The 40,900-nt window shown below is 59.7% G+C and carries 56 protein-coding genes and 1 tRNA gene (1 of these 57 running past the window's edge); 6 read left to right on the forward strand and 51 right to left on the reverse strand.

Annotation, left to right across the window (positions count from 1 at the left end):
• Window positions 1-195 carry the final stretch of an ATP-dependent DNA helicase RecG gene (recG, locus tag ICI42_RS17400; protein WP_188165855.1) on the forward strand. It extends 1,914 nt beyond the left edge of the window, so 195 of the gene's 2,109 nt are visible here — the last part of the coding sequence; its start codon lies beyond the left edge, outside the window; the stop codon is at window positions 193-195.
• Here the strand turns inward: recG and ICI42_RS17405 are convergent.
• The 5 genes from ICI42_RS17405 to ICI42_RS17425 all read right to left on the reverse strand — a co-directional run bounded on the left by ICI42_RS17405 (window position 192) and on the right by ICI42_RS17425 (window position 5,342).
• Entirely contained in the window at window positions 192-869 is a 678-nt protein-coding gene (locus tag ICI42_RS17405; RefSeq protein WP_188165856.1) for a DUF502 domain-containing protein, read from the reverse strand. The two genes, recG and ICI42_RS17405, sit on opposite strands and share 4 nt — an antisense overlap.
• A 94-nt stretch (window positions 870-963) precedes the next feature.
• On the reverse strand, window positions 964-2,787 hold the full coding sequence (gene glmS, locus ICI42_RS17410) for a glutamine--fructose-6-phosphate transaminase (isomerizing) (protein WP_188165857.1): 1,824 nt from the start codon (window positions 2,785-2,787) through the stop codon (window positions 964-966).
• Between the two features lie 142 nt (window positions 2,788-2,929).
• Window positions 2,930-4,297: a bifunctional UDP-N-acetylglucosamine diphosphorylase/glucosamine-1-phosphate N-acetyltransferase GlmU gene (gene glmU / locus ICI42_RS17415; RefSeq protein ID WP_188165858.1), complete on the reverse strand. Its 1,368-nt coding sequence runs from the start codon at window positions 4,295-4,297 to the stop codon at window positions 2,930-2,932.
• Window positions 4,298-4,378: 81 nt separating this feature from the next.
• Window positions 4,379-5,125, reverse strand: coding sequence for a cytochrome c biogenesis CcdA family protein (locus ICI42_RS17420; RefSeq protein WP_188165859.1), 747 nt, complete (start codon window positions 5,123-5,125; stop codon window positions 4,379-4,381).
• Between the two features lie 141 nt (window positions 5,126-5,266).
• A tRNA-Lys gene (locus ICI42_RS17425) sits at window positions 5,267-5,342 on the reverse strand.
• A 244-nt stretch (window positions 5,343-5,586) separates the two neighbouring features.
• Here ICI42_RS17425 and ICI42_RS17430 point away from each other — a divergent pair.
• On the forward strand, window positions 5,587-6,141 hold the full coding sequence (locus ICI42_RS17430; RefSeq protein ID WP_188165860.1) for a BA14K family protein: 555 nt from the start codon (window positions 5,587-5,589) through the stop codon (window positions 6,139-6,141).
• A gap of 53 nt (window positions 6,142-6,194) precedes the next feature.
• Here ICI42_RS17430 and ICI42_RS17435 read toward each other — a convergent pair whose 3' ends face one another.
• The 7 genes from ICI42_RS17435 to ICI42_RS17465 form a co-directional block, all read right to left on the reverse strand.
• Complete coding sequence (locus ICI42_RS17435) at window positions 6,195-6,983, reverse strand: DeoR/GlpR family DNA-binding transcription regulator (protein WP_188165932.1); 789 nt, start codon at window positions 6,981-6,983, stop codon at window positions 6,195-6,197.
• Window positions 6,984-7,062: 79 nt separating this feature from the next.
• Window positions 7,063-7,794: a proteasome-type protease gene (locus tag ICI42_RS17440; RefSeq protein WP_188165861.1), complete on the reverse strand. Its 732-nt coding sequence runs from the start codon at window positions 7,792-7,794 to the stop codon at window positions 7,063-7,065.
• A gap of 31 nt (window positions 7,795-7,825) precedes the next feature.
• On the reverse strand, window positions 7,826-8,623 hold the full coding sequence (locus ICI42_RS17445) for a transglutaminase family protein (RefSeq protein ID WP_188165862.1): 798 nt from the start codon (window positions 8,621-8,623) through the stop codon (window positions 7,826-7,828).
• Window positions 8,624-8,634: 11 nt separating this feature from the next.
• Window positions 8,635-9,576 (reverse strand): alpha-E domain-containing protein, encoded by a 942-nt coding sequence (locus tag ICI42_RS17450; protein WP_188165863.1) that lies wholly within the window; start codon window positions 9,574-9,576, stop codon window positions 8,635-8,637.
• A 102-nt stretch (window positions 9,577-9,678) separates the two neighbouring features.
• Complete coding sequence (locus tag ICI42_RS17455) at window positions 9,679-11,091, reverse strand: circularly permuted type 2 ATP-grasp protein (RefSeq protein WP_188165864.1); 1,413 nt, start codon at window positions 11,089-11,091, stop codon at window positions 9,679-9,681.
• Between the two features lie 147 nt (window positions 11,092-11,238).
• The gene (locus tag ICI42_RS17460; protein ID WP_188165865.1) at window positions 11,239-11,475 is read right to left on the reverse strand and encodes an Lrp/AsnC ligand binding domain-containing protein; all 237 of its coding nucleotides are present in this window, start codon (window positions 11,473-11,475) and stop codon (window positions 11,239-11,241) included.
• 105 nt (window positions 11,476-11,580) lie between these two features.
• Entirely contained in the window at window positions 11,581-11,925 is a 345-nt protein-coding gene (locus ICI42_RS17465; protein ID WP_188165866.1) for a hypothetical protein, read from the reverse strand.
• A 38-nt stretch (window positions 11,926-11,963) separates the two neighbouring features.
• Here ICI42_RS17465 and ICI42_RS17470 point away from each other — a divergent pair, with 38 nt between their 5' ends.
• Both ICI42_RS17470 and ICI42_RS17475 read left to right on the forward strand, forming a co-directional pair.
• The gene (locus tag ICI42_RS17470) at window positions 11,964-12,233 is read left to right on the forward strand and encodes a hypothetical protein (protein ID WP_188165867.1); all 270 of its coding nucleotides are present in this window, start codon (window positions 11,964-11,966) and stop codon (window positions 12,231-12,233) included.
• Window positions 12,172-12,585 (forward strand): DUF4864 domain-containing protein, encoded by a 414-nt coding sequence (locus ICI42_RS17475; protein WP_188165868.1) that lies wholly within the window; start codon window positions 12,172-12,174, stop codon window positions 12,583-12,585. The genes ICI42_RS17470 and ICI42_RS17475 overlap by 62 nt, the downstream gene beginning before the upstream one ends.
• A 17-nt stretch (window positions 12,586-12,602) precedes the next feature.
• Here ICI42_RS17475 and tgt read toward each other — a convergent pair whose 3' ends face one another.
• From tgt to coaD, 6 genes are read right to left on the reverse strand one after another with little or no spacing between them, the layout of a single operon-like run.
• Window positions 12,603-13,733, reverse strand: a complete 1,131-nt coding sequence (gene tgt / locus ICI42_RS17480; RefSeq protein WP_188165869.1) for a tRNA guanosine(34) transglycosylase Tgt — start codon at window positions 13,731-13,733, stop codon at window positions 12,603-12,605.
• Complete coding sequence (gene queA / locus ICI42_RS17485) at window positions 13,730-14,806, reverse strand: tRNA preQ1(34) S-adenosylmethionine ribosyltransferase-isomerase QueA (protein WP_188165870.1); 1,077 nt, start codon at window positions 14,804-14,806, stop codon at window positions 13,730-13,732. Before queA ends, tgt begins: the two co-directional genes overlap by 4 nt.
• Window positions 14,806-15,255 (reverse strand): DMT family transporter, encoded by a 450-nt coding sequence (locus ICI42_RS17490; protein ID WP_188165871.1) that lies wholly within the window; start codon window positions 15,253-15,255, stop codon window positions 14,806-14,808. Before ICI42_RS17490 ends, queA begins: the two co-directional genes overlap by 1 nt.
• A gap of 10 nt (window positions 15,256-15,265) precedes the next feature.
• Window positions 15,266-15,781, reverse strand: a complete 516-nt coding sequence (locus tag ICI42_RS17495) for a peptidylprolyl isomerase (RefSeq protein WP_188165872.1) — start codon at window positions 15,779-15,781, stop codon at window positions 15,266-15,268.
• 23 nt (window positions 15,782-15,804) lie between these two features.
• Entirely contained in the window at window positions 15,805-16,392 is a 588-nt protein-coding gene (locus ICI42_RS17500) for a peptidylprolyl isomerase (protein WP_188165873.1), read from the reverse strand.
• A gap of 35 nt (window positions 16,393-16,427) precedes the next feature.
• Window positions 16,428-16,928, reverse strand: coding sequence for a pantetheine-phosphate adenylyltransferase (coaD, locus tag ICI42_RS17505; protein WP_188165874.1), 501 nt, complete (start codon window positions 16,926-16,928; stop codon window positions 16,428-16,430).
• Between the two features lie 184 nt (window positions 16,929-17,112).
• Here coaD and ICI42_RS17510 point away from each other — a divergent pair, with 184 nt between their 5' ends.
• Complete coding sequence (locus tag ICI42_RS17510; protein WP_188165875.1) at window positions 17,113-17,265, forward strand: hypothetical protein; 153 nt, start codon at window positions 17,113-17,115, stop codon at window positions 17,263-17,265.
• Between the two features lie 79 nt (window positions 17,266-17,344).
• Here the strand turns inward: ICI42_RS17510 and gyrA are convergent, their stop codons facing one another.
• Window positions 17,345-20,146: a DNA gyrase subunit A gene (gyrA, locus tag ICI42_RS17515; protein WP_188165876.1), complete on the reverse strand. Its 2,802-nt coding sequence runs from the start codon at window positions 20,144-20,146 to the stop codon at window positions 17,345-17,347.
• A 242-nt stretch (window positions 20,147-20,388) separates the two neighbouring features.
• Here gyrA and ICI42_RS17520 point away from each other — a divergent pair, with 242 nt between their 5' ends.
• Window positions 20,389-21,018 carry a MarC family protein gene (locus ICI42_RS17520; RefSeq protein WP_188165877.1) on the forward strand — a complete coding sequence of 210 codons (630 nt, stop codon included), beginning with the start codon at window positions 20,389-20,391 and terminating at the stop codon, window positions 21,016-21,018.
• A 115-nt stretch (window positions 21,019-21,133) separates the two neighbouring features.
• Here ICI42_RS17520 and ssb read toward each other — a convergent pair whose 3' ends face one another.
• The 32 genes from ssb to ICI42_RS17680 all read right to left on the reverse strand — a co-directional run.
• On the reverse strand, window positions 21,134-21,667 hold the full coding sequence (gene ssb, locus ICI42_RS17525; protein WP_188165878.1) for a single-stranded DNA-binding protein: 534 nt from the start codon (window positions 21,665-21,667) through the stop codon (window positions 21,134-21,136).
• 645 nt (window positions 21,668-22,312) lie between these two features.
• Window positions 22,313-23,626: a replication-associated recombination protein A gene (locus tag ICI42_RS17530; RefSeq protein ID WP_188165879.1), complete on the reverse strand. Its 1,314-nt coding sequence runs from the start codon at window positions 23,624-23,626 to the stop codon at window positions 22,313-22,315.
• Window positions 23,627-23,639: 13 nt separating this feature from the next.
• Window positions 23,640-25,127: a DegQ family serine endoprotease gene (locus ICI42_RS17535; protein ID WP_188165880.1), complete on the reverse strand. Its 1,488-nt coding sequence runs from the start codon at window positions 25,125-25,127 to the stop codon at window positions 23,640-23,642.
• A gap of 81 nt (window positions 25,128-25,208) precedes the next feature.
• The gene (locus ICI42_RS24145) at window positions 25,209-26,297 is read right to left on the reverse strand and encodes an ankyrin repeat domain-containing protein (protein WP_330999190.1); all 1,089 of its coding nucleotides are present in this window, start codon (window positions 26,295-26,297) and stop codon (window positions 25,209-25,211) included.
• Between the two features lie 20 nt (window positions 26,298-26,317).
• Window positions 26,318-26,749, reverse strand: coding sequence for a 50S ribosomal protein L17 (gene rplQ / locus ICI42_RS17545; RefSeq protein WP_188165881.1), 432 nt, complete (start codon window positions 26,747-26,749; stop codon window positions 26,318-26,320).
• Between the two features lie 104 nt (window positions 26,750-26,853).
• Window positions 26,854-27,864, reverse strand: a complete 1,011-nt coding sequence (locus tag ICI42_RS17550) for a DNA-directed RNA polymerase subunit alpha (RefSeq protein WP_188165882.1) — start codon at window positions 27,862-27,864, stop codon at window positions 26,854-26,856.
• A 99-nt stretch (window positions 27,865-27,963) separates the two neighbouring features.
• On the reverse strand, window positions 27,964-28,353 hold the full coding sequence (gene rpsK / locus ICI42_RS17555) for a 30S ribosomal protein S11 (RefSeq protein WP_188165883.1): 390 nt from the start codon (window positions 28,351-28,353) through the stop codon (window positions 27,964-27,966).
• Window positions 28,354-28,482: 129 nt separating this feature from the next.
• Window positions 28,483-28,851 (reverse strand): 30S ribosomal protein S13, encoded by a 369-nt coding sequence (rpsM, locus tag ICI42_RS17560; protein WP_188165884.1) that lies wholly within the window; start codon window positions 28,849-28,851, stop codon window positions 28,483-28,485.
• 197 nt (window positions 28,852-29,048) lie between these two features.
• Window positions 29,049-29,645 carry an adenylate kinase gene (locus ICI42_RS17565; RefSeq protein ID WP_188165885.1) on the reverse strand — a complete coding sequence of 199 codons (597 nt, stop codon included), beginning with the start codon at window positions 29,643-29,645 and terminating at the stop codon, window positions 29,049-29,051.
• Entirely contained in the window at window positions 29,642-30,982 is a 1,341-nt protein-coding gene (gene secY / locus ICI42_RS17570) for a preprotein translocase subunit SecY (RefSeq protein ID WP_188165886.1), read from the reverse strand. The genes ICI42_RS17565 and secY overlap by 4 nt, the downstream gene beginning before the upstream one ends.
• Before the next feature lie 133 nt (window positions 30,983-31,115).
• Window positions 31,116-31,589, reverse strand: a complete 474-nt coding sequence (gene rplO, locus ICI42_RS17575; RefSeq protein WP_188165887.1) for a 50S ribosomal protein L15 — start codon at window positions 31,587-31,589, stop codon at window positions 31,116-31,118.
• Between the two features lie 21 nt (window positions 31,590-31,610).
• Window positions 31,611-31,808, reverse strand: a complete 198-nt coding sequence (gene rpmD, locus ICI42_RS17580; protein ID WP_188165888.1) for a 50S ribosomal protein L30 — start codon at window positions 31,806-31,808, stop codon at window positions 31,611-31,613.
• Window positions 31,809-31,831: 23 nt separating this feature from the next.
• The gene (gene rpsE, locus ICI42_RS17585; protein ID WP_188165889.1) at window positions 31,832-32,398 is read right to left on the reverse strand and encodes a 30S ribosomal protein S5; all 567 of its coding nucleotides are present in this window, start codon (window positions 32,396-32,398) and stop codon (window positions 31,832-31,834) included.
• 79 nt (window positions 32,399-32,477) lie between these two features.
• The gene (gene rplR / locus ICI42_RS17590; RefSeq protein WP_188165890.1) at window positions 32,478-32,837 is read right to left on the reverse strand and encodes a 50S ribosomal protein L18; all 360 of its coding nucleotides are present in this window, start codon (window positions 32,835-32,837) and stop codon (window positions 32,478-32,480) included.
• An 84-nt stretch (window positions 32,838-32,921) separates the two neighbouring features.
• Complete coding sequence (rplF, locus tag ICI42_RS17595) at window positions 32,922-33,455, reverse strand: 50S ribosomal protein L6 (RefSeq protein ID WP_188165891.1); 534 nt, start codon at window positions 33,453-33,455, stop codon at window positions 32,922-32,924.
• 41 nt (window positions 33,456-33,496) lie between these two features.
• Complete coding sequence (rpsH, locus tag ICI42_RS17600) at window positions 33,497-33,895, reverse strand: 30S ribosomal protein S8 (protein WP_188165892.1); 399 nt, start codon at window positions 33,893-33,895, stop codon at window positions 33,497-33,499.
• Window positions 33,896-33,907: 12 nt separating this feature from the next.
• The gene (rpsN, locus tag ICI42_RS17605) at window positions 33,908-34,213 is read right to left on the reverse strand and encodes a 30S ribosomal protein S14 (RefSeq protein WP_188165893.1); all 306 of its coding nucleotides are present in this window, start codon (window positions 34,211-34,213) and stop codon (window positions 33,908-33,910) included.
• A gap of 25 nt (window positions 34,214-34,238) precedes the next feature.
• Window positions 34,239-34,796: a 50S ribosomal protein L5 gene (gene rplE / locus ICI42_RS17610; RefSeq protein ID WP_188165894.1), complete on the reverse strand. Its 558-nt coding sequence runs from the start codon at window positions 34,794-34,796 to the stop codon at window positions 34,239-34,241.
• Window positions 34,789-35,100 (reverse strand): 50S ribosomal protein L24, encoded by a 312-nt coding sequence (gene rplX, locus ICI42_RS17615; RefSeq protein WP_188165895.1) that lies wholly within the window; start codon window positions 35,098-35,100, stop codon window positions 34,789-34,791. The genes rplE and rplX overlap by 8 nt, the downstream gene beginning before the upstream one ends.
• A gap of 12 nt (window positions 35,101-35,112) precedes the next feature.
• Window positions 35,113-35,481 carry a 50S ribosomal protein L14 gene (rplN, locus tag ICI42_RS17620; protein WP_006205457.1) on the reverse strand — a complete coding sequence of 123 codons (369 nt, stop codon included), beginning with the start codon at window positions 35,479-35,481 and terminating at the stop codon, window positions 35,113-35,115.
• A gap of 68 nt (window positions 35,482-35,549) precedes the next feature.
• Entirely contained in the window at window positions 35,550-35,789 is a 240-nt protein-coding gene (gene rpsQ, locus ICI42_RS17625) for a 30S ribosomal protein S17 (RefSeq protein WP_188165896.1), read from the reverse strand.
• A gap of 11 nt (window positions 35,790-35,800) precedes the next feature.
• Entirely contained in the window at window positions 35,801-36,001 is a 201-nt protein-coding gene (gene rpmC / locus ICI42_RS17630) for a 50S ribosomal protein L29 (protein WP_188165897.1), read from the reverse strand.
• 13 nt (window positions 36,002-36,014) lie between these two features.
• The gene (gene rplP, locus ICI42_RS17635; protein WP_188165898.1) at window positions 36,015-36,428 is read right to left on the reverse strand and encodes a 50S ribosomal protein L16; all 414 of its coding nucleotides are present in this window, start codon (window positions 36,426-36,428) and stop codon (window positions 36,015-36,017) included.
• Between the two features lie 28 nt (window positions 36,429-36,456).
• The gene (rpsC, locus tag ICI42_RS17640; protein ID WP_188165899.1) at window positions 36,457-37,176 is read right to left on the reverse strand and encodes a 30S ribosomal protein S3; all 720 of its coding nucleotides are present in this window, start codon (window positions 37,174-37,176) and stop codon (window positions 36,457-36,459) included.
• A complete protein-coding gene (rplV, locus tag ICI42_RS17645) occupies window positions 37,176-37,565 on the reverse strand; it encodes a 50S ribosomal protein L22 (RefSeq protein WP_188165900.1) in 390 nt (129 codons plus the stop codon). The genes rpsC and rplV overlap by 1 nt, the downstream gene beginning before the upstream one ends.
• Before the next feature lies 1 nt (window position 37,566).
• Window positions 37,567-37,845 (reverse strand): 30S ribosomal protein S19, encoded by a 279-nt coding sequence (rpsS, locus tag ICI42_RS17650; RefSeq protein WP_188165901.1) that lies wholly within the window; start codon window positions 37,843-37,845, stop codon window positions 37,567-37,569.
• Between the two features lie 15 nt (window positions 37,846-37,860).
• Window positions 37,861-38,694, reverse strand: a complete 834-nt coding sequence (gene rplB, locus ICI42_RS17655; protein ID WP_188165902.1) for a 50S ribosomal protein L2 — start codon at window positions 38,692-38,694, stop codon at window positions 37,861-37,863.
• 22 nt (window positions 38,695-38,716) lie between these two features.
• A complete protein-coding gene (locus ICI42_RS17660) occupies window positions 38,717-39,013 on the reverse strand; it encodes a 50S ribosomal protein L23 (protein ID WP_188165903.1) in 297 nt (98 codons plus the stop codon).
• Window positions 39,010-39,630: a 50S ribosomal protein L4 gene (gene rplD, locus ICI42_RS17665; RefSeq protein WP_188165904.1), complete on the reverse strand. Its 621-nt coding sequence runs from the start codon at window positions 39,628-39,630 to the stop codon at window positions 39,010-39,012. The genes ICI42_RS17660 and rplD overlap by 4 nt, the downstream gene beginning before the upstream one ends.
• Window positions 39,630-40,340 carry a 50S ribosomal protein L3 gene (gene rplC, locus ICI42_RS17670; RefSeq protein WP_188165905.1) on the reverse strand — a complete coding sequence of 237 codons (711 nt, stop codon included), beginning with the start codon at window positions 40,338-40,340 and terminating at the stop codon, window positions 39,630-39,632. The genes rplD and rplC overlap by 1 nt, the downstream gene beginning before the upstream one ends.
• 64 nt (window positions 40,341-40,404) lie before the next feature.
• The gene (gene rpsJ, locus ICI42_RS17675; protein ID WP_007066362.1) at window positions 40,405-40,713 is read right to left on the reverse strand and encodes a 30S ribosomal protein S10; all 309 of its coding nucleotides are present in this window, start codon (window positions 40,711-40,713) and stop codon (window positions 40,405-40,407) included.
• Window positions 40,714-40,778: 65 nt separating this feature from the next.
• On the reverse strand, window positions 40,779-40,900 hold a 122-nt coding region (locus ICI42_RS17680), incomplete at its 5' end, for an EF-Tu C-terminal domain-related protein (protein ID WP_456238706.1).

Here is a 40,900-nt window from a genome sequence, read left to right on the forward strand (position 1 = left end):
CGCCAGTCCGGCACGCCCGGCTTCCAGGTGGCGCGGATCGAGGTCCATGCCGATCTGCTGGAGACCGCAAGAGACGATGCCCGGCTCCTGCTGACGCGCGACCCGGACCTGATGTCCGAGCGCGGCAAGGCGGTGCAGATACTGCTCTATCTGTTCAGTCGCGACGAGGCTGTCAGGCTTTTGCGGGCGGGTTAGCCCGGCTTTCCCGCTGACTTTCGTTTGGCGAGGGCCTCGTCGGCCAATCGCTTCGTCTCTTTATGATATTCCGGCGCAACCAGGCCGGCTGAGATCAGCATTTTCGCCGCATCCTCCACGCTCATGTCGAGCGGGATAACGTCATCCTCCGACACATAGAGCAGATAGCCCGTCGTCACATTCGGCGAGATCGGCCGAAATACGGCGATGGTCTTGCCGTGACGCGGCTCAAGTGCATCGTTGATTTCGGTTTCCTGCTGCTTGGCGATGAAAACGATGGACCATGCGCCACGCCGCGGATACTCGAACAGAGCGACCTGATTGAACAGATCCGAGCGGTTGGCGAGCACGGTCTCGAAAATCTGCTTCAGACCGCGATAGATGTTGCGCACCAGCGGCATGCGATTGAGCAATCTCTCGCCAAACCCAAGCACCGAGCGGCCAATGAAATTGGCTGTCAGAAAACCGATCAGGGTGATGCCCAGAAGGGCGACGACCAATCCGAAGCCCGGCACGGCGAATGGCAGGTAGTTGTCTGGATTATAGGCGCCGGGAATGTAGGGCTTCACCCACGAATCGACCCAGAGGACGATGCTCCAGACCAGATAAGCCGTGATCGCCACTGGAGCACAGACGACCACGCCGGTGAGGAAATAATTGCTGAGGCGCGTCATGGCTTGCGGTGCCGTCTGTCCGATTTGTGCAACGCAACAATTCTACCGCAGAACCAGAGTCCGCGATATGGATTTCTTTGCGCTGCACGGAGACCTATTCGACGGTAACCGATTTTGCCAAATTGCGCGGCTGGTCGACGTCTGTTCCCATGAAAACGGCGGTGAAATAGGCCAGCATCTGGATCGGCAGCGCATAGATGATGGGCGAGATGATCTCCGGCACGTCGGGGAGCACGATGGTCTCCATGGTCTCGACAGTGGCGTGGGCGGCGCCGCGCTGGTCGGTGATGAGAATAATCTTTCCACCCCGCGCCGCCACTTCCTGCATGTTGGAGACGGTCTTTTCGAAGATGCGGTCATGTGGCGCAATCACGATCACAGGCATGTTCTCGTCGATCAGCGCGATCGGCCCGTGCTTCAGTTCGCCGGCCGCGTAGCCTTCGGCGTGGATATAGGAGATTTCCTTGAGTTTGAGCGCGCCTTCCATGGCCAGCGGGAAATTGGTGTCACGGCCGAGATAGAGCACATGCTTGTAGCGCGACAGTTCGCGTGCCAGCTTTTCGATCTGGTCCTCAAGCTTGAGAACCTGATTGGCGAAACGTGGCGCTTCCGAGAGTTCACGCACCAGCGTCTTTTCCTGCTCCAGCGAAATCGTGCCGCGCGCAGCACCCGCCCTCACCGCAAGAGTCGCCAGCACGGAGAGCTGACAGGTGAACGCCTTGGTCGAGGCCACGCCGATTTCAGGTCCTGCGAGCGTCGGCAGCACCACGTCCGACTCGCGCGCCATCGTCGACTCGCGGACATTGACGATGGCGCCGATCTTCATCCCGGCCTTGCGGCAATAGCGCAGCGAGGCCAGCGTATCGGCGGTCTCGCCGGACTGCGAAATGAAGAAGGCGGCGTCCTTGTTTGACAGCGGCATCTCGCGATAGCGGAACTCCGAGGCGACATCGATGTCGACCGGCAGCCGTGCATAACGCTCGAACCAGTATTTGCCGATTAGCCCGGCAAGGTATGCGGTGCCGCAAGCGGAAATCGCCAACCGGTCGATCTTGGCGAAGTCGAACGGCAGGTCGAGCGGTTTGGAGACGCCACCGACGAAATCCACGTAGTGCGCCAGCGTATGCGAAATCATCTCTGGCTGTTCATGGATTTCCTTCTCCATGAAATGGCGGCGATTGCCCTTGTCGACCATGAACGAAGTGCTGAGCGACTGCTGCCGCCGACGTTCCACCCTGTTTCCGGCCATGTCGAAGATGGACACTTCGTTGCGGCGCACGACGGCCCAGTCGCCGTCTTCCAGATAGGTGATGGAATTGGTGAATGGCGCCAGCGCGATGGCGTCGGAACCTAGGAACATCTCGCCCTCGCCATGGCCGACAGCCAGCGGCGGGCCGTTGCGCGCGCCAACGATGAGGTCTTCGTCCCCGTCGAACATGATGGCGAGCGCAAACGCTCCTTCCAGCCGCGCGAGCGCCTTGTGAGCAGCCTCCACGGGCGACAGGCCCTTGGCGAGTTCCCGCGCCACCAGATGGGCAACCACTTCCGTATCGGTCTGCGAGGTGAAGCTGTAGCCGTCCTGTTTCAACTCATCGCGCAGTTCGGCGAAATTCTCGATGATGCCGTTGTGGACGACGGCGACGCCGGTGGAAAAATGCGGATGCGCGTTGGTTTCGTTGGGAACGCCATGCGTTGCCCAACGGGTGTGGCCTATGCCGATGGAACCGCCCAGCGGTTCGGCCTGCAGCCTGCGCTCGAGATTGATCAGCTTGCCTTCCGCGCGACGGCGCCCCAAAGCACCGGATGCGATAGTGGCGACACCAGCGGAATCATAACCGCGATATTCCAGCCGCTTGAGGGCATCTACGATGAGCGGTGCAACATCGGCGTTGCCCACGATTGCCACGATACCGCACATGTCCTGCCCCCAATCAGTTCAAGCTGCCGACGCCTGCATTTGGCAAGGCCAATGCAGAGCCGAAATCATATTGCATGTCGCTTCGTGTCGCCACGAGGCCGTTCAGTCGCCGCATCCATGACAGGATGCGATTGAAATCCAGTTACTTCGCAGCCGCTTTTTTCGCGGCAGCCGCGTCCGCGAGGCGTTCACGAAGCTCCCGACCCTTGCCCGGTATGGTTTTCTGCCGTGCCCGGCCGAAGGCCAGCGCATCGGCCGGCACACTTTCGGTGATCACGCTGCCCGACGCTACATAGCCTCCATCGCCAATCGAGACGGGTGCGACGAGCGAGGAATTCGAGCCCACGAACGCGCCGGCGCCGATGTCGGTATGGAATTTCGAGAAACCGTCATAGTTGCAGGTAATGGTGCCGGCGCCGATATTGGCCTCCGCGCCGACGCGGGCATCGCCGATATAGGTGAGGTGATTGACCTTGGCGCCCTTCTCTATGGTGGCGTTCTTGACCTCGCAGAAATTGCCGACCTTGGCTTTTTCATGCAGATCGGCGCCCGGCCTCAGCCGTGCGAACGGGCCGATCTGGCTGTTCGCAGCCACCTTAGCCCCCTCGATGTGGCTGAAGGCATGGATCACGACGTCGGACGCCACCGTCACGCCCGGGCCAAACCACACATTGGGCTCGACCACGGTATCCGCGCCGATCTCCGTGTCGTGTGAGAAATAGACCGTATCCGGTGCAATCAGCGTTACGCCTGCAAGCATCGCCTCGCGACGGCGGCGTTTCTGCCAGATGCCTTCGGCGTTCGCCAACTCCGCGCGGTTGTTGATGCCCAGCAGGCTTTCGAATGGCGCTTCGATGGCCGCCACGTCGAGACCCTCCTGTGCCGCTATCTCGACAATGTCGGTAAGGTAGTATTCAGCCTTGGCATTGGCGTTGCCAACCTTGTCGAGCAGCGCCAACGCATGCTGTCCGGCGATTGCCATCAGACCGCCATTACAGAATGTGATCTTGCGCTCTTCGTCGGTACTGTCCTTTTCCTCACGAATGGCCGCGAGTTTGCCGCCCTCTTCAATCAGGCGACCATAGCCAGTCGGCGCATCCGTGCGAAAACCGATGACGACGACAGCGGCACCGTGTGCGAGCCTTTCGCGCGCGGCCTGCAGCGGCTCGGGCGTGATCAACGGTGTGTCGCCGAACATCACCAGCACATCGTCATAGCCGCGCGCGATAGCCTCTCGCGCAGCCAGAACAGCATGTGCCGTTCCCAGCCGTTCCACCTGCTCGAAGGTGCTTGCGGATGAAGCCAAGCCGGCCACCGCCTTGCGCACCTGCTCTCCACCATGGCCGACGACCACAGCGACGTCGCCCGCGCCCGCCTGGCGCGTCGCCTTGATGACATGGGCTACCATCGGTAGGCCGGCAACCGGATGCAGCACCTTGGGCAGCGCGCTCTTCATGCGCGTCCCTTCGCCGGCGGCAAGGATGATCGACAGGCAGGTTCTCGGGCTCATTGCGTCTTCCGGATTCGATGACGGGAAAGGCGGATTCGCGCCTTTCTAGCACCGCAGGCGCGCGGCTCCAATGGAGGCGCCTTACCCCAATTGGCCAAGTGCCGGGAACCGCTCGAGAAGCCAATAGGACATGCTCTGGATACCCCCGGTGAGGAAGAAGATACCGGCCAGCACGAGCAGAGCGCCCATCACCTTTTCGACGCGGCCGAGATGCACCCGGAAACGGCTGAGAAAGCGCATGAAAGCGCCCGAAAACAGCGCCGCGACAAGGAAAGGGATGCCGAGCCCGATCGAATAGGCGAACAACAGCAAAGCGCCCTCGCCGACGGTTTCGCGCCCGCCCGCAAGCGTCAGGATGGGGCCAAGCACCGGACCGATGCAGGGGGTCCAGCCGAAAGCAAAGGCGAGCCCCATCAAATAGGCGGCAATGGCGCTTGTCGGCTTGCCTGTGGATTGAAACCGTGCCTCGCGCGACAAGAACGGGATGCGTAGCACTCCCAGGAAATTCAGCCCCATCAGGATGATCAGGATACCGGCAACGATCGCCAACGGCTCCTGATAGACGCGCAACAGCCTGCCGATCCCCGAAGCGCCAGCGCCCAGAGCCACGAAGACCGTGGTAAAGCCGAGAACGAATGCGATAGACGCCGAAAGTAGCGCCTTACGTGTCTGCACCTTGGCTGCAACGCCACCCTCGGCGCGGAAATCGTCGACCGACACGCCGGCCATGTAGCAGAGATAAGGCGGAACCAGCGGCAGAACGCACGGCGATAGGAAAGACAGCGCGCCCGCGCCGACCGCCGTGAGATAGCTTACGTCCAATGCCATGCCAATCGCCTCAGAAACTGCGGCGGAGATATACCCACCGTGTCCTGCGGATTCCAATCACCATTATGTGGACGAATCCGCGCAGGCGTTTGCTGAATTGGACGAGTGCCGGCACGTCAAAGATCGTCTCAGGAGATTTGGTGGTGAGCGCGCAGGGATTCGAACCCTGGACCTACTGATTAAAAGTCAGTTGCTCTACCGGCTGAGCTACGCGCTCCCCGAAAGGCAACGCCCTTCGAAGTTGCGCGGACCATAAGGAGGGCGCCAAAAGCGGTCAACCGGAAAATCGCGAAAACAGGGCGGAAAGTCGGGGATTTACCCAGACCGAGACCGCGCCCTCCGGACTGATGAAGGCGTCGCATCTGAAATTGCGTCAACTGGACACCGAAGGCGGCGGGGAACAAACCAGCGTGCCACCCGTTTCTCAAGCCAAAGGGACGAAACCACCCAGGAGATATACGATGAAGAAATTATTTTCCGGATTGATGGCGACTGCGCTTGCCGCCTCAATCTCAATCTCGGGTGCCATCCCAGCAATGGCAGCACCGGTCATGACAAAACCCGCAACGGCTGAGAACGCCCTCGTGCAGCAGGTGCAGGATCGTATCTGGCTTCGCCGCGACGGCAATCGCGATGGACCGAGAGTGGGACGTGACGGCCCCCGTTTCAGCCGTGATCGTGATGGACCACGGTTTGGCGTGCCGAATCGCGGACGTGACAACGTAAGGATCGTACGGCGCGGCGATAACCACTACTTCAATGGGCATCGCGGCTATCGGTATCAGCGTCCGGGTTATCGCCAGTATAACGGCTTCTGGTTCCCTGCAGCTGCGTTTGTAGCCGGTGCCATTGTCGGCGGTGCCATCAACAACCAGCCGGCGCCAGTATATCGCGGTGGCAGCGGTAACGCACACGTCCAGTGGTGCGCAAACCGTTATCGCTCATATCGAGCCTATGACAACACGTTCCAGCCATACAATGGTGGTCGCCAGCAGTGCTATTCGCCTTACAGCTGATAGCCTTTCAGGCCAGAAATCGAAAGGCCGCGGTCGTGACTGCGGCCTTTTGCTTATTCACTCAGGGATGCAGGCGCCTGGCCTCGGGTTTCGATCATCTCGACTTCGGATTCTTCGCATATGCGCCGGATGCCGGGTAGATCGCAGTAGTCTGTGATGAAGGTGTCCATCTGCGACAAATGTGCGATTCGCACCGGTGCGGTCCGCTCGAACTTTGTACGGTCCGAGACCAGGATCACGTGCCGGGCATTGGCGATGATTGCCTGAGCCACCTTTACCTCGCGAAAGTCGTAGTCCAGCAAGGCACCGTCATGGTCGATGGCCGACGCACCGATAACCGCATAGTCCACTTTGAACTGCTTGATGAAATCGACGGCCGCCTCGCCTACGATGCCGCCATCCGAACCGCGTACGACCCCGCCAGCGATCACCACTTCCATCGTCGGATAGACACGCATCCGGTTCGCGACATTGATGTTGTTGGTGATCACCATCAGGCCCTTGTGATCGAGCAGCGCCTTGCCGACGGCTTCGGTCGTCGTGCCGATATTCACAAACAGCGAAGCGTTATCCGGAATGAGCTGTGCAGCCGCGCGCCCGATGGCGTCCTTTTCATCGGCTGCTATTTTCCGCCGTGCTTCATATTCGAGATTTTCAATGCCCGATGGAAACAACGCACCGCCATGAATGCGGCTCAACAGGCGCTGATCGCAAAGATCGTTCAAATCCTTGCGAATGGTTTGCGGCGTGACGACGAAATGGGCGGCAAGGTCATCGACCAGAACACGCCCGTTTTCCTTGGCGAGTTGAATGATCTCCGACTGACGGGGAGAAAGATACACGGGCGGCGTTTCCAAGTTTCGTTTCCACGCACTCTAGGCAGAAACGAAAACGATGAAAAGCACCTGCCGGTTGATTTGCTCAGCCGGTAAAATCCGGAAGACTTTGGAAAGCAGCCTTCAAAGCGCTCGACCAACCCTCTGAAATGGTTCGATAATAGGGGTCATCCAGCCCGATGCGCTTTTTCAGGCCGACCTTGTAGGTGCCATTCTCGTAGAACAGCAGATCGAGTGGCAGGCCGACGGAAAGGTTGGATTTCAGGGTCGAGTCGAAGGACACGAGCAGGAGCTTCACCGTCTCTTCGAGACTCATTTGACGATCATACGCCCGGACGATGATCGGCTTGCCATATTTGGTCTCGCCGATCTGAAAGAATGGGGTATCGTCGCTGCACTCGATGAAGTTGCCTTCCGGGTAGATCATGAACAGGCGCGGTTCGCTGCCTTTGATCTGGCCGCCCAGTATGAAGGATGCGTTGAAGTAGGAGTCGGCCTTCTGTCCGACGGGCGCGGAGCTCGCAATCACCTCTTTGACTGTGTTCCCGACCAGACGCGCGGTCTGGTACATCGAAGGCGTTTCGAGCAATGTCGGGTTGCGGTCGGCTACCGCCTTGGTGCGCTCATCGAGCAGGCTGACGACCGCCTGCGTCGTTGCCAGATTGCCGGCTGACATCAGAACGATGACGCGCTCGCCGGGCTCTTCCCAGACCCGCATCTTCTTGAAGGTGGAAATCGAGTCGATGCCGGCATTGGTCCGTGTGTCGGACATGAACACCAGCCCTTTGTCGATCTTAAGCCCCACGCAATAGGTCATCGAATCCAATCCGGACAAAAGTGAAGCCGGATTACTGCTCTACCGTTATGCGGACTTCAAGGCGTTCTTCGGCTTGCCCCAATAAAATCCCCGATATCGGCATCGCATCGCGATAATCTCGCCCCGTAGCCACGGTCACATAACGTTCGTCGGCTGAGATTCCGTTGGCGGCGTCGAATGCCACCCATCCCAGACGCGGCACATGCGCCTCCGCCCAGGCGTGGCTGGCCACCTGCTCCACCACGCCATCCATCAGTAGATAGCCGCTGACATAGCGAGCCGGAAAGCCGAGCGCGCGCGCCGCCGCGCAAAACACATGCGCATGATCTTGGCAAACACCAGCTCCAGCCGCGATGGCCTGCTCGGCGGTAGTCGCCACATTCGTCTGACCGGAACTATAGGCCACCCGCTTGCCCACAGCCTCCTTGAGCTGGTGCAGGCGATCAAGATCGGCGCCGCCGTCGCTCAAGGATTCCACAAGGGCTGCTACTCCCTCGCCCCGTACCGTCAACGGGGTATCCTGCTGGTACAACCAGAGTGGCGCAAAGCCGCGATGCTGGCCAAAGACGCCAGCTTTGTCGGCCGTATCCACCTCGCCTTCCGCCAGGACCGAGACTGTCTGGGGCGCGCCGCCGATGCTGACAAGGATCGTCTGATTGCCGAACTGGTCGAGGAAACGCACTTCTTCCTGCGCACCCTCCACGGTCAGCTTCCAGTCCATCACCGTCTGCAGCGGGCCGGAAACAGGAGTGAGACGCAGCCGTTGCAATCCGTAACGGATGGGCTGGTCATAGTGATACTCGGTGCGGTGGGTGATTTTCAGACGCATGGGCTCGACACTCAATGGAAGCTGTAGTCGAGAGCGACCTGGTCGCCGAGGACCTGGTTGTCGCAGATGAAATCGTTCAGGAATTCGTGAAGCCCGGCATCGAAGATGTCCTTGATCGACCCGTTTTTAAGCTTCGAATAAATCCGCTCGGACATGGCGTGGGAGCTGTGCAACTCACCGTAATCCTGCGCCAGCGCCCGCAAATGCTCGGTAATGAAGCGGTAGCTGAAGGTCAAGGAGCGCGGCATGCGCGAATTGAGGATCAGGTAGTCGGCGATGTTCGACGGCTTGTAGTCGGCATCGTAGACCCAACGGTATGACCGATGCGCCGAGACGGAACGCAGGATCGACTCCCACTGATAGTTGTCTAGTGTCGATCCCACCCATGAGATCGAGGGCAGCAGCACGTAATACTTCACGTCGAGGATGCGTGCGGTGTTATCGGCGCGCTCGATATAGGTGCCAATCTGGTAGAAATCGAAAATCTCGTTGCGCAGCATTGTGCCGAAAAAAGAGCCTCGGATCAGTGCCGTCTCGCGCTTGATGGCGTCAAGCACCTTGGGAAGTTCGCGTTCGTCGATTGGCGAGGCCAGCAATCGCTTGAGCGACATCCAGGCTTCGTTGATGCTTTCCCACGTTTCGCGCGTCAACGCGGTCCGAACCATGCGCGCATTATTCCGCGCGGTCTCGATCGATGAGATCACGCTGGACGGGTTTGTCGTGTCACGCAGGAGGAAGTCCGACACCTCGCTGGCGGTGTATTCGGTGTATTTCTGAGAAAAGGCGACATCCGCGCCGGCCGAAAGCAGCACCGAATTCCACTCCTCCGAGGCATTCTGGGTTCGTGTCAAAGCCATGCGCAAGCCAGCATCGATCAGGCGCGCCATATTGTCGGCCCGCTCGATATAGCGGCTCATCCAGTAGAGGCCGTTCGCGGTGCGTCCCAGAAGCATGAAGTCTCCGCTCCTCGTTCGGGTGGCTTTGCTCAGCCCTGCCCATTTTCATGTTATACCGGCGCGAACAGTGCGCCGGCTGCCTTGGCCCGGACGACAAGACTAGTCGTCAAGCACCCAGGTATCCTTGGTGCCTCCGCCTTGAGAGGAGTTGACGACCAGCGAGCCTTCCTTGAGTGCCACACGCGTCAGGCCGCCCGGAACGATCTGAATCCGGTCGGACACCAGAACGAAAGGCCGTAGATCGACGTGACGTGGGGCAAGTCCCTTTTCCGTCAGGATCGGGCAGGTCGACAGCGACAGCGTCGGCTGTGCGATATAGTTCGAAGGTCTCGCGGCAAGTTTCTTGGCAAAGGCTTCGCGCTCTTTCTTGCTCGCCGCAGGTCCGACGAGCATGCCGTAACCGCCTGAACCATGCACTTCCTTGACGACAAGCTCGTGCAGATGCTCCTGCACATAAGACAAACTGGACGGATCGGAGCAACGCCAGGTCGGGATATTGCCCAGGATCGGCTTGCGGCCGGTATAGAACTCGATGATCTCCGGCATGTAGGAGTAAATAGCTTTGTCGTCGGCGATGCCGGTTCCGGGCGCATTGGCGATAGTGATGTTGCCGGCGCGATAGACGTCCATGATCCCTGGCACGCCGAGCGCGGAATCCGCTCTGAAGGTCAGCGGGTCGAGATAGTCGTCGTCGACACGTCGATAGAGCACGTCGATCTGCTTGTAGCCTTCGGTCGTGCGCATGGCCACATGCCCGTCCACCACCCGCAGATCCTGTCCTTCGACGAGCTGGACGCCCATCTGGTCGGCCAAAAAGGCGTGTTCGAAATAGGCGGAGTTGAAGCTGCCCGGCGTCAGCACGGCAATGGTGGGTGCGCCGGCGACGTTGTGCGGCTTCACCGCAGCCAACGATTGCCGCAACAATTGCGGATAATTCTCGACCGGACGGACCTTGACCCGTTTGAAGAGCTCGGGGAACAGCTGCATCATCGTCTCGCGGTTCTCGAGCATATAGGACACGCCGGATGGGGTGCGGGCATTGTCCTCGAGCACGTAGAATTCGTCTTCGCTGATGCGGACGATGTCGACACCGATGATGTGCGTGTAGACGCCGGCCGGCGGGCGCAGACCGATCATCTCCGGCAGAAACGCCACATTGTTGGCGATCAACTCGCGAGGAAGACGGCCGGAGCGCAGGATCTCCTGGCGGTGGTAGATATCGTCGAGAAAGGCGTTGAGTGCCTGGACGCGCTGCTCAATCCCCAGCGTCAGCCGTCGCCATTCGTTGCCCGAAATGATGCGCGGGACGATGTCGAAGGGAATGAGCCGCTCGGCGGCTTCTTCCTCGCCATAGACGGCGAATGTGATCCCGGTTTTACGGAAAACGCTTTCCGCGTCCCGCATCTTTTCAGTCAGTCGACCGGGGTCTTGATCCTTCAGCCACTGGTCGTAGGAAGCATAGGGCCGCCTTGGTCCGGACGCTCCCGGAAACATTTCATCGAACGCAGTCAATCGAATACTCCCCTGTGACGAGCATTTCACTGGGGCGTCCGGTGAAAATCAAGTGCAATCAGCATAGTTGTCGCACATGGGAGCATATTGCTGAAAGTCAAGGCAGATTTGCCGAAGTTTGGGCGGGTGACTGCCTATCCCGCAGGCTCAAAATGCCCTGAAGGTCACCGTGGTGAAGGTATCCTTAATGCCTGGGATCACATGGACACGTTCGTTGACGAAGTGACCGACATCGTCCGAGTCGTCGATATAGAACTTGGCGAGAAGATCGAAATTGCCGGCGGTCGAATAAATCTCCGAGGCGATCTCCGCGTCGGCCAGCGCACTCGCCACTTCATAAGCGCGTCCGAGCTCACATTTGATCTGGACAAAGAAGGTCTTCATGGCCGCACTCCGCAAGCTTTCTGGATCAGGACTTTTGGCAGAGGCGGCCATGGGTTTCAAGACAGGAGGCGCCAACGGACAACGCCGCCGGCAAGGTGGAGAGGCTTAGCGACCCTGAACGATTTTGACGATCTTGCTGTTGTCGGCTGCAGGATTCCGGAGCTGGAGATAGTCTTGATAGCTGATACGACCAGAAGCGATTCCGTTCATCACGCGTCTGCAGAAAACCTCCGGATAGGCCTCGACCGAGGCACCGGTTATCATCGCCACATTCTGTTTGTGAGTAAGCGACCTCTTCTTTTCGCGGTCCACGCATTTCTTCAAGGCCGCGTTTCGGGTTTCTGCAGGGCCGTTCAAAGCGGTCTGCATGGTTTTATAACGCCCTTCCGAAACGGAGGCACAACCAACCAGCGCAACCGACAGCAAGGCTAAAGTGGCGATATGCTTCACAGAATTTCCCCATTGTGAAGAAGTATTGAAACGGCTGAATGCCGCAAATTGTTCTATCGTTCCTGGTTGCGAAAAAGCAATATCGGCCTAGACGAAGCGAGGCGAAGACAGCAAAAATTTTGTCTTTGGGATTTTTCCAATATTGCGTGCCCTTCGCCAAAGAAGATCAAGCCTTTGCCAGCAACCAGGAAACCGAAAGCTCCCACCCCTCGTATCCTAATGTGAACGACCGAAAAGGGGAAAGTCATGCCGACAAGGCTGTTTGTTCTATTGCTGCTGCTGTTTCCGTTTGGGGCGAACGCGGGTGAGGCGGAAATCCAAGCGGCGCAATCGACCATTGAAAATCAGCTGAAAGCCTTCGCTTCGGGCGACAATGCGGGCGCCTATGGTTACGCAGCGCCTGGGGTGAGACAGGTATTTCCGACGCTCGAATCCTTCATGGGCATGGTCACCGGCGCCTATAGGCCCGTCTACCGACCAAAAGACTATAGTTTCGGCAAGGTCGAGGAAATGGGCACCGGCGAAGTCGTGCAACAGCTCCTGCTCACAGGCGAAGATGGCAAGAACTATGAGGCGGTCTATGTGCTCGAGCGTCAGCCGGACGGAAGCTGGCGTATCAAAGGTGTCAGTCTCAAGGCCTCAAACGCTTTGACGATCTGACCTGCGAGGCAGCCAGTCTACAGCTTCGCCAGATCGCCCCTCGCCCAGGCCTCGGAGATCGTCGCCGCCCGCTCCGTCAGCGCGCCGGCCGAAATCGCCTCGCGGATATCGGCCATGAGTTTTTGGTAATAGGACAGGTTGTTCCACGTCAGCAACATCGCCCCCAGAGCCTCCTGGCTCTTCACCAGATGGTGCAGATAGGCGCGGGAGTAGTCCCGGGCCGCCGGGCAATCGCTTTCCTCGTCTAGCGGACGGTGATCGTCAGCATGCCGGGCGTTGCGCAGATTGATCTTGCCGCGCCTCGTATAGGCAAGGCCATGGCGGCCGGCGCGGGTCGGCATCACGCAATCGAACATGTCGATACCCCGCATCACCGATTTCAGGATATCGTCGGGTGTGCCGACCCCCATGAGGTAGCGAGGCTTCTCTTGGGGCAGTTCGGGACAGGTGACCTCAAGCATGTCGAGCATGACCTGCTGCGGCTCGCCGACGGCAAGCCCGCCCACCGCGTAGCCCTTCAGTTCCATAGCCTTGAGCGCCTGAGCAGAGCGGACCCGCAGATCCGGCATGTCACCGCCTTGGACGATGCCGAACATCGCCTTGCCCGGCTGGTCGCCAAAGGCCGTCTTGCAGCGGTCCGCCCAGCGCAGAGACAGTTCCATCGCGCGTTCGATCTCGGTGGGCTTGGCAGGCAGCGCCACGCATTCGTCGAGTTGCATCTGGATATCGGAATCCAGCAGGCCCTGGATTTCGATGGAGCGCTCGGGCGACATCTCATAGGCAGCGCCATCGATATGGGAGCGGAACGTCACGCCCTGTTCGTTGAGCTTTCGCAATTTCGACAGCGACATGACCTGAAAGCCGCCGGAATCCGTCAGGATCGGCCAAGGCCAGCGCGCGAAATCATGCAGGCCACCTTGTCGCGCCACGCGCTCTGCGCCGGGCCTGAGCATCAGGTGATAGGTATTGCCCAGGATGATGTCGGCGCCTACGCCGCGCACCTGATCCATATACATGGCTTTCACCGTGCCGCCGGTGCCGACCGGCATGAAGGCCGGCGTACGCACGACGCCGCGCGGCATCGAAATTTCCCCGCGCCGCGCATTTCCGTCGGTGGCAAGCACCTTGAAGGAGAAATCAGCGGTCATCGGTCGTTCCTGAACAGAAGGCTGGAATCGCCATAAGAGTAGAAGCGGTAGCCATTTGAGATCGCATGCGCATAGGCCTCCCGCATGGTCTCGAAACCGGCGAAGGCCGAGACGAGCATGAACAGCGTCGAGCGCGGAAGGTGAAAATTGGTCATCAGCACGTCGACGGCCTTGAAGCGGTAGCCGGGGGTGATGAAGATATCGGTCGCTCCAGACCACGCGGCCAACGCGCCGTCCTCCCTAGCGGCGCTTTCCAGCAAGCGCAGCGAGGTGGTGCCAACCGAGACGATGCGCCCTCCCCGTGCCCGGACCGTGTTAAGCGCTTCGGCGGTTTCGGCCGAGACATGGCCGATCTCGGCATGCATCTTGTGGTCGGCGGTATCGTCTGCCTTGACCGGCAGAAAGGTGCCCGCGCCGACATGGAGGGTGACGAAGTGCTTTTCGACGCCCGCTTGTTCAAGCGCTGAAAAAAGCGAAGGGGTAAAATGCAGGCCTGCTGTCGGGGCGGCAACCGCGCCCTCCTCCCGCGCATAGACGGTTTGATAATCGGCGCGGTCGCGCTCGTCCTCGGGACGCTTGGAAGCGATATAGGGCGGCAGCGGAATATGGCCGACAGCGTGCAACGCCTCGTCCAGCGCCGCGCCCGAAAGATCGAAGCCAAGAACGACCTCGCCGGCATCGCCCTTCTCGACGACCGTCGCATCCAGTGCACCCGTCAGGCAAACGGCGCTGTCGTGACCGAACCGGATGCGGTCGCCGGCGGCGACACGTTTTGCGGGCCGCATGAAGGCACGCCACCGGTCCGGGGCCTCGCGCATGTGAAGCGTCGCGTCGACCTGCGACATGTTTTCGCCTCGGAACCGGGTTCCGCTGAGTTGCGCAGGGATGACTTTGGTATCGTTCAGCACCAAAGCATCGCCGGGTCGAAGCAGCGACGGCAGGTCGCGGACGATCAAGTCCTTAAACCTCTGGTCTGGACGGACCAGCAATAGCTTTGCCGCGTCACGCGGCTCTGATGGCCTGAGAGCGATACTCGCCTCCGGCAGATCGAAATCGAACAGATCGACGCGCATCAGGTCAACCGAATGAGCAGCGCCCCGCTCAGAAGCATGAGCGCACCGGCAACACGGCCAAGAGTGATTTCACGCACAGCGAGGCCCAGAAACCCTACCCTGTCCATGACCAGTCCCGCCAGAAGTTGGCCAGTGACGAGAAAAGCCATGGTGGCGGCAGCTCCGATCCGCGGCACCAGCAGAACGCCGCTGGTCACAAAGGCCGCGCCCAGGACGCCACCCGCTACGAAGAGCCAGGGCGCAGGCGTGCGCCAACCCAGCGAAACGCCTTGCGTCTGGGTCATCGCCGCGGTGACGAGACCCAGAACGATGGCGCCCACGAGAAACGAGACGGCGGCGGCGGCCACCGGCAGGCCCAGCCCGCGGCCGAGCGCGGCATTGATCGGAGCCTGGGTGGCGACAAAAGCGCCAGCCAGGATTCCGAGCAGCGACCACAACACGCCGGCCACCTTTTTTGTCTCAGGCCGGAACGTCGGCGGCGACCTTCATCGACACGATCTTGTCGGGATCCTGGACCGGCTCGCCGCGCTTGATGGTATCGACCTTGTCCATGCCTTCGATGACCTGACCCCAAACGGTATACTGGCGGTTGAGGAAGCCAGCATCCTGGAAGCAGATGAAGAACTGCGAGTTCGCGGAATTGGGGTTCTGCGAGCGTGCCATCGAGCAGGTGCCGCGGGCGTGGTTGACGTTGGAGAACTCTGCCTTCAGGTCTGGCTTGTCCGAACCGCCCATGCCGGCGCGCGCGGGGTTGAAGGAAGCGCCGGTCGATTTGCCAAACTTGACGTCGCCCGTCTGCGCCATGAAACCGTCGATGACGCGATGGAAGACAACGCCATCATATGCACCTTCGCGAGCCAGTTCCTTGATGCGGCCGACATGGCCGGGAGCGAGGTCCGGAAACAGTTCGATAACGACCGTACCCTTGGTCGTTTCCATGATGAGTGCGTTCTCGCGATCTTTGATCTCGGCCATTGTGCCTGTCCTTTTCTATCCGATTACTTGTTGTCTGCGGCGATGCGCACCTTCACCATGCGGTCGGGGTCGCTGACAACCCCGTTCATGGAAGAATCGCCCTTCTTGATATTGTCCACCAGTTCCATCCCGGTCTCGACTTTGCCGACGACCGTGTATTGGCCATTCAGCGAAGACGCGGTGTCGGTCATGATAAAGAACTGGGAATTGGCCGAGTTTGGATCCTGGGCACGCGCCATGCCAAGCACGCCGCGCACGAAAGGCTCCTTGGAGAATTCGGCTGGCAGATCGGGCAGTTCCGAACCGCCGGTGCCGGCGCGCGCGGGGTTGTATCCATCGGTCATATCGCCGAACTGAACGTCGCCGGTCTGCGTCATGAACCCATCGATGACACGATGAAAGGCAACGTTGTCATAGGCGCCCTCACGAACCAGCTTCTTGATCTGCTCGACATGCTTAGGCGCCAGATCGGGGCGGAGAGCGACGGTGACGTCGCCGTCTTTCAACGTGATGATCATCGTGTCCTCCGGGCTTGCGGCCATAGCGGACAATGATCCGGCGAGAAGGCCGGCGGCAATAACGAACGAAGAGGCTAAGGTCCTCATTTTCATAAAACGGCTCCGTCAGGGATTTGAGGGAAAAGACCCTATGCTTTGAACTTTGCGGTCAGCGCACCGGCGACATTGGCCGGAACAAAGGGACGGATGTCGCCGCCCATCGCCGCAATCTGGCGCACGAGTGTGGCAGTAATGGTGCGCACCGAAGGACTGGCGGGCAGGAAAACGGTTTGCAGGTCCGGAGCCATGGTTTCGTTCATGCCTGCCATCTGCATCTCGTAGTCGAGGTCCGTGCCGTCGCGCAGGCCGCGAATCATGATCGATGCGCCGATCTTGCGCGCCGCATCGATAACCAGACCATCGAATGCCACGACCTTGATGCGCGCCCCGTCCGTCCCAAACTCCGCGCTACAGGCGGCTTCGATCAAGGAGACCCGCTCCTCGAAAGAAAACAGCGGCTTTTTGCCGGGATGGATGCCAATGGCCGCGTGCACGGTATCGGCAACAGCCAACGACGCCTTCAACACGTCCAGATGGCCATTGGTCAGCGGATCGAAGGAGCCTGCATAGATTGCGATGCGTTCTGTCATGCGGTGCTTCTAACCGATCCTGCGACGAGGGGAAAGCGGCAGCCGAAATGCAATCAGTCATTAAGCATGAACCGCAAATGAGTTTGGCGTTCAGGTCCAGTTCAAGGAGTTGTGAACACTCTCTGGACCACGATGCATGAACCAAATCCGGCTTTGCCCGTTCTTGATCCAGGAGAACATGCCAATGATGATCTATATGCTTGCCGCGGCCATGACCATCGCAATGCTGATCGCTACGGCTTTCGGCCTTCACCAGGAGGCAGAGCGAGCCCGGGTGAAAGAAAGCACGAAACGCCTCGATTTGCTTGGCTGGCGTGCGCCGCATCAGTTGAACTGAATTACCTGCTGACCCTCCAGTCAGAAACAGAAAAGCCGCTCTAAATCTTAGAGCGGCTTTTTTGTATTGGCTTACCCTGTCAGTTCTCGGTGTTGCCTTCGTCAGGTATAGAACCGGCGGAACCCACATCTTCCGCTGTCGCACCAGATACTTCACCTTCCATATCTTCCTCACCTTGCGGCTCGGAAATACGCTCGACGGACACGACTTTCTCGTCATCAGCGGTATTGAAGATGGTGACACCCTTGGTCGCGCGGCTGGCGAAACGGATGCCGTTGACGGGCACCCGGATGACCTGCCCGCCATCGGACACCAGCATAATCTGGTCCTCATTGGCGACCGGGAAGGTTGCGACCAGACGTCCGATTTCCGCGACCTTCGAGACGTCGGTGGCACGAATGCCTTTTCCGCCGCGCCCGGTCAGGCGGAAGTCGTAGGACGACGAGCGCTTGCCATAACCATATTCGGTAACGGTCAGCACGAATTGCTCATGGGCCTTGAGCTCCTCGTAGCGGACCGGAGGCAAGGTTGTCTCCTCGCCGATATCTTCGTTGGTCAGCGCGATTTCTTCTTCCTCGACACCCGCGACCTTCCGCTCATTGGCCGCCTGCTTGAGATAGGCGGCACGTTCGGCGGGGCTCGCATCGACATGTTCGAGGATCGTCATCGAGATGGCGCGGTCTTCCGCTCCCATCGCGATGCCGCGCACGCCCTGCGAATCCCGGCCCTTGAACACGCGGACATCGGTCACTGAGAACCGGATGCACTGGCCTGTATCGGCGGTCAGCAGCACATCGTCGTTTTCCGTGCAGGTCTCTACCGCGAGGATGGCGTCGCCTTCCTCGTCGAACTTCATGGCGATCTTGCCATTGCGGTTGACCTGGGTGAAATCAGACAGCTTGTTGCGGCGAACGGTCCCGCGCGTGGTGGCGAACATCACATCCAGATCGCCCCAACTGTTTTCATCCTCGGGCAGCGGTAGAATCGCAGTGATCCGGTCGCCATTCTCTATTGGCAGCAGGTTGATCAGGGCCTTGCCCCGCGACTGCGGGTTGCCGATCGGTAGCCGCCACACCTTTTCCTTGTAAACGATACCGCGTGAGGAGAAGAACAACACCGGTGTATGGGTATTGGCGACAAACAGCCGTGTGACGAAATCTTCTTCCTTCGTCGCCATGCCGGAGCGCCCCTTGCCGCCACGGCGCTGAGCCCGATACAGCGACAACGGAACGCGCTTGATGTAGCCGGAATGGCTGACGGTGACGACCATATCCTCACGCGGGATCAGGTCTTCGTCATCCATGTCCGAACCGGCATCGGTGATCTCGGTGCGGCGCGGCATGCCGAACTCGTCTCGTACAGCGGCAAGTTCATCCTTGACGATCTGCTGAATGCGCGCGCGCGACGACAGGATGTCGAGGTAGTCGCTGATCTCGACACCGATGGTGTTGAGTTCATCCGAAATCTCGTCGCGACCAAGCGCGGTGAGGCGCTGCAGACGCAGCTCCAAAATCGCGCGGGCCTGTTCTTCGGATAGGTTGTAGGTGCCGTCCTCGTTGATGCGGTGGCGCGGATCGTCGATCAGAAGGATCAGCGACTCGACGTCGCGCGCCGGCCAGCGGCGCTCCATCAACTGCTCGCGCGCCGTCTGCGGGTCGGGTGCAGCCCGGATAAGACGGATCACCTCATCGATATTGGCAACCGCGATAGCCAAGCCGACCAACACATGGGCGCGGTCGCGTGCCTTGCGCAGCAGGAACTTGGTGCGGCGGCTGATGACCTCCTCGCGGAATGCGACGAACGCCGTCAGCATATCCATGAGGTTCATTACTTCGGGTTTGCCCCCATTCAACGCAACCATATTGGCGCCGAACGACGTCTGCAGCGGAGTGAAGCGATAGAGTTGGTTGAGGATTACCTCTGTGTTGGCATCGCGCTTGAGCTCAATGACGACGCGATAGCCTTGCCGGTCGCTTTCGTCGCGGATGTCGGAGATGCCTTCGATGCGCTTGTCGCGCACCAGTTCGGCCATCTTCTCGATCATAGTCGCCTTGTTCACCTGGAAGGGAACCTCGGTGATGATGATCGCCTCGCGGTCGCCACGCATCTCCTCGATGGCGACCTTACCCCGCATGACGACGGAGCCCCGCCCGGTGGTGTAGGCGTTATAGATGCCTGAACGCCCAAGGATCAGACCGCCCGTGGGGAAGTCAGGCCCAGGAATGATGTCCATCAGATCGGGCAGCGAAATGGCGGGATTGTCGATCACCGCGATGGCGCCGTTACACACCTCGACAAGATTATGCGGCGGGATATTGGTCGCCATGCCGACGGCGATGCCGCCCGATCCGTTCACAAGCAGGTTGGGAAAGCGGGCTGGAATGACCTTGGGCTCGCTGTCGGAGCCGTCATAGTTCTCCTGGAAATCGACCGTATCCTTGTCGATATCCTCGATCAGTTCATGTGCAACCTTCGTCAGGCGCGCCTCGGTGTAGCGCATCGCCGCAGGCGGATCGCCGTCGATGGAGCCGAAATTACCCTGCCCGTCGATCAGGGGCACGCTCATCGACCAATCCTGGGCCATGCGCACCAGGGCATCGTAGATCGAGGCGTCGCCATGCGGATGGTATTTACCCATCACGTCGGAAACGGGCCGCGCGGATTTCACATGCTTGCGGTTCCAGTGATAGCCGCTTTCATGCGAAGCATAAAGGATGCGGCGATGCACCGGCTTGAGGCCGTCGCGAACGTCTGGCAGCGCGCGGCTCACGATGACGCTCATGGCGTAATCGAGGTAAGAGCGCTGCATCTCCTCCATGATCGAAATGGGCTCGATGCCTGAAGGACCGTCCGGTCCGCGCGGAGTTTTCTGATCAGTCAAAATCGGACCACGCAAAGTTTAAGAATCATCATAGCTATATATAGGAATGCGACGGTTTTCTCCAATGTCGAACGTGGTTTTCCAGAGCTGATTTTCCTCTTTATTTCAAAAGGATAGGCGTAAAAACCTAAAACGTTTGCCGTCTCGTTTCCGACAAGTTGCTGATCGGGCGTGGAATCGACCATTCTCCTCTGGTGAAGAACTGCGCGCCGGGCTAGCCTGCTCTGAGACGAGGAGAGCGCATGCCAACGCTGGACAATGTCTTCAACGCCTTCGTGACCATCCTGGTAACCATCGATCCCCCGGGGCTGGTGCCGATCTTCCTGGCCGTGACGCGGGGCATGAACCGCCAGCAGCGGCAGCAGGTCTCGGTGCGCGCATGCGTGATGGGCTTTGGCGTTCTGGCCCTCTTCGCGCTTGTGGGCGCAGGCGTTTTGTCTGTCTTCGGCATCACCTTGCCAGCGTTCCGCGTGGCGGGTGGCCTGCTGCTGTTCTTCATCGCCTTCGAGATGATCTTTGAGAAGCGGACGGACCGGAAGGAGAAGATTTCCGACGTCGCGATTACCAGGGACATGATCCATGACATCGCCGCCTTCCCCCTGGCCATACCGCTTATCGCCGGTCCCGGCGCGATATCGGCCACCGTGCTTCTGTCCGGCTCGTTCGGTGGATGGCTGGCACAGGCCATGCTGGTCGGCATCATCCTCGCCTGCCTGTTGATCACCTACGCCGTCTTCGTGCTATCCGAAAGCATCGACAAATTGATCGGCCAAACCGGTCGCTCGATTTTGACCCGTCTGCTGGGCGTCATCCTCGCCGCCCTTGCCGTTCAATTCGTCGCCGATGGCGTGAGAGCGTTGATGGCGGCTTAACGCAGCGGCGAGTCGCAGAAAACTCCCACAAAAGAAATCGGCTCGGAATCCGCAGGATTTCCGAGCCGATGACCCATGAAGAACAATGGCGTCGTCAAAGCGACGTCGATATTGCTCAGAACGGAATTTCGTCGTCGAGATCCTGCGAACCGCCGCCGCGCGACCCACCGCCGCTTCCGCCGCCGCGAGAAAAGCCCTCGCTTGGACTGGACTGGCCGAAATCGCTTCCCACATTGCGGCCCCCGCCGCCACCGCCGGAGTAACCGCCGAACTGACCGCTGTTGTCGCCGCCCTGCCCACGAGAATCCAGCATCTGAAGCTCGCCACGGAATTTCTGCAGCACCACTTCCGTGGTATAGCGCTCGTTGCCGGTCTGATCCTGCCATTTGCGGGTCTGCAACTGACCCTCGACGTAAACCTTCATGCCCTTTTTCAGATACTGCTCGGCGACCTTGGCGAGACTGTCGTTGAAGATCACGACATTATGCCACTCTGTCTTTTCTTTACGCTCGCCGGAGTTCTTGTCGCGCCAGCTTTCCGATGTCGCGATCCGGATGTTGACGACCGGGTCGCCGGAATTCAGACGACGGATTTCAGGATCAGCGCCGAGATTACCGACCAGAATGACCTTGTTGACGCTACCTGCCATGACACCGCTCTCCTGCGCTCGTCCGAAACCATCTAACTGCCGCACCCTAGCGCATCGGCCTGCCAAATGCGCCGTCCTTGGCCGAATTGGCCGCGCACTGTCCACAGCAGTTTTTGTTCTCCTTATGTTCTATAGCGACCATCCATCGATTTCAAGCTCCTCTAGTAGGAATTCGTGCACGCCACCTTGTTTGCATCTCCAAGGAAACCGCTTTTAAAAATAAAGGTCTTGCGGTCATCAGACCAGCAAGACCTTCTTTTTGTCGCTTCTGCGACTACGTCGAAGCCAGCTTCGACGGTGAATTCGGATGCTGCGCAGTATCACTGCTGATCCGACTACAGTTTCTGATTTGAAATCATATCGACAAGGAATTCGGACCTTGCCGCGGCCTCGCTTTTAGCGAAGCCTTTGGGGACTCTCCGGTGGAGTCATACCTCACTCCTTCTTCGGTTGGTTCCATGATCGATTGCTGCACACATGTCTGCGGCGTCTCGCAGACTGCCATTCGTCTCAGAAAGGCTTGTATTCAACGTGCCTGCAACGACAGGATGAGGGTGCGCCATCGCTTGTCGACCGTCAACGGCAAACCACCCAAACGAGCTGAAATGTGATTGAATCGGTTAAAGTTGAAACACTAAGAACCGATCAGCCTTGGCTGCGCTCGCGACGCAGTTTCGCCCAGTAGTCAAGACGTTTGCGGATATCGCGCTCGAAGCCGCGCTCCGGTGGATCGTAGAAGGTGTGCCGTCCCATCTTCTCTGGAAAATAGTCCTGCCCGGAAAAGGCGTCGGGCTGATCGTGATCGTAGCGATAGCCGTCGCCGTAGCTCTCGTCCTTCATCAGCTTCGTTGGAGCGTTGAGGATATGCTTTGGCGGCAGCAGCGAGCCGAACTCCTTGGCCGCGCGCATCGACGATTTGAATGCTTTGTAAACCGCATTGGATTTGGGAGCGCTCGCCAGATAGACGCAAGCTTGGGCGAAAGCCAGTTCCCCCTCGGGCGAGCCGAGATAGTCATAGGCATCCTTGGCCGCATTGGCGATGACGAGCGCCTGCGGATCGGCGAGTCCGATGTCCTCCACCGCCATGCGAACCAGCCGCCGGCCGATATAGAGCGGATCTTCGCCGGCATCAAACATGCGGGAAAGATAGTAAAGTGCTGCATCGGGATCGGAGCCGCGCACCGATTTGTGCAGCGCAGATATCAGATTGTAGTGTCCATCCTGTCCCTTGTCATAGATCGGGGCACGTCGCTGCACGATGTCCTGCAGTTTCTCCGCGCTGAACACCTCGCCTGGGCCGGCCGCGCGCCAGACTTCCTCGGCGAGCGTCAGCGACGAGCGGCCATCGCCGTCAGCCATGCGAACAAGAACCGCCCTCGCCTCTTCATCCAGCGGCAACGGTCTACCTTCGGTCTCTTCGGCCCGGATCAGCAACTGAGCGATGCTGTCTTCCGAAAGCGACCGGAACACGAGCACGCGCGACCGCGACAGTAAGGCGGCGTTAAGTTCGAAAGACGGATTTTCGGTCGTGGCACCCACAAGAATAACGGTTCCGTCTTCCATCACCGGCAGGAAGGAATCCTGCTGCGCGCGATTGAACCGATGAATCTCATCGACGAAAAGAAGCGTCTGCTTTCCGTTCGCTCGGCGCAGGCGGGCGGCTTCAAAAACCTTCTTGAGGTCTGCGACACCGGAAAACACCGCAGAAATCTGCTCGAAACTCTGGCCGGTCTGCCCGGCCAGAAGGCGTGCCGCCGTGGTTTTGCCGGTACCGGGCGGCCCCCAGAAGATCATCGACCCCAGCGACCCAGAACGGATCATCCGGGTCAGCGCTCCATCCTCGCCGGTCAGATGCTCCTGGCCAACAATGTCTTCGAGCCGGCTGGGCCGTAGCCGATCCGCCAGGGGGCGTCCCGCAGGCGGCGTGTCGGCCGCGCCCGTACCGAAGAGATCGGCCATGTCATGATCCGTGCTAGTAGCGCAACATCTGGCGCATGATGCGCCCGTCGCGTTCTACGGTAAAGCGCCACCAGCGCGTGTCCTGTTCGGCAAGCGCCTTCAGCTTCTCCGTGCTGTCGATGGTTTCGCCGTTCAATTCGCGCACGATGTCGCCAGGACGAAAGCCGAAGCCAGCGGCGGGCGAGCCGCGGTCGACATCGATCACCGCGACACCCTTGGCATCTGCGTCGACTCGCAATCTCTGCGCGAGCCTGGGCGAAAGCTCAGCCACCTTCGCGCCGGCAAACGGGCTGCGTCCGCCCAAAGTCAGTTCGGTCGATTTCATACCCTCGGGCGCTCGCTCGAGAGCGACCTCCAAAGCCTTTTCCTCACCCTTGCTGAACACCGCGAGCACAACCTTGGAACCGATCGGCCGGGTGGCCAGGCGATAGTCGAGGGCTTCCACATGCTCGACCGCGACATTGTCGAGGGACATGACCACGTCGCCGGGCTTAAGCCCTGCCTTGGCCGCCGGACCCTCCGTCGTCACCGACGACACCAACGCTCCGAATGGACGCTCCATGCCGAGCGATTCGGCAATCTGCGACGTGACCGGCTCGAAGACCGCGCCGATGAACGGACGCTCGAAAAACGTACTGCCATTCTTGGCAGCATCCACGAAAGCGCGAACCATGTTGGATGGAATGGCAAAACCGATACCGATGGAGCCGCCGCTGCGGCTGAAGATAGCGGTGTTGATGCCGGCAAGTTGGCCGCCCATATTGATCAGCGCGCCACCCGAATTGCCGGGGTTGATGGCCGCATCCGTCTGGATGAAAAACCCAAAATCGTTGACGCCGATATGGGTGCGGGCAAGTGCAGAGACGATGCCGCTGGTCGTCGTCTGCCCGACGCCGAACGGATTGCCGATGGCCAGCACCAGATCGCCAACCTCCAGCGCGTCGGAATCGCCAATGCCGATCACCGGAAACGGCTTGTCGGATTCGATCTTCAAAACTGCGAGATCGAGCGTCTCATCCTTGAGCAGAATCTTACTTTCGAATTCGCGTCCGTCCGACAAGGCAACTTTGACCTGATCGGCGTCACGGATGACGTGGTTGTTGGTGACAACGATACCCGAAGGATCGACCAGAACACCCGAGCCGAGCGACTGTGCCCGACGCGGCGTCTTGCCTCCAAAGAACTGCTCGAAGAACGGATCGCCTTCGAAAGGCGACCTCGCCCGCGTCTGCTGCGAGGCGTAGACGTTGACCACCGCCGGCGCCGTCTGTTTGACCAGCGGCGCAAAGGACAGTTGCATCTGGTCGCGACCGAGCGGCACGCGGTTGGGCGCGGCCGGCGCATTCGGATCCTGGTTGCCGCGCAGAAGATCGGTGATCACATCTGACAAGCCGGGATTGGGATTCTCAGGCAGCTTTGGTTGGGCATCCTGAGCCGAGGCGACGCCGGCATAAGTCAGCCACCCTCCAAGCAGGAACACCGATACCGACTTCACGCGCATGAACGAATCCTTCCAGGTCCTAGTGGGCGGCATTTGTCATCAGGATTGTGCAAATTGAAAGGCTCTGGCTCGAAATCGAGTTTAAAATTGCGGTTCGAGCATGAAGACCATCAGGTCAAAAACAGGCGTCTCAGCTTCACCGACATTCATGACCATCAAAATTGCATAGGGCTCGTCGGGTTTTAAAGACGGTAGCCTGAGACGTAGAATACGGTGACCATCGTTTACGACGACCACATCCAAATCCGTTTTCCAATTGGATGTCTGCACATGAGAAAGGCCATCGAGCTTCTCAAACAGCTCTTTTGCAGCTTGGGCATTGTTGAAAGGCCGGTCATTAAGAGCAGTGAATGCATTCCAATCTTTATCTTTAGCACTTTCCAGAATCTCTCCGATCCGGATTGTTTCCGCTGCACTTGGAACCTCGTCAACGAACCGCCAGTCGCGCGCCGTGCCGATAATGACTGCAATTTCACCGTAGCCGCGCTCCCTGGCGTGTTCCAACGGCGTCTTGCCTTCATTATCAGGCAGATTGCGGGCACCGGCCCAAATGAGCGCGTCGACAATATAGCGATAATTTTCGCTGCCATCGCCCAGGATGACGGCTTCCATCAGGGCGGTCCAACCAAGGCGGTTGATGTGATTAACGTCTACGCCGGCTTCTATCAGCAGCGTCACGGTTGAAAGATGACCGTGGTGCGCAGCCGGGATGAGCGCGGTGCCGCCATAACGGTTGGTGTCCTTGAGATTCGCTCGGCCGCTCGCCAGGATCAGCTTAAGGATATCGTCGCGTCCTTCGGCTCCCGCATACAGATAGGGCGTGTCTTCTATCGAGTCCTTCGCGTTGACATCTGCCCCGGCCTCGATCAGCAGTTCGGCAACTCCGACATGGTCGCCGCGCGTGGCCAACAGAAGCGCTGTGCGACCCTGCGGATCGCGCACCTCAAGATCGGCCCCGGAGCGCACAATCTCCCTGACTTGTTCAACGTCACCCGCGACGACCGCCTGCATCAACATCGACGCCTTCCCCGCATAGGCGGGCTGCACCCAAGCAGCCATCACCACCAGCGCTATCCCTGCCCATCTTCCAATCATGTCCTCACCATCCTGGACCTGAACATACTGAACGAAGCGCAACAAAAAAGGGCCCGCAAGCGAGCCCTTCTTCACATCCGGCTATCAGCCAGAAATCAAGCCGCTTCGGATTCCTCATTGGCAGCTTCTGCCTCGAGGCGAGCGCGGTCCTTGGCACCCTTGGCATCAACATCGCGCTCGACGAACTCGATGACTGCCAGCGGAGCGTTGTCGCCCTGGCGGAAGCCTGCCTTCATGATGCGAAGGTAGCCGCCGTTGCGGTTGGCATAGCGCGGAGCGATCGTGTCGAACAGGCGCTTGACGACGCCTTCATTGCCGATCTGGGCAATAACCTGACGGCGGGCGTGCAGGTCACCGCGCTTGCCGAGCGTGACCAGCTTCTCGACGATCGGACGCAGGTCCTTCGCCTTGGGAAGCGTGGTGACGATCTGCTCGTGCTCGAGCAGCGAGACTGCGAGGTTGGCGAACATCGCCTTCCGATGGCTTACACTGCGTGCAAAACGGCGGCCTTTGAAACCGTGGCGCATGGCTCTTATCCTTCTTTTCGTTGTTCAAGAGGCCACGGCCTCTGATGATTTTCCGCATGACCGTCGGACCAGACGGCTTGCGCCGCCGATCCTTGGAATCATGCTCAATACTGGTCTTCGTAACGCTTCGCGAGATCGTCGATGTTTTCCGGCGGCCAGTCCGGCACTTCCATGCCGAGATGCAGGCCCATCGCTGCCAGAACTTCCTTGATCTCGTTCAGAGACTTGCGGCCGAAGTTCGGCGTCCGCAGCATCTCTGCTTCCGTCTTCTGGATGAGATCGCCGATATAGACGATGTTGTCGTTCTTCAGGCAGTTGGCCGAACGCACCGAAAGCTCGAGTTCGTCGACCTTCTTCAGCAGCGCCGGGTTGAAGGCGAGTTCGGTGACCTGTTCGGAAGCCACTTCCTTCTGCGGCTCGTCGAAGTTGACGAACAGAGCAAGCTGGTCCTGCAGGATGCGGGCGGCAAATGCCACCGCGTCTTCGCCGGTGATCGAACCATCGGTCTCGATGGTCATGATCAGCTTGTCCTTGTCGAGTTCTTCGCCGTGGCGGGTGTTCTCGATCTTGTAGGACACCTTCTTGACCGGCGAATACAGGCTGTCGACCGGGATCAGGCCGATCGGCGCGTCTTCGGCGCGGTTGCGGTCCGCGGGCACATAGCCCTTGCCGGTGTCGACGGTGAATTCCATGCGGATTTCAGCGCCCTCGTCCAGCGTGCAGATGACGTGGTCGGGATTCAGGATCTCGACATCGCCAACTGTCTGGATGTCGCCGGCGAGCACGGCGCCGGGGCCTTGCTTGCGCACGACCATGCGCTTGGGACCATCGCCTTCCATGCGGATAGCGATTTCCTTGATGTTGAGAACGATGTCGGTAACGTCCTCGCGAACGCCCGGGATCGAGGAGAACTCATGCAGCACGCCGTCGATCTGCACCGCAGTGACGGCAGCGCCGCGCAGCGACGACAGCAGCACGCGACGCAGCGCGTTGCCGAGCGTCAGACCGAAGCCACGCTCCAGCGGTTCGGCAACAAGCGTCGTCAAGGTCTTGTTCTTGGAAGAGAACTCAACCTTGTTCGGCTTGATCAGTTCTTGCCAGTTTTTTTGAATCATTGTGACTTCCTTCCGTTACCCCATCACCATTCAATCGTGATGGGCGACCTGGAAGCCGTGAAGGATCGCGCCAACCGCGCCCGCACGGCGGGTGAATGGTTAGACGCGACGCTTCTTGCGCGGACGGCAACCATTGTGCGGGATCGGCGTCACGTCGCGAATCGACGTAATCGTGAAGCCGGCAGCCTGCAGCGCACGGAGTGCGGACTCACGTCCCGAACCGGGTCCGCAAACCTCGACTTCGAGGGTGCGCATGCCATGTTCCTGGGCCTTCTTGGCAGCATCTTCAGCAGCCATCTGCGCTGCGAACGGTGTGGACTTGCGCGAGCCTTTGAAGCCCTGCGCGCCGGCCGACGACCAGGCAATCGAGTTGCCCTGCGCATCGGTGATGGTGATCATCGTGTTGTTGAAGGTCGAATTCACGTGAGCGACGCCCGACGAGATGTTCTTGCGTTCGCGACGGCGAACGCGTGTGGCTTCCTTGGCCATCTTAGTCCTTTCTTTCGATCTCTACGCCGCCGTAATGCCAGCGGCTACACCTAGGGAGCGAGTAGCGACACAGCAAATAGCGAGTAGGGAAAGCCCCTATTCGCCACTCGCTAAACCCTATTCGCTCAATTACTTCTTCTTACCGGCGATCGCCTTGGCAGGACCCTTGCGGGTGCGGGCGTTCGTGTGGGTACGCTGACCGCGAACCGGCAGCGAACGACGGTGACGCAGGCCGCGGTAGCAGCCCAGATCCATCAGACGCTTGATGTTCATGGAAACTTCACGGCGAAGATCGCCCTCGACCTGATAATCGCGGTCGATGGTTTCGCGGATCTGCAGAACTTCGGCATCCGTCAGCTGGTTGACGCGACGCTCAGCCGGGATGCCGACTTTCTCGACGATCTCCTGGGCGAACTTGGCGCCGATGCCGTGGATGTACTGCAACGCGATGACGACGCGCTTGTTGGTCGGAATATTGACGCCGGCTATACGAGCCATTTCATATCTCCATCTAGGCCGGCTTACCCGGCGTTTGAGTTTGCCCCGCGTCCGGTGGAGGCCGGCCCTTGCGGGAATTCCCGACGCATGCATAAGCACGACGCCAAACAGGCGCCCCACCTCGCAGCTATTGGGAGACGGGGCGCTATAGATCAGCAGTTAACAAAAGTCAACAGCAAGGCACCGGCTTTCGGCAATCAGCCTGCCGAGGCCGTTTCCTTGAGCACATCTTCGATCTGAGCGGTGACCGCGGACATGTCCGCCATGCCATCCACCATCTTCAGTTCGCCGATGCCGGCATAATACGAAGACAGCGGCGCGGTCTTCTCACGATATTCGACGAGCCGCTTCTTGAACGATTCGGGATTGTCATCCGCGCGAACAGTACCACCCGCGGCAATCGTCTCGGCAACGCGGGTCTCGATGCGCTTGATAAGCGCCGCTTCGTCGACCTTCAACTCGACAACCGCGTCGAGCGCGAGGTCTTTCTCGGCCAGGATCTCGGTGAGTGCCTTGGCTTGGGGAACGGTTCTCGGATAGCCGTCGAGAATGAACCCCTTGGAGCAGTCAGGCTCGCCGACACGATCCGCTACGATGGCATTGACGATCTCGTCGGAAACCAGTCCGCCAGAATCCATCACCGACTTCGCGCGCAGACCGACTTCCGTCCCTGCCTTCACCGCTGCGCGCAACATGTCGCCGGTCGACAACTGGGGAATGCCATACTTCTCGGTGAGAATCTTGGCCTGTGTTCCCTTGCCCGCTCCGGGCGGTCCCAGCAGTATGAGTCTCATCGTCCCCTCTTCCCCCCACGCAACTTCGACTTCTTGATCAGCCCTTCATACTGATGGGCAATCAAATGTCCTTGAATCTGTGCCACCGTATCGAGCGTGACGCTCACTACGATCAGCAGCGACGTGCCGCCAAGGTAGAACGGAACACCCGTCGCCGAAATGAGAAATTCGGGGAACAGACAGATAAGAACAAGATAGGCCGCGCCGATGACGGTGATGCGCGTCAGCACATAATCGATATACTCGGCGGTACGCTCGCCGGGGCGATAGCCCGGGATGAATCCGGAGTGCTTCTTGAGCTGGTCAGCCGTATCCTTCGGGTTGAAGACGATCGCGGTGTAGAAGAACGCGAAGAACACGATCATCGCCGCATACATCGCCATATACAGCGGCTGGCCATGTCCGAGCGCCGAAAGAACGCCGCTTGCCCAGTTCGGAAGCGTGGTCTGATCCGAGAAGCCGGCAACGGTCGCAGGCAGAAGCAGCAGCGACGATGCGAAGATCGGTGGGATGACGCCGGCGGTGTTGAGCTTCAGCGGCAGATGCGAGGTATCGCCCTGGAACATGCGGTTGCCCACCTGGCGCTTCGGATACTGGATCAGAAGGCGGCGCTGGGCGCGCTCGAAGAACACGATGATGGCGATAACAGCGATAGCCATGACGATGATCGCAAGGATCAGGCCGGTCGAAAGAGCGCCGGTGCGCCCAAGCTCAAGAGTGCCGCTGATGGCGCTCGGAAGACCGGCGACGATGCCCGCGAAGATAATCAGCGAGATGCCGTTGCCGATGCCACGCGCGGTGATCTGCTCGCCCAGCCACATCAGGAACATGGTGCCGCCGACAAGCGTAATAACGGTCGAGATGCGGAAGAACATGCCGGGGTCGGTGACGATGTTGTTACCGCCTTCGAGCCCAACGGAAATACCATAGGCCTGAACGATTGCGAGCAACACGGTGCCGTAGCGGGTGTACTGGTTGATGACCTTGCGGCCCTGCTCGCCTTCCTTCTTCAGCGCTTCAAGCGACGGCACGACCGACGTCATGAGCTGCATGATGATGGAGGCGGAAATATACGGCATGATGCCAAGGGCGAAGATCGCCATGCGCTCGACGGCGCCGCCCGCGAACATGTTGAACACGCCCAGCACGCCCCGGCTCTGCTGCGTGAAAGCCTGGGCGAATGCGTCGGGATTGATTCCCGGCAGCGGAATGTAGGTGCCCAGCCGATAAACCAATAGCGCACCCAGCGTGAACCAGATGCGCTTCTTCAGATCTTCGGCCTTGGCGAAGGCTGCGAAATTCAAATTGGATGCAAGTTGTTCTGCAGCCGATGCCATATAAAATTCTCCGCTTGATCACGCTTCTCGTCCGCGATGGGACGCGGCGCGTGTCGCCGAAGCCACGAGATAAGCTCCGGAGGCTCAACATGCAAGCGGCGGTATCTCTACCGCCGCTTGTTCGTAAGCCTGATTATTCGGCGGCTGCCTTTTGGGGCAACTTCACCGATCCCCCGGCCTTCTCGATCTTCTCGATCGCAGCCTTGGAGGCGCCGGCCACGTCGAAGGCCAGCTTTGTCTTGAGATCGCCATCCGACAGGATGCGAACGCCGTCCTTGGCGCGGCGGATGATGCCAGCCTTAAGCAGCGTCTCGGCATTCACCGTCTCTTTCGCATCGAACTTCTTGGCCTCGATGGCCTTCTCGATGCGTCCGAGCGAAACGGACACGAAGTCCTTCGCGAAGATGTTGTTGAAGCCGCGCTTGGGCAGACGACGATAAAGCGGCATCTGGCCGCCCTCGAAGCCGTTGATGGCAACGCCGGAACGTGCCTTCTGACCCTTGACGCCGCGTCCGCCGGTCTTGCCCGAACCCGAGCCGATACCACGGCCAAGACGCTTCTTGGCGTGGGTCGAGCCTTCGTTGTCACGCAGATCGTTGAGTTTCATGATCGTTCTCCTGCGCCCGACTTACGCCTCGTCCACAACGCGGACGAGATGGTTGACCGAAGCGATCATTCCGCGCACGGACGGCGTGTCCTCGAGCGTGCTCTTGCGATGCATCTTGTTCAGGCCGAGGCCGATCAACGTTGCACGCTGCTCCTTGGGCCGGCGGATCGGGCTTCCGATCTGCTCGACGGTGATGGTCTTGGTAGCTGTCTTGGCCATGGTCTTGATCCCTGGTCCGCCGACTATTCTTCGGCGACCGCGTTGCCGCGGCGTGCCTGAAGCGTCGAATACTTGATGCCGCGAGCCGCAGCCACATCCTTCGGATGCATCTGGCTCTTCAGCGCGTCGAACGTTGCGCGAACCATGTTGTACGGGTTCGACGAACCCATCGACTTGGCAACCACGTCATGCATGCCGAGCGTCTCGAACACGGCGCGCATCGGACCGCCGGCGATGATTCCGGTACCGGGCTTCGCGGCGCGAAGCAGGACGCGACCTGCGCCCCAGCGGCCTTCGACGTCGTGGTGCAGAGTACGGCCCGAGCGCAGCGGAACGAAGATCAGTTCGCGCTTGGCAGCTTCGGTGGCTTTGCGGATGGCTTCCGGCACTTCACGTGCCTTGCCGTGACCAAAGCCTACTCGGCCCTTCTGGTCGCCAACAACGACGAGTGCTGCAAAACCAAAACGCCGGCCGCCCTTGACGACCTTGGCGACGCGATTGATGTGGACCAGCTTGTCGACAAACTCGCTATCGCGTTCCTCGCGATCGCGGCCGCCGCGGTTGCGGTCGTCCCTACGTTCCTGTGCCATATCCTGTTCCTTATTCTTTTCCGGACGCACGGGTTGCTGAAAGCCCATCCTCTTCATGGAGAGGACGGGCGGTGAAAAATCAGAAGCTCAGGCCACCTTCGCGGGCAGCATCGGCAAGCGCCTTGATGCGGCCGTGATAGATGTAAGCGCCGCGATCGAACACCACATCCGTGATGCCGGCTTTGACGGCGCGTTCTGCAACCAGCTTGCCGACAGCGGCGGCGGCAGCGGAGTCGGCGCCGGTCTTGAGCGAACCCTTGAGGTCCTTCTCAAGCGTGGAAGCAGCAGCCAGCGTGTGACCGTTGGCGTCGTCGATCAGCTGAACGTAGATGTTCTTCGACGTACGGTGAACGGACAGACGCGGACGACCGTTTGCAACAGCCTTGATCTGACGACGAACGCGCGACGAGCGGCGCTGCGTGGTTTCCTTGGAAGCCATAGTTCGAATTCCTTGCCTTCTGAAACGGGTCTGTCCGTGTGCGGTAGGTCATGGGACCTCCCGCGGCCAGGCACCGCGGCGTTGTTACTTCTTCTTGCCTTCTTTGCGGACGATCTTCTCGCCAGCATACTTAACGCCCTTGCCCTTGTAAGGCTCGGGGCTGCGATATTCGCGAATCTCGGCCGCAACCTGGCCAACCTGCTGCTTGTCGATGCCCGACACAACGATTTCCGTCGGCTTCGGCACGGTCAGCGTGATTCCCTCGGGGGCCTCGTAGACCACATCGTGGCTGAAGCCAAGAGCGAGCTGTAGATTCTTGCCCTGAAGTGCAGCACGATAACCGACGCCGCTGATCTCGAGACGCTTCTCGAAGCCGTCCTTCACACCCGAAAGGATGTTGACGATCTGCGTGCGGGACATGCCCCACTTGGAGCGTGCAACCTTGGACTGGTCACGCGGCTGGACGGAGATTTCGCCGTCTTCGAACTTTACCAGAACCTCGTCATTGACGACGAACTTGAGCTCACCCTTGGGGCCTTTCGCCGTGACGGTCTGACCGTCGACGGAGGCGGTTACGCCCTGCGGAAGCTGAACTGGTTTCTTACCAATACGAGACATGGTCTTGTCCTCGTTACTTTTATTGTTTCAGGCCTTGCGAACTAGAACACCTGGCAGAGGATTTCCCCGCCGACGTTCTTCTCACGTGCCTCATGGTCGGCCATAACGCCCTTCGGAGTCGAAAGAATGGCGATGCCGAGACCGTTGGCGACCTGCGGAATGGATTTGGCCGAGACGTAGACGCGACGACCCGGCTTGGAAACGCGCGAAATCTCGCGAACGACCGGGGCTCCGTCGAAATACTTCAGCTCGATTTCGATCTCGGACTTGCCGTTGCCGAAGTCGGCCTGGCTGTAGTCCCGGATATAGCCTTCCGTCTTCAGCACTTCGAGAACGCGAGCGCGAAGCGTCGAAGCGGGCGTGGAAACGGAAGTCTTCCGGCGGCCGTAAGCATTCCGGATACGGGTCAGCATATCGCCGATAGGATCACTCAATGACATCTTATGTCCTCCTTACCAGCTCGACTTGACCAGGCCGGGGATGACACCCAGCGAGCCAAGTTCGCGAAGTGCGATACGCGACATCTTCAACTTGCGATAATAAGCGCGCGGGCGACCCGTGATCTCGCAACGGTTGCGGACACGGATCTTCGCGGAATTGCGCGGCAGGGCAGCCAGCTTCAGCTGAGCGCGGAAACGCTCTTCGATCGGCTTGGACTGGTCCATGATGATGTCCTTGAGGACCTTACGCTTGGCAGCGTACTGGTCGACAAGCTTGCGGCGCTTGTTGTTCTTCTCGACTGAGCTGGTCTTTGCCATTTCAGATTTCCTTTTCTCGCTGCCGTTACTGCCGGAAGGGGAAGTTCAAAGCCTTGAGCAGCGCCCGGGCTTCGTCATCCGTCTTGGCAGTCGTACAAACGATGATGTCCATTCCCCAGACCTGGTCTACCTTGTCGTAGTTGATCTCGGGGAAAACGATATGTTCCTTGATGCCCATGGCGAAGTTGCCACGGCCATCGAAGCTCTTCGGGTTCAGACCCCGGAAGTCGCGAACGCGCGGCAAGGCGATGTTCACGAGGCGGTCGACGAACTCGAACATACGCTCCTTGCGAAGCGTCACCTTTGCGCCGATCGGCATGTTCTCGCGAACTTTGAAGCCGGCGATGGACGTGCGGGCGCGGGTCACGACAGCCTTCTGGCCGGCGATCATCGACAGGTCTTCCGCAGCGACGGTAGGCTTCTTGGAGTCGGCAGTCGCCTCACCAACGCCCATGTTCAAAACGACCTTATCAAGACGCGGAATCTGCATCTCGTTGTCGTAGTTGAACTGTTCCTGCAGGGCCTTGCGGATGGTCTCGTTATAGACCGTCTTCAGGCGCGGCTGATAAGCTGTATTAGCCATTGATCACTTCTCCCGAACGCTTGGCGACACGCACCTTCTTGCCGTCCTTGACGTCGAAGCCGACGCGGGTCGGCTTGCCGTCCTTGGGGTCGGCAATCGCGATGTTCGAAAGGTGAACAGGCGCTTCCTTGGTGATGATCCCGCCCTCTTGGGACTGGGACTGTTTCTGGTGACGGCGGATCAGGTTGATGCCACGCACCAGCGCGGTATCTTCCTTCGGCTGCACGGCGAGTACTTCGCCAGTGCGGCCCTTGTCCTTGCCGGCCAGGACGACGACCTTGTCGCCTTTACGGATCTTCTGCATTGTTCCGGCTCCTTAAAGCACTTCTGGCGCGAGCGAGATGATCTTCATGTGGTTCTTGGCGCGGAGTTCGCGCGGAACCGGCCCGAAGATACGCGTGCCGATCGGCTCTTTTTTGTTGTCGACGAGAACGGCTGCGTTCTTGTCGAAACGGATCACGCTGCCGTCCGGGCGACGGATGTCCTTGGCGGTGCGTACAACGACCGCCTTCATCACATCGCCCTTCTTTACGCGGCCACGCGGGATGGCTTCCTTGATCGACACCACGATGATGTCGCCTACCGAAGCGTATTTCCGCTTGGAACCGCCCAGCACCTTGATGCACATGACACGACGGGCGCCGGAATTATCCGCCACGTCGAGGTTTGTTTGCATCTGAATCATGACTGGCCGCCTTCTTCTTTTCTAACGGGATGAGCAACGGCCCTCCCCGGCTTGTCTGAAATTCTCGGTTACGCCTGTTCGGCGGGGACGACGACCCAGGTCTTGTCCTTGGAGATCGGAGCCGACTCCTGGATGAAAACCGTGTCGCCCACCTTGCAGGCGTTGTTTTCGTCGTGCGCCTTGTACTTCTTCGTCTGGCGCACGGTCTTCTTCATCACGGGATGCGTGAAGCGCCGTTCGACTTTGACGACGACCGTCTTTTCGTTCTTGTCGCTGACGACGACGCCCTGCAGAATGCGCTTTGGCATGGTTCTCGTCCTTAAGCCTTCTTGCCGGCCGACTTCTCGGCGGCGATGGTCTTGATACGCGCAATGTCCTTACGAACCTGCTTCACGCGCGCGGTCTTCTCGAGCTGGCCGGTCGCCTTCTGGAAGCGCAGGTTGAACTGCTCTTTCTTGAGGCTTCCGAGCTCGTCCGTGAGCTGGTCCTGGGTCTTGGCCCTGATGTCGGCGGCTTTCATAATCAGCCCTTCCTTATTCTGCAATACGCTGAACGAAGCGTGTCTTGACCGAGAGCTTGGCGGCGCCGAGGCGAAGCGCTTCACGCGCGATCTCCTCGGAGACACCGTCGATCTCGAACATGACGCGGCCCGGCTTGATGCGCGCCGCCCAGTAGTCGACGGCGCCCTTGCCCTTACCCATACGGACTTCGGTCGGCTTGGAAGTGACCGGAACGTCCGGGAAAATACGGATCCAAACGCGACCCTGACGCTTCATCTCGCGGGTGATCGCGCGGCGGGCCGCTTCGATCTCACGCGCGGTAACCCGGTTCGGCTCCAGCGCCTTCAGTCCGAAACCACCGAAATCCAGGTTGGTACCGCCCTTTGCGGCACCGTGGATACGGCCCTTGAACTGCTTGCGGAACTTCGTGCGCTTTGGCTGCAGCATCGTTCTAACTCCAAATTCCTATTGCCGCTCAGGCGTTCTCTCGGCGACGACCACCGCTGCGCTCGTTGGAATGCGAAGCATCGCCTTCCGTCGCGCGGCGTTCGGACGCCATCGGGTCATGCTCGAGAATCTCGCCCTTGAACACCCAGACCTTGACGCCGCAGATGCCATAGGCAGTCTTGGCTTCAGCCGTGCCGTAGTCGACATCGGCGCGCAGGGTGTGCAACGGAACGCGACCTTCGCGGTACCATTCCATACGAGCGATCTCAGCGCCGCCGAGACGGCCCGAGCAATTGATGCGGATGCCTTCGGCGCCCAGACGCATGGCCGACTGAACGGCGCGCTTCATCGCCCGGCGGAACGCGATACGGCGCTCGAGCTGCTGGGCAATCGACTGGGCAACCAGCGTGGCATCGATTTCAGGCTTGCGAACCTCGACGATGTTGAGGTGCGTTTCCGCCTTCGTCATTTCGGTCAGCTTCTTGCGAAGCTTCTCGATGTCCGCGCCCTTCTTGCCGATGATCAGGCCAGGACGGGCAGCATGGATGGTCACGCGGCACTTCTTGTGCGGACGCTCGATCACGACTTTCGAGATCGCGGCCTGCTTCAGTTCGGTCTCAAGATACTTGCGGATCTTGATGTCTTCATGCAGCAGCCTGCCGTACTCGCCGGTGTTCGCGAACCAACGCGAATCCCAGGTGCGGTTGATGCCGAGGCGAAGACCAATTGGATTGATTTTCTGACCCATTATGCGGCCTCCCCTTTCTCTTCGACTTCACGAACGACAATCGTGAGGTGCGAAAACGGCTTCTCGATCCGGCTGGCGCGACCGCGGCCACGAGCGTGGAAACGCTTCATGACGATCGACTTGCCGACAAAGGCCTCGGCCACCACTAGGGAGTCGACGTCGAGGTCGTGATTGTTCTCGGCGTTTGCGATAGCCGATTCGAGCGTCTTCTTCACCGTGCCAGCGATACGCTTGCGCGAAAATTCGAGATCCGAAAGCGCGGTCCCGACCTTCTTGCCGCGGATGAGCGCGGCAACCAGGTTGAGCTTCTGCGGGCTGACGCGGATCGTGCGCAAAACGGCACGTGCCTCGTTGTCAGCAAGCCTGCGCGGAGCCTTGGCCTTGCCCATGTTACTTCCTCTTCGCCTTCTTGTCCGCGCCGTGGCCGTAGTAGGTACGGGTCGGAGCGAACTCACCGAACTTGTGGCCGACCATGTCCTCGTTCACGTTGACCGGGATATGCTTCTGGCCGTTATAGACACCGAAGGTGAGGCCGACGAACTGCGGCAGGACTGTGGAACGACGGCTCCACATCTTGATCACCTCATTACGGCCGCCATCACGAACCTTCTCTGCTTTCTTGAGCAGATATCCGTCGACGAACGGGCCTTTCCAGACTGAACGAGTCACTGGCGTTACCTCTTATTAGCTCTTGCGCTGATGACGCGAGCGCACGATGAACTTATCGGTCGCCTTGTTGGACCGGGTCTTCTTACCCTTGGTGGGCTTGCCCCAGGGCGTAACCGGATGACGGCCACCCGAGGTCCGGCCTTCACCACCGCCGTGCGGGTGATCGACCGGGTTCATGGTGACGCCGCGATTGTGCGGACGACGACCGCGCCACACCGTACGACCGGCCTTGCCGTCGTTGATGTTGCCGTGGTCCGGGTTCGACACCGCGCCGACCGTGGCGAAGCACGAACCGCTGACGATGCGCTGTTCGCCCGAGTTCAAGCGAAGGATCGCCATGCCCTGGTCGCGACCGACGAGCTGTGCGTAAGCACCTGCCGAACGCGCGACCTGGCCGCCCTTGCCCGGCTTCAGCTCGATGTTGTGGACGATCGTGCCCACCGGCATCGCCGAAAGCGGCATCGCGTTGCCCGGCTTAACGTCGGCCGACTGGCTGGCAATGACCTGGTCGCCGGCAGCAAGACGCTGCGGAGCGATGATGTAGCTCAATTCGCCGTCCTCATACTTGATGAGAGCGATGAACGCGGTGCGGTTCGGGTCATACTCAAGACGCTCGACCGTGCCGGCGACATCAAGCTTGCGACGCTTGAAGTCGATGATGCGATAAGAACGCTTGTGACCGCCGCCGATGAAGCGGGCAGTGATGCGGCCGTAGTTGTTGCGGCCGCCCGACTTGGTCAGACCTTCGGTGAGGCCCTTGACCGGCTTGCCCTTGTAGAGACCGGAGCGGTCGACGATGACCAGCTGGCGGGTACTTGGCGTTACCGGTTTGAATTTCTTAAGTGCCATTGTCCTGTCCTCGCGGCCTTTCTCAGAGACCAGTCGCGACGTCGATCGACTGGCCGTCGGCCAGCGTCACTACCGCCTTCTTGACATCGCCCTGGCGGCCGATCGTGCCGCGGAAGCGCTTCACCTTGCCCTTGCGGACCAGGGTGTTGACGGCCATCACCTTCACGCCGAACAGCGCTTCGATGGCAGCCTTGATTTCCGGCTTCGTCGCCTTCTTGGCAACATTGAAGACGACCTGGTTGAATTCGGAAGCCATGGTCGACTTTTCAGTGATGACCGGGCTTACGATCACGTCGTAGTGGCGAAGATCCGTGGTCATTTGAAGCGCTCCTCGAGAGCCTCGACGGCGGCCTTGGAAAGGACCAGCGTGCCGCGGCGAAGAATGTCGTAAACATTGATGCCCTGGATCGGCAGAACATCGATGTTCGGGATGTTGGTCGCAGCCAGCTTGAAGTTGGCGTCGAGCTCGGCACCGCCGATCACCAGCGCATTGGTCAAGCCCAGCGTGGCGAAGTTTGCGATCAGCGCCTTCGTCTTTGCCTCGGAGAGAGCCAGATCGTCGACGATGATCAGGTTCGATGCCTTGGCCTTGGCTGACAGGGCATGCTTCAGGCCGAGAGCGCGAACCTTCTTGGGAAGGTCATGCTCGTGGCTGCGCACGACCGGGCCGTGAGCCTTGCCGCCGCCGCGGAACTGCGGAGCGCGAGCCGAATGGTGACGGGCACGGCCCGTACCCTTCTGCTTGTACATCTTGGCGCCGGTACGCGCGATCTCGGCGCGGCCCTTGGCCTTGTGCGTGCCCTGCTGCTTCTTGGCAAGCTGCCAGCGCACGACGCGCTGCAAAATGTCTTCGCGCGGGTCGAGACCGAAAATCTCGTCCGAGAGCTGCACCTTGCCGGCTTCTTTACCGGCCAGGGTTGTGATCGAAATGTCCATTATTCTGCTCCCTCAGTAGCCGGAGCCTCTTTATTGGCGGCGCGGAATGCAGCCGGCTTCGGAGCGTTCTCAGGCAGCGCAACTTTGGCCGCGTCGCGAACCATGATCCAGGCGCCCTTGCTGCCCGGAACCGCACCGCGGATCAGGATCAGGCCGCGATCGAGGTCGGTCGAGACGACTTCCACGTTCTGGGTGGTGACGCGTGTGTCGCCCATGTGGCCGGCCATCTTCTTGCCCTTGAACACCTTGCCGGGGTCCTGGCGCTGACCGGTCGAACCGTGCGAACGGTGCGAAACGGAGTTACCGTGCGTCGCGCGGCCACCACCGAAGTTGTAGCGCTTCATGACACCCTGGAAACCCTTACCGATGGTCGTTCCCGTCACGTCCACCTTCTGGCCGGCAACGAAATGCTCCACGGTCAGCTCAGCGCCGACGTCCAGCATATTGTCGGCGGAGACGCGGAACTCGGCGACCTTGGCCTTGGGTTCGACGGAGGCAGCAGCGAAATGGCCGCGCATTGCCTTCGACGTGTTCTTGACCTTTGCGAGGCCGACGCCGAGCTGGACGGCAGTGTAGCCGTTCTTCTCCTGCGTGCGCTGTGCCACGACCTGGCAATTCTCCAGACGGAGAACCGTGACGGGGACATGCTCGCCGGCGTCGTTGTAGACGCGCGTCATTCCCACCTTCTGTGCAATTACACCTGAACGCATTTTCTCGTTCTTCCTTCAGAGGAACCTTAGGAGCTTTCGCCCGGTCGGCTCATGTTTTTGCTCGTTAGAGCTTGATCTCGACATCGACACCGGCAGCCAGGTCGAGCTTCATAAGTGCATCGACGGTCTGCGGGGTCGGATCGACAATATCGAGAAGCCGCTTGTGCGTACGCATCTCGAACTGTTCGCGGCTCTTCTTGTCGATATGAGGCGACCGGTTGACCGTGAACTTCTCGATCCGCGTGGGCAGCGGAATCGGCCCGCGCACGTTGGCGCCGGTGCGCTTGGCCGTCGACACGATTTCGCGGGTCGAGGCGTCGAGCACCCGATGGTCAAACGCCTTAAGGCGGATGCGGATATTCTGTCCGTTCATGCGTCTATTCCTTGTTCTGGCGCGGCGCGGGCGAATTCCCGCCCGCGACAGATCGGTTAATCAGATTACTCGACGATAGCTGCGACGATGCCTGCACCGACGGTGCGGCCGCCTTCACGGATGGCGAAGCGCAGGCGCTCTTCCATCGCGATCGGCACGATCAGCTCGACATCGACCGTGATGTTGT

Source organism: Oryzicola mucosus, assembly GCF_014534685.1.
GTDB lineage: Bacteria > Pseudomonadota > Alphaproteobacteria > Rhizobiales > Rhizobiaceae > Oryzicola > Oryzicola mucosus.

What these genes read in the sequence shown, in the direction of transcription:
- ICI42_RS17405 (WP_188165856.1), bottom strand. Translation starts at nt 869, where the DNA reads ATGACGCGCCTCAGCAATTATTTCCTCACCGGCGTGGTCGTCTGTGCT.
- glmS (WP_188165857.1), bottom strand. Translation starts at nt 2,787, where the DNA reads ATGTGCGGTATCGTGGCAATCGTGGGCAACGCCGATGTTGCACCGCTC.
- glmU (WP_188165858.1), bottom strand. Translation starts at nt 4,297, where the DNA reads ATGAGCCCGAGAACCTGCCTGTCGATCATCCTTGCCGCCGGCGAAGGG.
- ICI42_RS17420 (WP_188165859.1), bottom strand. Translation starts at nt 5,125, where the DNA reads ATGGCATTGGACGTAAGCTATCTCACGGCGGTCGGCGCGGGCGCGCTG.
- ICI42_RS17430 (WP_188165860.1), top strand. Translation starts at nt 5,587, where the DNA reads ATGAAGAAATTATTTTCCGGATTGATGGCGACTGCGCTTGCCGCCTCA.
- ICI42_RS17440 (WP_188165861.1), bottom strand. Translation starts at nt 7,794, where the DNA reads ATGACCTATTGCGTGGGGCTTAAGATCGACAAAGGGCTGGTGTTCATG.
- ICI42_RS17445 (WP_188165862.1), bottom strand. Translation starts at nt 8,623, where the DNA reads ATGCGTCTGAAAATCACCCACCGCACCGAGTATCACTATGACCAGCCC.
- ICI42_RS17450 (WP_188165863.1), bottom strand. Translation starts at nt 9,576, where the DNA reads ATGCTTCTGGGACGCACCGCGAACGGCCTCTACTGGATGAGCCGCTAT.
- ICI42_RS17460 (WP_188165865.1), bottom strand. Translation starts at nt 11,475, where the DNA reads ATGAAGACCTTCTTTGTCCAGATCAAATGTGAGCTCGGACGCGCTTAT.
- ICI42_RS17470 (WP_188165867.1), top strand. Translation starts at nt 11,964, where the DNA reads ATGCCGCAAATTGTTCTATCGTTCCTGGTTGCGAAAAAGCAATATCGG.
- ICI42_RS17475 (WP_188165868.1), top strand. Translation starts at nt 12,172, where the DNA reads ATGCCGACAAGGCTGTTTGTTCTATTGCTGCTGCTGTTTCCGTTTGGG.
- tgt (WP_188165869.1), bottom strand. Translation starts at nt 13,733, where the DNA reads ATGACCGCTGATTTCTCCTTCAAGGTGCTTGCCACCGACGGAAATGCG.
- queA (WP_188165870.1), bottom strand. Translation starts at nt 14,806, where the DNA reads ATGCGCGTCGATCTGTTCGATTTCGATCTGCCGGAGGCGAGTATCGCT.
- ICI42_RS17495 (WP_188165872.1), bottom strand. Translation starts at nt 15,781, where the DNA reads ATGGCCGAGATCAAAGATCGCGAGAACGCACTCATCATGGAAACGACC.
- ICI42_RS17500 (WP_188165873.1), bottom strand. Translation starts at nt 16,392, where the DNA reads ATGAAAATGAGGACCTTAGCCTCTTCGTTCGTTATTGCCGCCGGCCTT.
- coaD (WP_188165874.1), bottom strand. Translation starts at nt 16,928, where the DNA reads ATGACAGAACGCATCGCAATCTATGCAGGCTCCTTCGATCCGCTGACC.
- ICI42_RS17510 (WP_188165875.1), top strand. Translation starts at nt 17,113, where the DNA reads ATGATGATCTATATGCTTGCCGCGGCCATGACCATCGCAATGCTGATC.
- ICI42_RS17520 (WP_188165877.1), top strand. Translation starts at nt 20,389, where the DNA reads ATGCCAACGCTGGACAATGTCTTCAACGCCTTCGTGACCATCCTGGTA.
- ssb (WP_188165878.1), bottom strand. Translation starts at nt 21,667, where the DNA reads ATGGCAGGTAGCGTCAACAAGGTCATTCTGGTCGGTAATCTCGGCGCT.
- ICI42_RS17530 (WP_188165879.1), bottom strand. Translation starts at nt 23,626, where the DNA reads ATGGCCGATCTCTTCGGTACGGGCGCGGCCGACACGCCGCCTGCGGGA.
- ICI42_RS17535 (WP_188165880.1), bottom strand. Translation starts at nt 25,127, where the DNA reads ATGCGCGTGAAGTCGGTATCGGTGTTCCTGCTTGGAGGGTGGCTGACT.
- rplQ (WP_188165881.1), bottom strand. Translation starts at nt 26,749, where the DNA reads ATGCGCCACGGTTTCAAAGGCCGCCGTTTTGCACGCAGTGTAAGCCAT.
- ICI42_RS17550 (WP_188165882.1), bottom strand. Translation starts at nt 27,864, where the DNA reads ATGATTCAAAAAAACTGGCAAGAACTGATCAAGCCGAACAAGGTTGAG.
- rpsK (WP_188165883.1), bottom strand. Translation starts at nt 28,353, where the DNA reads ATGGCCAAGGAAGCCACACGCGTTCGCCGTCGCGAACGCAAGAACATC.
- rpsM (WP_188165884.1), bottom strand. Translation starts at nt 28,851, where the DNA reads ATGGCTCGTATAGCCGGCGTCAATATTCCGACCAACAAGCGCGTCGTC.
- ICI42_RS17565 (WP_188165885.1), bottom strand. Translation starts at nt 29,645, where the DNA reads ATGAGACTCATACTGCTGGGACCGCCCGGAGCGGGCAAGGGAACACAG.
- secY (WP_188165886.1), bottom strand. Translation starts at nt 30,982, where the DNA reads ATGGCATCGGCTGCAGAACAACTTGCATCCAATTTGAATTTCGCAGCC.
- rplO (WP_188165887.1), bottom strand. Translation starts at nt 31,589, where the DNA reads ATGAAACTCAACGATCTGCGTGACAACGAAGGCTCGACCCACGCCAAG.
- rpmD (WP_188165888.1), bottom strand. Translation starts at nt 31,808, where the DNA reads ATGGCCAAGACAGCTACCAAGACCATCACCGTCGAGCAGATCGGAAGC.
- rpsE (WP_188165889.1), bottom strand. Translation starts at nt 32,398, where the DNA reads ATGGCACAGGAACGTAGGGACGACCGCAACCGCGGCGGCCGCGATCGC.
- rplR (WP_188165890.1), bottom strand. Translation starts at nt 32,837, where the DNA reads ATGGCTTCCAAGGAAACCACGCAGCGCCGCTCGTCGCGCGTTCGTCGT.
- rplF (WP_188165891.1), bottom strand. Translation starts at nt 33,455, where the DNA reads ATGTCTCGTATTGGTAAGAAACCAGTTCAGCTTCCGCAGGGCGTAACC.
- rpsH (WP_188165892.1), bottom strand. Translation starts at nt 33,895, where the DNA reads ATGTCATTGAGTGATCCTATCGGCGATATGCTGACCCGTATCCGGAAT.
- rpsN (WP_188165893.1), bottom strand. Translation starts at nt 34,213, where the DNA reads ATGGCAAAGACCAGCTCAGTCGAGAAGAACAACAAGCGCCGCAAGCTT.
- rplE (WP_188165894.1), bottom strand. Translation starts at nt 34,796, where the DNA reads ATGGCTAATACAGCTTATCAGCCGCGCCTGAAGACGGTCTATAACGAG.
- rplX (WP_188165895.1), bottom strand. Translation starts at nt 35,100, where the DNA reads ATGCAGAAGATCCGTAAAGGCGACAAGGTCGTCGTCCTGGCCGGCAAG.
- rplN (WP_006205457.1), bottom strand. Translation starts at nt 35,481, where the DNA reads ATGATTCAGATGCAAACAAACCTCGACGTGGCGGATAATTCCGGCGCC.
- rpsQ (WP_188165896.1), bottom strand. Translation starts at nt 35,789, where the DNA reads ATGCCAAAGCGCATTCTGCAGGGCGTCGTCGTCAGCGACAAGAACGAA.
- rpmC (WP_188165897.1), bottom strand. Translation starts at nt 36,001, where the DNA reads ATGAAAGCCGCCGACATCAGGGCCAAGACCCAGGACCAGCTCACGGAC.
- rplP (WP_188165898.1), bottom strand. Translation starts at nt 36,428, where the DNA reads ATGCTGCAGCCAAAGCGCACGAAGTTCCGCAAGCAGTTCAAGGGCCGT.
- rpsC (WP_188165899.1), bottom strand. Translation starts at nt 37,176, where the DNA reads ATGGGTCAGAAAATCAATCCAATTGGTCTTCGCCTCGGCATCAACCGC.
- rplV (WP_188165900.1), bottom strand. Translation starts at nt 37,565, where the DNA reads ATGGGCAAGGCCAAGGCTCCGCGCAGGCTTGCTGACAACGAGGCACGT.
- rplB (WP_188165902.1), bottom strand. Translation starts at nt 38,694, where the DNA reads ATGGCACTTAAGAAATTCAAACCGGTAACGCCAAGTACCCGCCAGCTG.
- ICI42_RS17660 (WP_188165903.1), bottom strand. Translation starts at nt 39,013, where the DNA reads ATGACCACGGATCTTCGCCACTACGACGTGATCGTAAGCCCGGTCATC.
- rplD (WP_188165904.1), bottom strand. Translation starts at nt 39,630, where the DNA reads ATGGACATTTCGATCACAACCCTGGCCGGTAAAGAAGCCGGCAAGGTG.
- rplC (WP_188165905.1), bottom strand. Translation starts at nt 40,340, where the DNA reads ATGCGTTCAGGTGTAATTGCACAGAAGGTGGGAATGACGCGCGTCTAC.
- rpsJ (WP_007066362.1), bottom strand. Translation starts at nt 40,713, where the DNA reads ATGAACGGACAGAATATCCGCATCCGCCTTAAGGCGTTTGACCATCGG.